The following is a 57671-nucleotide window of genomic DNA, read 5'->3' as shown; positions in this document are numbered from 1 at the left end:
CATCGCTCGCACACCTCGCGTTATCAGCAGTTGATCGAGGACGTCCGCAACGACATCACGAGGTTCGAGCCGTTCTTTGCCTCCGCCGCGCGCGTTATCGAACTCGACCGCAAGCGCGGCACCAGCCTGAAGATGGTGTCGGAACTGTCGGCGCGCGAACAGGCCGATGCGGTCGCCCGCATGGAAGAGAACATCCTGATCGTGCAATGGGTCCAGCAATGCCTGGAGTGGCGCATCTCGTCATATCGCTGGGCGCTGGAGCGGCTGGTGATTCAGGCGCCCGACAATATCGCCGCAGATGCCGACCGGCTGATCGGCGAACTTGCAGCGCAGACGGCCAATCCGCCGCTCGCAGCCCAGCCCGTGATCGGGCGCGCCGTGACGGTGAAGGGCTAGACTAGGGCGTCTACTCACAAATCTGAAAAGCGCCATATACTTGGATGTCCGGATTATGCTCAGGAGCGGACATCTGGGCTGGCCTTCAGCGAGTCTGCTTTTGTGAAGGTTTGCGGATGCCGGCCCCATGATGGTGGCGCGGCACACGCGGGGGGCCGGCGTCCGCAAACCTTCACAAAAGCGGTACACCTGGGGCGATTGATCTTGGGCTCTTACCGGGCGACAGTATTGACATGGAGATACGCTATCCAATCTGGAAAGATCCTTCCTGGCTTCCCTATTGTTTGGCCATCTTTATATTTTTTTGTTCGCGGGTGGTGGTCGCACTCGGACTGGTATTCTCTCAAAAATATCTGCCCTCCGGGCCCGACGTCTGGTCTGCGGGACCGATCTGGTACCACCAATTGCTGCAATGGGATTCGGAGTGGTATTTCAAGATCGCCACAGATGGCTATCAGTATAACGGCGATCCGACTGTTCAACAGAACATCGTATTTTACCCGCTATATCCGATGCTCGCACGGGGCCTGGCGACGATAAGCGGTCTCACGCCTGCGGATGCATTGCTGTTGGTATCGAACGTCGCGGGATTGCTCGCGATTGTCGTCCTTTTCAAGCTGGTTCGCGAGGAATTTGGTGATCAACTGGCTCTCGCCACAATCGCGCTGCTCAGCTTTTTTCCCGCTTCGGTCTTGCTATCGGCCGGGTATACCGAGCCCTTGGCACTGCTGCTAATCGTCTCGTTTTTTCTTGCTTTGAAACGAAAATACTACTTGTCGGCAGCCCTGCTTGCAGGCTTGGCAGTCTCTACCCGATCGACGGGCGTTGTCCTATTGCCTGTCCTTCTTTGGGAGATGTGGGCCAATCGCCATCAGACGAAGTTCCTTCTTTCCCTCGTGCCATGCGTCCTTCTTGCGACGTCGGGCATCTGGCTATTCATGATCTACCTCTGGAGCGCTTTCGGAACTCCGTTTGCTTTTGCGGATGGGCAGGCGGCATTTCATCAGGGAACGACGCTAGCGACAAGATTGATTGCGGCACTAAAGCTTGAGCCGTTCACACGAATGATGCTCAATGATTGGAATCCATGGGGACAAGCTAGCTGGTTTACATTATTGTTCATTACACTAATTGTTTTGGGCTGGTCTCGACTGCGCGCAAGCTGGACGCTATTCGCCATGGCAGTCTTGTTGCTGCCATATCTAACACTCAGCGGTGGGCCAGCAGGCTTCGTCTCGATGAGTCGATTTAATCTCGTTTCATTTCCCCTGTTTGTGACGTTGGCAGGTTTAGGATTGCGAGCGAAGTGGCTTTTGGCAGGAGTGATTGGACTCTTCGGCGCGTCCTTGTTCATGAACACCGCCTTGTTTGCTCGTAGAATTTGGATTGGTTGATCGCTACAAATACTCGCGATGACATGCTTGAGCAACGACCCGGTTTCACGCTGCGTGCCTGTTAGTAGGAAGTTATCCGGCGATCGCGTGTAGCGCGAGTTGGTCAAAGCGCACCCAACAGAGCCCATCAGGGCTCCACTAAGAGGGCAGCGTATTGCAACCCATATCCAAGATTCCCGGACGCTATTATCTGGCAATCTTTGTGCTGGCGTTCGCGACGCTTTCTTACCAGATCCTGATAACGCGCTTCTTCAGCGTTATGCTCCATCATCATTTCGCATTCGCGGCCATTTCACTGGCCATGCTGGGGCTCACCCGCGGAGCGATGGAGGTCTACGGCAAGCCCGAGCGTTATGCCACGGAGCGGGTTGGCATCGAATTCGCCCGCCACGCGTCATGGTTCGCCCTCAGCAGCGTTGGCGCAATGATCGTCTTCCTGTGCGTGCCGCTCGTTGTATCCGCAGCAAATGTGCCCCTCGCTCTGGCGCTGGCGATCATCGCCTTCGTCGCTCCGTTCACGGAAGGTGGGGTTTGCATCACGCTGTTGCTCACCCGTTTGCCCTATCGGGGCGGATGGCTCTATGCAGCCGATCTCCTGGGCGCCGCAGTTGGATGTCTGGGGGTGATCTTAATACTGCTGGTGATTGACCCCGTAAGCGCCACGCTATGGATCGGAGCCTTCGCCGCCGGCGTTGGCTGGACCGTCGTGAGGAAAAGCGGCGACTTCAGCAGTTTGCGTTTGAGCGCGGCTGTCGCGCTGGTTTTGGCCATTGCGGCCACCATGCACTCCGGCCTTGACCTGACCGGTCGAAGCCATCTCGGTGTGTTCTGGGCCAAGGGCGCTGAGCAGACAGGCACGCTGTTCGAACGCTGGAATACCTATTCGCGGGTAAGGGTGCGCGAATTGGCCGAGAAGGTCCCGATTGGCTGGGGTCTGGTCCGCACGCCTGATGCCCGGGTCGATCAACACCACCTCGACATCGATGCTGATGCAGGCACGGTCATCACCAGGTTTGATGGCGACATCGGAAAGCTCGCCTACCTGAAAGATGATGTGATCAATGCAGCCTACCACGTGCAGCCGGCGGCCGACGTCGCTGTCGTTGGCGTGGGCGGAGGTCGTGACATCCTTTCCGGGCTGCTCTTCGGCGCCAGCCGGATTCGCGCAATTGAGATCAACCCGGCGATCTTCGAAGTGCTCACCGAAAAATTCGCTGATTTCTCCGGCCATCTCGATCGCCAGCCCGGCGTATCCTTGGTCAATGCCGAAGCGCGAAGCTACATCAACCACTCGTCCGAGCGTTACGACCTGGTGCAGATTTCGCTCATCGACACCTGGGCGGCGACGCGGCCGGTGCCCTGACGCTCACCGAAAACCGTCTCTATACCGTGGAGGCTTGGGATGATTTTTACCGGGCGCTCAAGCCTGGCGGGCTGCTGTCGGTATCGCGCTGGTACGATGCCGAGAAGCGCCGCAGCGAGCTGTACCGGCTGGTCGCGATCGGGGCGAGCGCATTGCAGCGCAAGGGGGTGGCCGCCACCGAGTTGCGGCATCACGTCGTCGCAGTCAACGTCGGCAACATCGTGACGGTGATTACGCGGCCCGACGCATTCAGCGACGCACAATGGCAGGGCGCGCGCGAGCGGCTTCAAGCGCAAGGTTTCAAGATATTGCTGGGGCCGGACGTCACCTTCGATGCCGTCACCTCGACATTGCTGTCCGACAAGGCGAACCAGGCTTTCTTCGATTCGCTGCCGGAAAACATCGCTGCTTCGACTGACGACAATCCGTTCTTCTTCTATACGTCGCGCTTCAGCGATTTCGTGAGCACCCATAGTTGGGACATGATGAGCAACAATGCCGCGATCGGCATCACCGGCTTGCTCATCATCGTAGCGCTCTGCGCTTGCGGATATTACATCGTGCTGCCCTTCCTCCGTCTTGCGAAGCGGATGCCAATGGCGACGCTGACGCCGCCCGTGGCCTATTTCAGCGCGATCGGGATGGGCTTCATGCTGGTCGAGATATCGCAGATGCAGCGCCTGATGGTCTTTCTCGGACATCCCGTTTACGGGCTGAGCGTCGTGCTATTCACAATACTTCTCTTTAGCGGGATTGGCAGCGCCACGGTCGGTGCGGATACCTCCTCCCGACGCGTCACCGTCTTCAGGATTGCCGCGCTCCTCACCACGCTCGTGGTGGCAGGGCTGCTGACGCCGCTGGTCACCACCTGGGCGCGGTCGCTGTCAACCGACATGCGTATTCTGGTGTCTGTCCTGCTGCTGGCTCCTCCTGCATTCTGCATGGGGATGATGTTTCCGCTCGGCCTCGGTGTCTGGCGCCGTCATCATGAACTGCTGCCGTTCTTCTGGAGCACCAACGGAATTACGTCGATGTTCGCGTCGGTGCTGGGTGTGGCGTTGTCGATCCAGTTCGGCATCGCCAAGACCTATGCGTTGGGGGTGTGCTTTTATGCGGTCTGCGCCATCGTGATCATTGCAAGCCGCTGGGTGCAGTCGATCGACATGTCAGCCGCGAAGGGCCCCGTTAGCCCCGAGGCTAGTATCGCAGGAAAGGAAGGCGCCACGATTCGGCGGCCACATCAGTAAAGGGAAGTCCGAATACCGCGTCTCGCACCCACTGCAGATGCGAATAGTGCATCGCAAGCGCGACATGCGGCGCAGGAGCTTCGCCGAAAATGCCGCTGGTACTCGGAATGTTTCAGCGTCGCGCCGACATCGATCGCGCCATGCGCATCCAAAATCAGGAGCGGCTACGGACGCTCAAGGCCAGTCACGGCGATGCCGTGACGATCTTCAACAGCCACGATCCCGTGGATTACGAGAATTGCCGCTGCGGCCAACACCAGGAAGTGCCGGCCCGCAACAGGCCGTGATCAGCGCTTGCCCCGCGGCGCAGGGGCGGGGGCCGGTGCAGGCGCCGGTTCGGGTTGTTTGGCCGGCGGAGGCTCGGTCTCCACACTGCAGCGCGATGCCGCGAGCGAGGCCTGCGCCTGCGGCATCAACCCTGGCTCGGGCGCCAAGGCCTTCAGCACGATCAGGCCGGTCGCGGTGGGGGAGTCGATGATCAGGCGGTCGGCGGCGGTAACTTCCTCATCCTCCGGGATTGCGGAATGCTGCTCTTCCGTCATCAGGTCGAGTTCGATCACCTTGCGGCCGGCCGAGCGGTCGTTGATCGCGTAATAGGCGACCTCGTTGCGCGTATAGAACGACACCGAGGTATAGGCCTGGCTGACCGGCACCGTCAGCTTGATCGGTCCACTGGTGAGGTCGTAGCGGCAGATCGCGACCGCAAAGGCCGGGTCCATGAACGGCATCGGCGCGTTGTTGGGCTCGGCGAGCGGCAGCGCCGTGACGGCGTTCTCTTTGGTCATCGGCGTCAGCCGCGAATAGGCGTCCTGGGTCGCGATGCGCGGCAGCGCCAGCACGCTGACGAGATGCACCACGCCGCCCAGCAGCACGCCCGCGATGATGGTGAACAGGAGCCGGATCATGGGCAGTTCACCGTTGATATCGAGGGCATCGGCGCGTCGCGCTGCGTCCGCGTCGCAACGCCAACCGGCGTATCGTAGAGCCGCAGCATCAGCGCGTAGCGCTCGATGCCGCCGGTCGGCAGCCAGTTTCCGGCCCGCGAGCGCGCCGCCACGCGGATCTCGAACCCGCCGTCGGAGCCGCGAACGATTTCCTGGCTGGTGAAGCCGTAGCGTTGCAGCGAATTGGCGACCAGATGCCCCTTGCGGTCGAACAGGGTCAACGTCCAGAACCGCGCCGCCGGCGTCACCCCGCTGACGAGCACGTCGCAGCGCCCGTCGAGCGGCCTGTTCTTGTCGTCTGACGTGGCCGAGAAGGCGATGCCGTCACCGGTGCCGATCGGCAATTCGCCGCTGCGGGCGATCGAGGCGCGCGAATAGGGGTCGACCTCGGCGGTGCCGCTCTTGGGCCGCGCGGTCCAGGCGCCGATCGTCAGCGTGCCGAGATCGGTGCCGCGCGTCGCCGTCATGTAGGTCGAGCCGAGACCGACGGCCGTGGCAAGCGCCAACGCCAGCAAGGTGATGAAGATCAGCCGCACGGGCCAGTGCTCCGAAATCTCACGGCATCAGATTCCGGTTGAACCGGCTTCATCCGAAACCTGAAGCGCTTCTTTTGGTTTGAGCATCTCGGCGCAGACGCCTCGCATCCGTTCCGAGGAAAGCCGGTTAACATTCTGCCGGATCATGCCTTTTAATTCTTCCGCTGCGCCGGTGCCGGCTGGTCGCCCGCGGCTGCGATATAGTTCTCCGGGAAGGCCAGCGCACCAGACGTGACCGGCTTGCCCGGCTGGTTCTGATCGTTGGACGAGGTCTTGCCCGCGGCCTTGGCGGCCTCATCGAGCAGTCGCTCGACGCGCACCAGAATATCCGCGCCGCGCTTGGTCAATACCGGCGGCGGTCCCGGCTTGGTGTCCAGCACCCGTGCCGCGCTGTTGGCCGCGACACTGGCCGAAAGGGCGGGCTGCGGCAGTTTCGTACCCATGCCGATGCCGGGGACTTCCTTCACCTCGACGCCCTGATGCGCGACGACCATGATGTCGTGCCAGGTTTGCGCAGGCAACGAACCGCCGGTCATGCGGTTGGTCGGCGAGTAGTCGTCATTGCCGTACCAGACCGCGCAGGTGAAGTTGCCGGTGAAACCGACGAACCAGGCGTCGCGGTAGGCGTTGGTGGTCCCGGTCTTGCCGGCGGTCGGGATGCCGTCGATCGCGGCGCGGCGGGCGGTGCCTTCGCTGACGACATGGCTCATCATCTCCGACATATCGGCGGCAACGGAGACGGGAATGGCTTGCACCGGCTTCTTGCCGTCGCGGTCGAAGCGCCAGACCAGATCGCCGGCGCCGGTGCGCACTTCCAGCACCGCGTGAGGTTTGGCCGCCTTGCCTTTGTTCGGGAAAGTCGCATAGGCGACCGCGTGTTCGAGCACGGTGACTTCGTCGGAGCCGATCGGCATCGACGGCGTATCGGGCAGCGGCGCCGTGAGGCCGAACTTCCGCGCCACCTCGGTGATCTTGACACGGCCGGCCTTCGCGGGGTTCGGCGACTTGCCGCCGAGCGCAATCGATAGTTTGACGGGCACGACGTTGATCGAGCGGGTGATCGCCTGCGTCAGCGTCACCGAGCCGGAATAGTTGTGGCCATAGTTCTGGGGGCACCAGTTGCCGATGCAGACCGGCCCGTCGACTACTTTCGAGTTCGGGGTGTAACCGTTCATCAGAGCTGTGGCATAGACATAGGGCTTGAACGACGAACCCGGCTGCCGGTAGGCGTCGGTCGCGCGATTGAACTGGCTGGATCCATAGTCGCGGCCGCCCACCAGGGCGCGAACGCCGCCGTCGAGATCGGCGACCACCGTGGCGGCCTGGGTCGCGTGATAGTCGCGGCCGAACTGGCGCAACTGGTTTTCGACGGTTTCCTCGGCCGCACGCTGCACGTTCATGTCGATCGCGGTGCGGACCACGAAGACACGCTCGACATAGGATTTCGGAAAGGTGTCGACCAGCTTGCGCATCTCTTCAAAGGCGTAGTCGAGGTAATAGTTCGGTGAATTTTCGTCGCGGCGGTCGACGGCCATCGCCGGATTGCGCCGCGCACCGAACACCTGTCCTTCGGTCATGAAGCCGGCATCGACGAGGTTGTCGAGCACGATGTTGGCGCGGGCGCGGGCGGCGGGCAGGTTGATGTGCGGGGCGTATTTAGTCGGCGCCTTGAACAGGCCGGCCAGCATCGCCGATTCCGCGAGATTGACGTCGCGCGCCGACTTGTTGAAGTAGAAATGCGCCGCGCCGTCGACGCCGAAGGTGCCGCCGCCCATATAGGCGCGGTCGAGATAGAGCTTCAGGATCTCGTTCTTGGTAAGACGCGTCTCCAGCCAGATCGCGAGGAAGGCTTCCTTCACCTTGCGCTCGATGGTGCGCTCGTTGTTGAGGAACAGGTTCTTCGCGAGCTGTTGCGAGATCGACGAACCGCCCTGGCGGACGCCGCCGGCCTGTGCGTTGGTGACGAGGGCGCGCGTGGTGCCGGCGATGTCGATGCCGAAATGGTCGTAGAAGCGGCGGTCCTCGGTGGCGAGCGTCGCCTTGATCAGATTGTCCGGAAAATCCTCCAGCGGGATCGAGTCGTTGTGCTTGATGCCGCGGCTGCCGATCGGATTGCCGTAGCGGTCGAGGAACGACACCGCGAGATCGGACTTCTTCAGCCAGTCGTCGTCGGCGGTTTCGCGAAACGCAGGAACCGCGAGCGCCAGCATCACGATCAGCCCGCCGAGTCCGATGGTGGCGGCTTCCGAGAACGGCTCGATGAAGACCCAGCGCTTCCAGCGGCCGACATAGAAGCGGTCCATGAAGGTGGAGTAGCGCTCGTACAGCTCGCGCAGGCCCTTGCCCGACGAAAACAGCGTCGAGTCGATGCGCGCATCCAGATCCAGAAGGAAGTTCCGGATCTTCTGCTTCAAGTGTGGAGGTACGATCTGGCGCACCGGGACCCTTGGTCGTTCGAAACGCTCACGCACCCGGCCGGGCGCTATCGAGACGTCATGCTTTGTTGTTGCGGCAAACCCAAGGCGCTTTTTAGGACGCTCGGGGACTCTCAATTGTTCTATCCGAGCGGGGGCTATAAACCAATGCTCTCGCTCACCATTTTGGTGGTCAGCCCTAACGCGTTCCCACCCTTTTTTGTGCCCGTAGTCAGCCCGCTTGCGCCGGAGTTGCCGGACCCCCTAGAAGGGCTGCAGCCGAACTCGACCCGGAAACCATCCGACTTCATGACCGCACCGCCCAAGCGAGCTTCCAGCCAGGAGGGATTCTTCTGGAAAACCAAGACGTTGGAGGAGATGTCCAGCGCCGAATGGGAAAGCCTGTGCGACGGCTGCGCGCGCTGCTGCCTGGAAAAGCTCGAGGACGAGGATACCGGGAAAATCTACTTCACCCATGTTTCCTGCAAGCTGCTGGATTCGGGGCTATGCGCCTGCAAGGACTATCCGAACCGTTCCGACAAGGTTCCGGATTGTGTCCCCCTGACGCCCGAGAACGTCCGCACCCTGAACTGGCTGCCGCCGAGCTGCGGCTACAAGCTGGTCGCGGAGGGGCGCGATCTCTACTGGTGGCATCCCCTGATTTCGGGGGACCCCAACACCGTGCATGAAGCCGGGGTTTCGGTGCGCGGCAGGGTGCAAGGCACCGAGGACGAGATCGCCGATGAGGATCTCGAGGACCACATCGTGCAATGGCCGGCACTATTGCCGAAACGGGCGCGGCTGAAGAAGCGGCCGAAGGCCTGAACGTAACGCCCTGAACCTCCTGCCGTGATCGATCACGGAAACGCGACGATATTCCCGCGGGATGCACCCATGCGCGCAGGCGTCTGCCGCGAGGGAAATTTGCCCTCTAAGGTGCCTGCGATATGGCGATTCCATCTCGGCGGCTTTGGCCGCGCAGAACAATATTACGTCCGACATGAACAAGCACCAGCGGCAGGGTCGTGAACCTGCCGACCAGACGACATTGCCTGATGATATCGGCGAAGAGCTCTCGCGCATCACGACGGAGGTCATCGATGTCAGCGATGCGCCGCCGATTGCGCCGCCTGCGCCGCTGAGCCCCGACGAGGTTCGCACCATCCTGATGAGCCTGTTGCTGACGATGTTCCTGGCCGCTCTCGACCAGACCATCGTGGCGACGGCGCTGCCGACCATCGGCCGCCAGTTCAACGACGTCAGCAACCTGTCCTGGGTCATCACGGCCTATCTCCTGGCCTCGACGGCGGTCGCGCCGGTATTCGGCACGCTGAGCGACATTTACGGCCGCCGCGTCATGATTACCGTTTCGCTTGTCCTGTTCACGGTCGGCTCGATCCTCTGCGCGGTCGCGCCGAACATGCCGGTATTGATCGTCGCGCGCGGCCTGCAGGGGCTCGGCGGCGGCGGCATCATGCCGGTCGTGCAGACCGTGATCTCCGACGTGGTCAGCCCCCGCGAGCGCGGCAGGTATCAGGCCTATTTCAGCGGCGTCTGGATGGCTGCAGGCTTGATGGGTCCCGTGCTCGGCGGCGTGTTTGCCGAGCATCTGCACTGGTCCATGATCTTCTGGATCAACGTGCCGCTCGCCATAGGCGCGCTGTTTCTGCTGTTGCCGAAGATGGGCAAGATCCCGGTGTTCCATCGCCGGCGCAAGGTAGACTGGCTCGGTGGAGTGCTGCTGATGGCCTCCGCCGTCGTGGTCATGCTGGTGCTGAGCTGGGGCGGCAATCGCTATGCCTGGCTGTCGCCTGCGATCATGGCGATGATCGGCGCGTCGGTCGCGCTGGCGTTCGCCTTCGTCTGGCACGGGCGCAATGCCGACGAACCGTTCCTGCCGCTGCCCTTGATGGGCGGAACGGTGGTGCCTTACGCGATGGTGGCCGGCGGCTGTGCGCTGGGCGCCATCACCGGGCTGACCGTGCATCTGCCGCTGTACTACGAGGTAGTCTATCATTTGACCGCGAGCGAAGCGGGGCTTGCGCTGATTCCGCTCGCTGCGATTTCCACCTGCGGGGCTGCGATCGCCGGACGGACCATGGCGCGCGCCAAACACTACAAGCGCGTGGCGATCGCCGGCACTTCGGCGGCGGCGATCTTCGGTGCGGTGCTGACCGTGACGACGCTGCCGCTGTGGGCCTTGCTGGTCGTGCTGTCGCTGTTCGCGCTCGGGTTAGGCACGACATTCCCGGTCAGCGTGGTCTCGCTGCAGAACTCGGTGGCGCGCGCGCAGATCGGCACCGTGACGGGTGCGATGAATTTCTTCCGCTCGCTGATGTCGTCGTTCACGGTCGCCGCCTTCAGCGCGATCCTCTTGATGGCGCTGGGCGCGGGCATCTCGCTCGGCGAACATCGGGGACCCGCGAACGCCATACCGGTCGCCGACATGATCACCGCGTTCCACTACGTGTTCGGCGCCGCCACCGCACTGCTGGCCTGTGCCGCGGTTTGCATCATCCTCATGGAGGAGCGGCCGCTCGCCGGCCCCTCGACGCCGGCGGAGATGGCGGAGTAGGGGATACCGTTGTCCTCACACGTGTCTACTTTGCATGGGGTTGTTTTCGATATTTTGTGTTTGTGCCCTCCGGCGCACCGCCGAAGCGCATCCGCATCGCTCCAGGCTGGAGCGAATACTGTCCGTGGCATTCGCAGTCGTCTGTCTCAGGTCCCCGGCCGCGACACCTCGGTCTCCTTGCTGGTGATGAACTCCAGCAGCACCGGGACGCCTTCCTGGGTCTTCTGGATGCCGCGCTGGATGGCGGGGATGATGTCTTCCGGCCTCAACACCCGCTCGCCATAACCGCCGAAGGCGCGCGCCATCGCCGCGTAATCGCCGGAAATGTCGGTCGAGCGGTATTTCTCGGTCGAGATCGGCATCACCTTCAACTCGATCGCCATGGAAAAATTGTTCAACAGGATCGACATGATCGGAATGCGCTCGCGCACCGCGGTCTCGAAATCCATGCCGGTGAAGCCGATCGCGGCATCGCCCCAGACGTTGATGCAGAGCTTGTCGGGCCTTGCCAGCTTGGCGCCCATCGCAAGCCCAAGGCCGTAGCCGAGCTGAGTGGTCTTGCCCCAGCCGATATAAGAGAGCGGTTCGACGGATTTCCAGAACGGCGAGAGCTGGTCGCGCGGGCTGCCGGCGTCGTGGGTGATGATGGTGTTGTTGATGTCGACGGTGTGCTGCAGATCCCACAGCACGCGGTAGGGGTTCAGCGGCGCGTCGTTATGGGTCAGCTTCGGCAGCCATTTCGCCAGCCATTCCTTATGCGAAGCTGCGATCTCGGCGGCGACCGCCGTCGCGTCGCGATCCGTCGTGACAGTCTTGCCGATCTCTTCCAAAAGGGCATCGAGTACGAGCCCGGAATCGCCGACCAGGCCGATCCTGGCCTCAACGTCCTTGTTGAGATGGTTGGGGTCGAGCGTCGAATGGATGATGGTCTTGCCCTTCGGCATGGCGATGCCGAATGACGTCTCGGTGAAGGAGCAGCCGATGCCGAAGATCACGTCGGCGTCGCCCAGAAATTTCGGCACGGCGCGCGGCACGGCGAGGCCGCCCGATCCCAGCGACAGCGGATGCGTTTCCGGAAAGGACGATTTGCCGCCAAGGCTGGTCGTAACGGGGATGGCGAGGCGCTCGGCCAGCCGCCTGAGCTGCGGCCAGGCCATGGCGTAGTGCACGCCCTGGCCGGCGTAGATAACCGGGCGCTTCGCCGCGACGAGGAGGGCGGCTGCTTCCTTCACATGCACGGGATCCGCGCCGTAGCGGGTGCGCAGCACCGGCGTATAGTTCAGCGGTTCCGGCACTTCCTCGTTCCACATGTCGGCGGGGATTTCGACGATGACAGGCCCGCCGCGGCCGTTCTTCAGTTTGGTGAACGCGCGCCGGAAAATGTTGCAGACCTCGGCGGCGATGTTGATCGGCTCGGACGATTTCGAGAACGCCTTCATCGCCTGGCTGGAATTGAAATTCGGGTCGATGTTGGCGAGCCTTCGCGCATAGCCCATCGGCAGCACCAGCACGGGAACCGACTCGCCGTAACATTGCGCCACGCCGCCCATCGCGTTCTCGGCGCCGGGCCCATGCTGCATGCAGAATGCGCCGATCGATTGGCCCGAAGTGACGCGCGAGATCGCGTCCGCCATGTGAACGCCGATGCGTTCCTGGCGCACCATCACGGGGCGGATGTCGGCATTGGCGGCATATTCAATGAGATGGTTGACCGGATAGCCGCAGAGGATTTCGATTCCCTCGCGCTTCATGATTTCCGCAATGGCGGCGCCGAGCTTCATGACGGTCTCTCCCCTGATGCAGGCCGGTTTGGTCCGGCCGATTTGCAACAGTAGGAACAGGATTTTCGGGCCCGGTAAAGCGCTGACAAAGCATACGTGCGGAAGTGCTGATATGCGTTTTGCCGCCCCAGGGGCTCGTTCGGTAAATTACCAAGATGCAGGCCGGCGAAGAATTTTCTTGCGCGCAACGGTTCCGGCAGAGGGCGAAAGCAGATCGTTATGATTCCCGGGCGCGCGGATTCTTCGTCCGCCTTAATCGATCGTTCATTCTGTTCGTCAAGGCCTCTTCAACCGTTCCCGCCTAGAGTTTAACGAGTATGGCGCGGGAGAAATCCGGGAGCGTCGACAGGAGTTTATCAATGCGTCGATTATTGGCACGATTTGTCGACGATGAATGCGGTGCTACCGCCATCGAATATTGCATCATTGCCGCCGGCATCAGCATCGTGATCGTCAGCGCCGTCAGCGGCATCGGCACCGCGCTCAGCGGGAAATTCACCGACGTCAGCACCTCGATCAAGTAGCGGCAAGGCCGCGCAGACATCATGCTAGAGCTGCTATTTGGCTCAACCTTGATGACCTGGGGGCCGCCAATCCTGGCCTACGTGCAAAAATCCGTGGCGCGTGGTTCTCCGCGATATTGGTCGCAGTCCTGCTGATCGATTGGATGGTCAACGACCGGTCGTCTGGCAGTAGCGATGGCGGGCTGGACTTTGGCAGCGGGGACGGGGACGGCGGCGGGGATTGAAACCGGCACTATTTGTCTTTCCCGTCCGCATTGAGCGCCCGCATGACAGCGATCCGCGCGAACATCAGCCAGCCGCTGCCGGTCTCCGCCGCATTGATCAGATTCTCGACCGCGACCTGCCAGTGCGCCTCGTGCTGCACTTTTTCCGGCAATGCCATGACGTAGTCGGCGGCCTGCTGCAGCGTTGCGAGCTTGCGCCCGCCGTGAAGCGGTATCGGATCATCGAACGGGGTCGACCACGGCATCGCGCGCTAGATGATGCTATCGCACTCCTTGCCCAATCATCCGGCCTTTTTGGTCCGGGCGGCTGATCGCACCGGCTTCTCCGCCTTCTTCGGCGCTTCCTTTGCCGTCTCCTTGGCTGCGCGCTTGCCGTCGCCGCTGATCGGCAACAGCATCTCGCGCTGGCCGGCGGCAGCCTTCTTCGGCTTCTTGCCCTTGGTTTTGGCGGGGGCAGGGGCGGCCTGCTTTTCGCTGGCGAGGCTGCGCTTGAGCGCATCCATCAGGTTGATGACGTTGCCGGAGCTCTTCGGCGCCGCCTTTGCCTTGGTGCTTAGCCCGTTGCGCTTCTGATTGATCAAGTCGATCAGCGCCTGCTCGTAGCGGTCCTCGAACTGCTCGGGTTCGAACGATCCAGACTTCTGCTCGACGATATGCCTTGCCAGATCAAGCATATCCTTGGTGATCTTCACATCCTGGATATCGTCGAAATATTCCGTCTCGTTGCGCACCTCGTAGGGGTAGCGCAGCAGCGTTCCCATCAGCCCCTTGTCGAGCGGCTCCAGCGCGATGATGTGCTCGCGGTTGGTCAGCACCACGCGGCCGATCGCGACCTTGTCCATGCTGCGGATGGTTTCGCGGATCACCGCGAATGCGTCGTGGCCGACCTTGCCGTCCGGCACGAGATAATAGGGCCGGATCAGATAGCGGCCGTCGATATCGGATTTCGGAACGAATTCGTCGATCTCGATGGTGCGGGTCGATTCCAGCGCGATGTCGTCGAGTTCGTCCTTCGACACTTCGATGTAGGTATCGGTGTCGATCTTGTAGCCCTTCATGATGTCGTCGTTGGCGACTTCCTCGCCGGTCTCGGCGTCGACCTTGGCGTATTTGATCCGGTGGCCGGTCTTGCGGTTGATCTGGTTGAAGGAAACCTTCTCGGTGTCCGACGTCGCCGGATACAGGGCGACCGGACAGGTCACGAGCGAAAGGCGTAGAAAACCCTTCCAATTGGCGCGGGGGGCCATGGGCTACTCCGAAAAAACGCAACAGACGACCGGAAAGAATACCATCGGATGATCCCGTCTCAAACATGCCCGGGGAGGGAATCTCGGAACGGCGTTAACTGTCCGGCCTGATGCCGCACTGCGACGTTTTGGACGCTGCTGCCGCGTGGCACGGCCCGAAGGGCCGGAACATCACTTCAGATCATGCGTTGCTTTAACCGGCGGTGTCGAAGCATTCGCTGGCATTACAGGCACTTACTCGAAGAGGTCCCCATGGCAACGCAGCGACATGGCCAGATCGTTGAAACCCCGACGGAGGCGCGCCAGGCCGAACCCGGCCCGTCGGTGCTCGCGCTCCTAACCGTTTCGACCGGGCTCGCGATTCTGATCCTGGGCATCGTCTGGTTCGTATTCTTCCGCACGTGAGCGACTGACCGGGCAACGCGTTCGGACTTGCCCCGCCTCCTGCGGAGGGGGAAGCGTGGGCCCTTGGGGCAGTCAATTGGTCATGCTAGGCGTTCGCTTGCGGCCAAGCCCGGCCGCGGAATGCCTGATGACGAAAAAGTAACATTGCACCGTGCGCCCTGTTCATGGCCCGTTCACGCCGGTTAGCCTCATCTTGAGATCTGATATCGTAGGGCTCACTTTTGGAGGCCAGCTTGCGCCTGCTCGTTGTTGAGGACGATCCGGATCTCAACCGTCAGCTTACGACGGCTTTGACGGATGCCGGTTATGTGGTCGATCGCGCGTTCGACGGTGAGGAGGGGCATTTCCTCGGTGACAGCGAACCTTATGACGCCGTCGTGCTCGACATCGGGCTGCCCAAGATGGACGGGATCTCGGTCCTGGAGGCGTGGCGCCGCGGCGGCCGCGCGATGCCGGTCCTGATCCTCACCGCGCGCGACCGCTGGAGCGACAAGGTGCAGGGTTTTGACGCCGGCGCCGACGACTATGTCGCCAAGCCGTTCCACCTGGAAGAGGTGCTGGCGCGAATTCGCGCGCTGTTGCGCCGCTCCGCCGGTCACGCCCAGTCGGAACTGACTTGCGGTCCGGTGTCGCTGGATACGCGCACCGGCCGGGTCAGCGTCTCCGGCAATCCGATCAAGATGACCTCGCACGAATATCGCCTGCTGGCCTACCTGATGCATCACACCGGGCGTGTGGTGTCGCGCACCGAACTGGTCGAGCATCTCTACGATCAGGACTTCGATCGCGACTCCAACACCATCGAAGTATTCGTCGGCCGTATCCGCAAGAAGCTCGACGTCGACATCATCCAGACCGTGCGTGGGCTCGGCTATCTGCTGACGCCGCCGTCGCCCGGAACCTGATGAGCCTTGCTCTTTTATTCGAGCATGATCTTATCCGAAGGCCAGTCGCCATCCGCAGGATTGGAGCCTGGGGATACGCTTTTCGGGATCTTGCTCTGATGCGCGGAAGTTCGCTCGCCACGCGGTTGTTCCTGTCGGCGACCGCGTGGGTGGTCGTGATCCTGGTCATAACAGGCGTGATCCTGTCGTCGGTCTATCGGAACGCGACCGAGCGCGCCTTCGACCGCCGCCTCAACCTTTACCTCCGCACCCTGATCGCTGAAGTCGCAACGCCGGACGAACCGCCCGACAACCAGTTTCAGTCGCTCGGCGAGCCGCTGTTCGAACTGCCCTTGTCCGGCTGGTACTGGCAGATCGTCCGTACCGACGAGAAGGCCGAGACGCGGGCGTCGCGTTCGCTGTGGGACAAGAAGCTGCCCAAGCTCGAGGAGATCGGCGCCGAACTGACGCCCGCCGGCATCCGCCTCGGTTACATCGACGGTCCCGAGGGCCAGAGTCTGCGGGTCGTCGAGCGGCCGGTCGACCTCGGCGCCGACGGCAAATTCCTGGTCAGCGTCGCCGGCGACGCGTCCGAGATTTTCGACGAAATCCGCGCCTTCGACTATTATCTCGGCGGCACCTTCGCAGCGCTCGGGATCGTGCTGCTGCTGACCACGATCTTCCAGGTCCGCTTCGGGCTGGCGCCGCTCAAGCGCATTTCGGAATCGATCGCCGACATCCGCTCCGGCCGCGCCGAACGGCTGGAAGGCGAGTTTCCCGTCGAGATCGCGCCTCTGGCGCGCGAGACCAACGCGCTGATCGACGCCAACCGCGAGATCGTCGAGCGCGCGCGTACCCATGTCGGCAATCTCGCCCACGCCATCAAGACGCCGCTCTCCGTCATCGTCAACGAGGCTTCCGCCCACGCGGTAGATCCCTTTGCCAGCAAGGTCTTGGAGCAGGCCGATGTGATGCGGGATCAGGTGGCGCATCATCTGGAACGGGCGCGCATCGCCGCGCGCGTCACCATCGTCGGTACCGTCACCGAGGTCGCGCCCGCCATCGAGGCGCTGCGGCGGACCATGGAAAAGATCCATTGGGATCGCGGTATCACGATCGCGGCGAAGGCTGATCCCTTGGCCAAGTTCCGCGGCGAGCGCCAGGACCTCGAGGAGATGGCCGGCAATCTGGTCGACAATGCCTGCAAATGGGCGGCCTCGCAGGTCTTCATCGAGGTGAAGGTGGAGCCGCCACTGGAGCCCCGTGCCGGACCGCGGCTCCGGATCATCGTCGATGACGACGGCCGCGGATTGTCCGCCGCCGAGCGCGCTCAGGTGTCCCGGCGCGGCCAGCGGCTCGACGAGTCCAAGCCAGGGTCCGGGCTTGGGCTTTCGATCGTGGTCGATCTCGCCGCTCTCTATGGCGGTAGCCTGGTCCTGGGCGATGCCCCGATCGGCGGGTTGCGGGCGGAACTGGTACTGCCAGGGGTCTGAACGCCTCGCCCGGCTGATTACCTGGGGTTGAGGGGGCGGTATCCGGCAATGCCCGGGGTGGATTTCGCTATTCCTAACGACTTCTTAACGCGCACCCTTCTAAGATTGGCGGCGGGCGCGCTTTGCCGTCCACATGACACACGCATATCCACACCAGGCGAATGAGTCAGACATCGACCGAGCGGCTGAGGGACTATCTCGCGCAGCTCCCGCCCCAATCGCAGGCGCTGCTGATGCGGGAGTTCGAGCGCGCCATTGAGCGCGGGGAAGACATAGCCGTCGCCAATTTCGTGCTCGAGCAACTCCGCAAGGTCGTGCGCGGCACCGAGGAAGACGACGATGCGCGTCCGCGGACCGACGATCCGGCGCGGCTGCTGTTCCGTCCGCTGGAGCCGTTTCTTGTCGAAAGCAACTTTCCGGTGCGACCCGGCCAGGTCCGGCGTGCATCGCTGCTGCCGGTCTGGCAATGGCTGGGCCGCGACGGGGCGCCCGATGCGGCGCGCGCATTCGAGACTGCGCTCGCCGAGATCAGGCAGAGCGGTAGCGATGCCGGCCTCGAAGGCGCGACCCGCAAGTTCCAGCTCGCCGCAGCCGAAGCGATCGTCAAGACGGCCACGCCGGTCTCGGGCGACGACAGGCATCGGGCGCTCGCCCGTATTGGCCCGCCCAATGTCGTCGAGGATTTATTGTCGATCGGAGGCGTGCTGCGGGCGCGAGAGGCACTGGAGACGCTCGGCAGCCGGATGCCGGGCCAGATGCGGGTATTCTCCGAAGCCCAGATTGCGTCGGTAGGCGCGGCGCTCAACGTTCCCTCGTTGCAGACGCCGCAATTGCTGCCGTTCGCGCTGTCGCTGATCATGCAGCGGCTGGCGCAGCCGTGGCAGATCATCCGTCTCGCGATCAAGATGGCGGCATCCGACGACGAGATTCGCGTGGCCGCCACGCCCTACGGCATCGCCGTCACGATCGCGTTGCACGATCTCTCGTTCCTTACGGCCTGCCTGCGCACGGACATCAGGCGCAGCCATTTCGACAATGTCGGCGAGCAACTTAAATCCCTGCACGATGGCGTGCGAGGGCTGCGCACCGAACTCGATCTGCGCAACGACTCCGCATGGGGCCGCCAGCTCACGTCGATCCGCGCCGATATTTCCAATTCGCTGCAGTCGGAGATCGAGAGCGTGCCCGGCCGGGTCCGCCGCATTCTGCGCCAGCGCGCCGACAAGGATATCGCTGCCGCGCCCAAGATCGACGCCTCGGAAGTCGAAGAGATCGCCGCCCTGATCGACTTCGTGGCGGTGTGCCGCACCTATGCCAGCGAACTCGCCATCAACGAGGTGACCTTGCGGACCTATTCCGACCTGCAGCATTACGTCGAGCGATCCACCGAGAGCCTGGTACAGGCGCTGCGCGGCGGCGACACCAAGGCGCGCGCCTACCGCCAGATGCAGGCCCAGGCGGCGATCCGCTTCTGCGAAATCCTGTTCGGCCATGATTATGCGTCGCTGATGAGCCGGGCGGCCGAAAATGCCGTGACCGGCGAGCGCAAGACGACCAGGGCGAGCTAGGCCCCCGCGCATTCACCCAATCCCGCCGACCGGGTCGCCCGAGAGCCTCCTGTCCGGGTATTTTTCTGCCGCAATTGTCAATTGCCGGGCTTGCCGCCGGTAGTGTAAAGCGGCGCATCGGCGGCACTTATTCTCATTCTAAAAGTGCCGTTTCGCCCAGGAACTGCTTGATGACGCTGTGGTTTGTGTTCGCGCTGATGACGGTCGCGGCGATCTTTGCCGTGCTCTGGCCGTTGAGCCGCAGTTCTTCTGCGCAGCCCGGTGGCAGTGAGGCTGTGGTTTACAGGGATCAACTCGCCGAAATCGATCGCGATGTCGCTGCGGGTCTGATCGGCGTATCTGAGGCCGAGGCCGCGCGTGTCGAAATCGGCCGCCGCCTGCTCGCCGCCGCGGAGGGCCAGCGCGACCTGCCGGCGCGATCGAACCTCAGTTTGCGCCGCGCTTCCGCGATCGTGGCGCTGGTAGGATTGCCGATCGCGGCGGTGACGTTCTACCTCGCGTTCGGATCGCCGTGGCTCGGTGATTTTCCGCTGGCCTCGCGCACGCGCACCGCGGACGTCAACCAGCCGCTCGACAACATGGTGGCGCAGGTCGAGGCGCATCTCGAAAAAAATCCGGCAGACGGCCGCGGCTGGACCGTGCTGGCGCCGGTGCTGGCGCGTCTCGGCCGTTACGAGGATGCGGTCCGGGCCTATCGCAACGCCATCACCTATGCCGGTGACGGCGCGGAGCGCCGCTCCGATCTCGGCGAAGCCCTTGCGGGCGCGGCGGGCGGCGTCGTCACGGCGGAGGCCAAGGCCGAATTCGAACGCGCGGTGGCGCAAAGCGCCGATGAGCCCAAGGCCAATTATTTCCTCGGGCTCGCCGCCGAACAGGACGGCCGCCAGGCCGATGCCGCCGCGATCTGGCGCGGCATGCTTGCCAAGGCGTCGGCCGACGCGCCGTGGCGCCCGCTGATCGAGGCGGCGCTGACGAGGGTCGGCGATCCGGCCGCGCCTGCGCTTTCCAACGACGCGGTGGCCGCCGCCAAGGACATGAGCGAGGCCGACCGCGGCGCGATGATCCGCGGCATGGTCGATCGGCTCGCGACGCGGCTGAAGCAGGATGGCGACGATGTCGAGGGATGGTTGCGGCTGGTGCGGGCCTATATGGTGATGGGGGAGCGCGACAAGGCGGTGAGCGCGCTGACTGACGCGCGACAGGCGGTCGCCAACGATGCCGAACGCTTGCGCCAGCTCAATGAAGGCCTGAAAAATCTCGGGCTTGATGGATAGGGCAGGATGCCGGAACCCAAGGGCGAAGACAGAGGATATTCATGACGCGCAAGCAACGGCGTTTGACCATGATTGGCGGTTCGCTCACGGTGCTCGCAATTGCCGCGGCGCTGGTCCTGAACGCGATGCGCGATTCCATCGTGTTCTTTTCCACGCCGACGATGGCGGCCGAGAAGCAGATCCCGCCCGGCCAGCGGTTCCGCCTCGGCGGCCTGGTGCAGCCGGGATCGCTGGTGCGCGGCGACAATCTCGCCGTCAATTTCAGCGTCGCCGATGGCAGCGCCACGGTTCCGGTCGCCTACAAGGGAATTTTGCCGGACCTGTTCCGTGAAGGGCAGGGCGTCGTCACCGAAGGCGCGCTGGATGCCTCCGGCGTCTTCAGGGCCGATACCGTGCTCGCCAAGCATGACGAGACCTATATGCCCAAGGATGTCGCCGACGCCCTGAAGAAGCAGGGGCACTGGAAGGACGATTACGGCGCCAAGCCCGGCGCTGCGGCCGCGGCCGCGCCGGTCCAGGGGGCTTCGAAGTGATCGCGGAAGCCGGGCATTACGCGCTGGTGCTGGCGCTCGGGCTGGCACTGATCCAGTCCACCGTGCCCTTGCTAGGCGCTCGCTGGGGCGATCATGCCTTGATGAATGTCGCGCGCTCCACCGCGCTGGCGCAATTGCTGTTCGTGGCGGCGTCGTTCACAGCGCTGACGATGCTGCACGTCGTATCGGATTTCTCCGTCGCCAACGTGTTCGAGAACTCGCACTCGATGAAGCCGCTGCTCTACAAGATCACCGGCGTGTGGGGCAATCACGAAGGGTCGATGCTGCTGTGGGTGTTGATCCTGGCGCTGTTCGGCGGCCTGGTCGCCGCTTTCGGCAACAATTTGCCGCTGTCGCTGCGCGCTCATGTGCTGGCGGTGCAGGGCTGGGTCGCGGCCGCGTTCTATCTGTTCATCCTGGTCACCTCGAATCCATTTTTGCGCATCGCAAGCCCGCCGATCGAGGGCCGCGATCTCAACCCGGTGCTGCAGGACATCGGGCTGGCCGTGCATCCGCCGATGCTCTATCTCGGCTATGTCGGGTTCTCGATCTCGTTCTCGTTTGCGGTGGCCGCGCTGATCGAAGGCCGCATCGATGCCGCCTGGGCGCGCTGGGTGCGGCCGTGGACGCTGGTGGCGTGGATCTTCCTCACGCTCGGCATCGCGATGGGGTCGTACTGGGCCTATTACGAGCTCGGCTGGGGCGGCTGGTGGTTCTGGGATCCGGTCGAGAATGCTTCCCTGATGCCCTGGCTCGCCGGCACGGCGCTGCTGCATTCCGCGGTCGTGATGGAAAAGCGCAACGCGCTGAAGGTCTGGACCATCCTGCTGTCGATCCTGACCTTCTCGCTATCGCTGCTCGGCACCTTCCTGGTGCGCTCGGGCGTCCTAACCTCGGTGCATGCGTTCGCGACCGATCCGGCGCGAGGCGTGTTCATCCTGTTGATCCTCTGCCTTTTCATCGGCGGAAGTCTGTCGCTGTTCGCCTGGCGGGCGTCTTCGTTGAAGCAGGGCGGACTATTCGCGCCGATCTCGCGCGAAGGCGCGCTGGTGCTCAACAACCTGCTTATCACCGTGGCCTGCTGGACGGTGCTTCTCGGGACGCTGTATCCGATGGTGCATGAAGTCCTGACCGGCAACAAGGTGTCGGTCGGCGCACCCTATTTCAACCTCACCTTCGGTCCGCTGTGTCTCGGCTTGATGCTCGCCGTGCCATTCGGGCCGCTCTTGGCGTGGAAGCGCGGTGATCTGCTCGGTGCGGCGCAACGGTTGACGGCGGCGGGCATCGCAGCACTGATCGCAATCGCCGTGCTGTGGGCATGGACGTGGGGTGGAGCCACGTTTGCGCCGCTCGTGATCGGGCTTGCCGTCTTCGTCGTCGCTGGCGCCATGACCGATCTCGCCGAACGCATGGCCCTGTTCCGTGTTCCCTTGGGCGTGGCGATGGCCCGTGCACGCGGGTTGCCGCGGTCGACCTGGGGCTCGGCGTTCGCCCATGCCGGCGTCGGCATCGCCCTGATCGGGATCGTCTGCGAGACCACCTGGAATAGCGAATATATCGGCTCGATGAAGCCGAACGATGTCGCCAAGGTCGCCGGCTATCAGTTGAAGCTCGATGGCGTCACGCAGCGGCAGGGGCCGAATTTCCGCGAGATGATCGCCCAGTTCGCGGTCACGCTCGACGGCGATGAGCTGCGCGTGATGACGCCCTCGAAGCGCAACTTCACCACGCGTAACTCCTCGACCACCGAGGCCGCGCTGCTGACCCGCGGCGCCAGCCAGCTCTATATTTCGCTCGGCGACACCAATGCCGACGGCGCCATCGCCGTTCGCATCTATCACAAGCCGCTGGTGCTTTTGATCTGGTGGGGACCGGTGTTGATGGCGTTCGGCGGCCTGCTGTCGCTCTCGGACCGGCGGCTGCGCGTCGGCGCGCCGAAGCCTGCCAAGGCCGCCCGCGCGTTGCAGCCGGCGGAGTGAGCCATTGAGGAAGCTTCTCGCCAGCGTATTTGTCGTCGCCATGATGGCCGGATGCCCGGCCGCCTACGCGGTGCAACCCGACGAGATCATGGCCGACCCGGCCAAGGAAGCGCGGGCGCGTGACCTGTCGCGCGAGTTGCGCTGCATGGTGTGCCAGAACCAGTCGATCGACGATTCCGACGCACCGCTGGCACGCGACCTGCGGCTCCTGGTGCGCGAGCGGATCGCGACCGGTGAGAGCGACAGCCAGGTGATCGATTTCCTGGTGGCGCGCTACGGCGAGTTCGTGCTGCTGAAGCCGCGCTTCACGCCGCACACGCTGCTGCTGTGGCTGCTGCCGCCGCTCGCGTTGATCGGAGGCGGTCTGGCGCTCTGGCTCTACAGCCGGCGCCGCGCGAATAATTCCGGCAGCCCGACCGATCCCTCGCGGCGTTTGACGGAAGAGGAAGAGGCGAGGCTGGAGCGCCTGCTCGCAGCCGATACGCCGGACAAGCAGGCCTAAGCCCGCGTCATTGCAAGCGGGTGGGTTTGCGCTATGACTCCCGCAGTTCAGCAATAAACATTGCCCAAGGGAGATCGAACATGGCTCTTTCACTCTACGACGCCACCGTGGCGAACTATCTGCAAACGCTCGGCGCGGTCGGCGGCTTCCTCGAGCGCGGTCTCAAGCATTTTCGCGATAACAACATCGATCCGGAAACACTGGTCGAGGCACGCCTGGCGCAGGACATGCTGCCGTTGCGTTTCCAGATCATTTCCGTCGCCCAGCATTCCCGCGGTGCCATCGAGGGCGTGCAAAGCGGAGAATTCCGCCCGCCCGCGGCCAAGACGCCGTACGATTACGCCGGATTGCAGGGGCTGATCGCGCAAACCCAGGAAGCGCTGTCGGCATGGACGCCGGAAGCCGTCAATGCGCTTGGCGGTCGTGATGTCGTCTTCCATCTCGGCGAGCACAAACTGCCGTTCACGGCGGAGGGTTTTCTGATGTCGTTCTCGCTGCCCAATTTCTATTTCCACGCCACCACCGCCTACGACATCCTGCGCACCAATGGCGTGCCGCTGGGCAAGCGCGATTTCATGGGCCGGCTGAAGATGAAGAGGTGAGCGGCTTCGGCGCGAGGTGGCGCGCCATATCGTGTCCCGCCGGCCGATCTTCTGCCGCGCGCGGAGCGAACGGCGATGCTTTTCCAGCGCGGAGCAGGGCTTGCTGCCCTCTGAAAGCCGTTTTTCGGCCAGCGCTAAGCCATTGATTGCCTGCGTTATTCTGCCGCAGCCATAAGCCTGCGCATTACAAAAGTTTAATTCCCTAGCCAGCGCGCGGTAAGGCGGCAAACCCCATCTTCCGTCCTGTCAGGTGCCCAGCCCCCGCACCGTCGAAATCAGGCTCTGGAGATTTTTGAAACATGACCGAACGTCCCGTCGATCTTTCCCAGCTACCGTCCAACGGCGCGCCGCGCCGTTCGCTGTTCTCCGCGCGCAAGTTCGCGCTGATGGCTTCCGTCGTCGCCGGCCTCGGCGCCGCCGTGTATGGCTTCTCGCCGCAGCAGGGCCCGGTTGATGTCTTCACCAGCGCGGCGCACGCGCAGGTCAACAACGAAGTCCGCAAGGTCGAGCGGCCGATCGGTTTCGCCGACATTGTCGAGCGCGTGAAGCCGTCGGTGATTTCGGTCAAGATCAACATCGCCGAAAAGAGCAGCAAGGACGATAGCGCCAACAAGGACGACGACTCGCCGTTCCAGCCGGGTTCGCCGATGGAGCGCTTCTTCCGCCGCTTCGGCGGTCCGGATGGCCTGCCCCCGGGCCTGCGCGGCGGACCGCGTGGCGGCCGTGGCCCGGTGACCGGCCAGGGTTCCGGCTTCTTCATCTCGCCTGACGGCTTTGCCGTGACCAACAATCACGTGGTCGATGGCGCCGAGAAGGTCGAGATCACGATGGACGACAGCAAGACCTACACTGCGAAGGTGATCGGCACCGATCCGCGCACGGATCTGGCGCTGATCAAGGTCGAGGGCCGCAAGGACTTCCCGTTCGCCAAGCTGTCCGATAGCAAGCCGCGGATCGGCGACTGGGTGCTCGCCGTCGGTAATCCGTTCGGCCTCGGCGGCACCGTGACCGCCGGCATCGTCTCGGCGTCCGGTCGCGACATCGGCAACGGCCCGTATGACGACTTCATCCAGATCGACGCGCCCGTGAACAAGGGCAACTCCGGCGGTCCGGCGTTCGACACCAATGGCGAAGTGATGGGCGTCAACACCGCGATCTATTCACCGTCCGGCGGCAGCGTCGGCATCGCGTTCTCGATCCCCGCTTCGACGGTCAAGAACGTGATCGCCCAGCTCAAGGACAAGGGCTCGGTCAGCCGTGGCTGGATCGGCGTCCAGATCCAGCCGGTGACATCAGACATTGCCGACAGCCTCGGCATGAAGAAGGCGGAAGGCGCACTGGTGGCCGAACCGCAGGCGAATGGTCCGGCGGCCAAGGCTGGCATCCAGTCCGGTGACGTCATCACCGGCGTCAATGGCGAGCCGGTCAAGGATGCCAAGGAACTCGCCCGCACCATCGGCGGCCTCGCGCCGGGCAATGCGGTCAAGCTCAACGTGCTGCAGAAGGGTCAGGACAAGGTCATCAACCTCACGCTCGGCCAGTTGCCGAACACGATTGAGGCCAAGGCCGACACCGACAAGGAAGACAAGGGTGGCCTGAGCAAGGGAACCGGCGTGCCGAAACTCGGCCTCACGGTTGCTCCCGCCAACAGCGTGGCCGGCGCCGGCAGGGAAGGCGTCGTGGTTACCGAGGTCGACCCGAAGAGCGCGGCGGCCGAACGCGGCTTCAAGGAAGGCGACGTCATTCTTGAGGTTGCCGGCAAGAGCGTTACCAGCGCCGGCGAGGTGCGTGATGCGATCGACGCTGCCCGCACCGAGAACAAGAACAGCGTTCTCATGCGCGTGAAGAGCGGCGGTTCGTCGCGCTTCGTCGCGGTGCCGCTGGCGAAGGGCTAAACGAGGACTAGATACACGAGATGGAGGGTTTCGCCGGCATTCGTCGCCCCCGCCGACGTCTCCTTCCGGGGAGCGGGTCTAAAACTCGCTCCCTCTGGCAACCTTCCTGCGGAACACGCCCCCCTCCGTCGGAAGGGCCTAAGGGCGGTGAGGTCCCCCAGCTTCACCGCCCGCTTTTTTCACTTGGGAGCATGATCCGGAAAAGTGGAAACCGATTTTCCGAAAAGATCATGCTCGGACAAGAAGATAGAATGGGATGATTTTTCGAAGAAAAGTCATCCCATTCTTTTGAGGTTGGCCGGTCGCCTTGCATGTGCAGGGCGGCCGCGCCATGGTGAGAGAAAGCCTGTTCCCGTGACCGCAACCGCCCCGCAAATGCGCCTGCTGATCATCGAAGACGATCGCGAGTCCGCCGACTATCTGGTCAAGGCGTTCCGTGAAGTCGGCCATGTCGCCGATCTCGCCAGCGATGGCGAGGAGGGCCTGTCGATGGCCGACGGCGGCGATTACGACGTGCTCGTGGTGGATCGCATGCTGCCCAAGCGCGACGGCCTGTCCGTGATTGGCGCGCTGCGCGAGAAGGGCAACCGCACGCCGGTCCTGATCCTCTCCGCGCTCGGCCAGGTCGACGACCGCATCAAAGGCCTGCGCGCCGGCGGCGACGATTATCTGCCGAAGCCCTATTCATTTGCCGAACTGCAAGCGCGCGTCGAAGTGCTGTCGCGTCGCAATGTCGGCCCGGCCGAAGAGACGACTTACCGCGTCGGCGATCTGGAGCTTGATCGTCTTTCGCATCGGGTCGCGCGCGGCAAGGATGAGTTGACGCTGCAGCCGCGCGAGTTTCGTCTCCTCGAATATCTAATGAAGCATGCCGGCCAGGTGGTGACCCGCACCATGCTTTTGGAAAACGTCTGGGATTATCATTTCGATCCGCAGACCAACGTCATCGATGTGCATATTTCGCGGCTGCGCTCCAAGATCGACAAGGGTTTCGAGCGGCCCTTGCTGCACACGATCCGCGGCGCCGGATACATGATCCGTGACGGCCTTCGGTAAACTGATCCGCACCACGGCGTTCCGGTTGACGCTGGTCTATCTGTTTCTGTTCGCGCTGTTTGCGGCGTCGCTGCTCGGCTATTTCGCCTGGAATACGCGACGGATGATCAACGAGCAGATCACCGCAACGGTGAATGTGGAAACCGCGGAGATCGTCGACATCTACACGCGTCGCGGCTTGCGCGGCCTCGTCTTCACGCTCGAAAACCGGGCGCTGCGGCCGGGGGCCAATCTTTATCTCGTCACCACGCCTGAGGGAAAAGCGATCGGCGGCAATGTCGGTTCGCTGGCGCCGGGCGTGATGGCCTCGATCGGCTGGTCCGAGACCGCCTATCGCCGGCTCGACGAAGGGGACACGGCGCATCACCGCGCGCTGGTGCGCGTCACCGAACTCACCAACGGTTTCCGCCTCTTGGTCGGCCGCGACCTGGAGGAGCGGCGGCGTCTGTTCGGCATCGTCGCCAAAGCCGCGCAATGGTCGCTGCTCGTCGTCATCGTGCTCGGCATCGGCGGCGGCATCTTCGTGGCGCGGCGGGTGCTGCAGCGGATCGACGCTATGACCGGCACCACAAGACGCATCATGGCCGGCGACCTTTCCGGACGCCTGCCGGTTGGGCGCTCCGGCGACGAACTCGATCGCCTCGCGGAAAACCTCAACGCCATGCTGGAGCGCATCGAGACCCTGATGATGGGGCTGAAGGAAGTCTCCGACAACATCGCCCACGACTTGAAGACACCACTGACGCGCATGCGCAACCGCGCCGAAGAGGCGCTGGCGAGTTCCGGCAGCGAGGCCGAATATCGCGCGGCGCTGGAGCGGACCATCGAGGAATCCGACGGCCTGATCCGCACCTTCAACGCGCTCTTGATGATCGCACGCGCCGAGTCCGGGCAGGCGCGCGGCAACATGGATGATTTCGACGCGGCCGACGTCGCCAAGGGCATCCACGAATTGTATGAACCGCTGGCCGAAGACAACGGCATGACCCTGCGCGTCAAGGCCGCGACCGCGCGGCTGCACGGCAACCGTGAGCTGATCAGCCAGGCGCTCGCCAACCTGGTCGAGAACGCTATCAAATACGGCAAGCCGTCGCCGGTAGTGCAGCCGCTGGATCCTGCCGCTGCCGCGCGCACCAGGGAGATCGTGATCGAGGCGCAGCGCGAGGGCGACCACGTGCTGCTCAGCGTCAGCGATCATGGGCCTGGCATTCCCGAAGGGGATCGCAAGCACGCGGTCGAGCGGTTCGTGCGGCTGGAGGCGAGCCGGACGCTGCCGGGTTCCGGCCTCGGTCTCAGCCTGGCGTCTGCGGTGGCGACCTTGCACGGCGGCGAGCTCAGGCTCGGCGATTCGCATCCCGGCCTGACCGCGACGCTGGTCATCCCGGCGCTATCTGCCGCGGGTGACAGGCTTGCGGCTCAAACGCCGGATGTGCCACAGAAGGTGGCATGAATTCCTCCGCCTTGGCCGCGCGGTTCGTGAGCGGGCCGCATATTACCGCCAGCAGCACCGCCGAACAACGCCTGGGAGACTGGCTCGCCGAACTGGAGCCCGCGCAATCGGCTGAGATCGGTGCGTGGCTGGATCATCCGCCGGCCCGGGCCATACTGCTCGGCATCGCCGAGTTCTCGCCATACCTGTTTGACCTGATCCGCACTGATGCCGCGCGGCTGATCCGCCTCCTGGCATGCAACCCGGAACAGCATCTCACCTCATTGATCGAGAAAACCTCGCGCGACGTGCTCGCCGCCGCGGGCGAGGCCGACGTGATGCATCTGCTTCGCCGCATGAAGTCCGAGGCAGCGTTGTTGATCGCGCTGTGCGACATCGGCGGGGTCTGGCCGGTGATGCGGGTGACGGCGGAGCTAACCGACCTGGCGGTAACCTCCGTGCAGACCGCCTTGCGCTTCCTGCTGCGCCAGGAGGTCACGCGCGGCCGCATGACCGCCCTCAATCATGACCGGCCGGAGGAGGGCTCCGGCCTGATCGTGCTCGCCATGGGCAAGATGGGCGCGGGGGAATTGAACTATTCCAGCGATATCGACCTGATCGTGTTTTTCGATCCCGCCGCCACCTCGCTGGTCGCAGACATCGAGCCGGCGCCGTTCTTCGTGCGCGTGACGCAGGCGCTGGCCCGCCTGCTGCAGCAACGCTCCGGCGACGGCTACGTGTTCCGGGTCGATCTGCGCCTGCGGCCCGATCCGGCCTCGACGCAGGTCGCGATTTCGACCGAGGCGGCGTTGCATTATTACGAGCGCGAAGGGCGGACCTGGGAACGCGCCGCGATGATCAAGGCGCGCGTCTGCGCCGGCGACGCCAGGGCAGGCGAGGCGCTGATTGCGGAACTTGCGCCGTTCGTCTGGCGCAAGCACCTGGATTTTGCCGCGCTCGCCGACGTTCACGACATGAAGCGGCAGATGCAGACTTATCGCGGCCAGAACGAGATCGCGGTCGAGGGCCACAACGTCAAGGTTGGCCGCGGCGGCATCCGCGAGATCGAGTTTTTCGCGCAGACGCAACAGCTCATTGCCGGCGGCCGCCACCCGGACTTGCGGGTGCGCCCCACGCTGCACGCGTTGCAGGTCCTGGCCACCAGCAACTGGATTACCTTTCAGGCCTTTGACGAACTAACGGCGGCTTACGAGTTCCTGCGCCGCGTCGAGCACCGGCTGCAGATGATCGCGGACGAGCAGACCCATGCGCTGCCCGAAGATGCCGAGGCCATGGAGCGCTTTGCGAACTTCTTCGGCTATGAGAGCAGAGCGGCCTTTGCCAAGGATCTGCTCGGCCATCTCAACGTCGTGCAGGGACACTACGGCAAGCTGTTCGAGGGCGATCCGGCCGGCTCGGCGAAGCTGCCGCAGCTCAACTACGGTGCGGGGCCAGAGGATGCGCGCCTGCTCGACCATCTGGCGACGCTTGGCTTCAAGAAGCCGGTCGGGGTGGCTGGTACCCTGCAACTCTGGATGCAGGGCAATTATCGCGCACTCCGCAATGAAGCGACCAAGGCCGCCTTCATCGAATTCGTGCCCGGCCTGATCGACGGGCTGGCGCATGCCGAAGATCCTGATGACGCCGTGACCGCGTTCGATCGCTTTCTCGGCGCCTTGCGGCGCGGCGGCCGGCTGATTTCACTCTTGAGGGAGAACCGCGATCTGGTCGCGCTGGTGGCGCTGATCCTGGGTGCGGCGCCGCGGCTCGGTGACATGCTGGCGCGCCAGCCGCAGATCATGGACGGCTTGATCGATCCCCGTTTCTTCGGCGCGATGCCGGACCAGAAGGAACTGTCCGCGCGGCTGGCGGCGACGCTGAAGGACGCCGATTCCTACGAAGACTTTCTCGATCGCCTGCGGCTGTTCGGCCAGGAGAGCCTGTTCCTGATCGGCACGCGCATCCTGTCCGGCACGGTGTCCGCCCAACAGGCCAGCGTCGCCTTTGCCGACGTCGCCGAGGGCATCGTGCACACCGTGCATGGCCTGGTCAGGGATCAGTTCGCCACCCAGTACGGCCGCATCAACGGGCAGGAGACGGCGATCCTCGCGATGGGCCGGCTCGGCAGCCGCGAGATGACGGCGTCTTCCGATCTCGACCTGATCCTGCTGTATGATTTCGACGCTGACAATCCCGATTCCGACGGCGAACGGTCGCTGCACGGCGCGCAATATTTCGCGCGGCTGACCCAGCGGCTGATCTCGGCGTTCACCACGCGGACCAATTACGGCGTGCTCTATGACGTCGACATGCGCCTGCGTCCGTCGGGCCGTGCGGGACCGCTGGCGTCGCGGATCGATTCCTTTGCCGACTACCAGGAACGCGAAGCCTGGACCTGGGAGCACATGGCGCTGACGCGGGCGCGGGTGATTTCGGCTTCACCGGCGTTTCGCGCAAAGATCGAAGGCACCACCCGCAGCGTGCTGACGCGGCCACGCGACGCGGCCTCCACCGCCGGCGACGTCGCCGACATGCGCCGGGCGATTGCGCAGGAAAAGGGCGAGGACGACATCTGGGACCTCAAGCTCGCCGCCGGCGGGCTGGTCGACATCGATTTCATCGCGCAGTATCTGCAGCTCGTTCACGCCTCGGAAAAACCCGAGATCCTTAGCGTCTCCACGCTGCAGGTGCTCGACAATGCCGCGCGCCTCGGCGTGCTGCCGCAGTCCGACGCCGAGATCTTGCGCCAGGCGGCGCGGCTCTACCACGACCTGACGCAGATCTTGCGGCTTTGCGTCACCGGAAAGTTCAATCCGGAGACCTCGGGCGAGAATCTCTTGCGCGTGATGGCGCGCGCCGGTGACACGCCAGATTTCTCGACGCTGGAAGCGCGCGTGCGCGAGACGCAAGGCGAGGTGAGGCGGGTGTTCCTGGCATTGGTGGGCGGCGGTTCTTCCACCTGAAGTGTTCTTGCTTCTTTCCGGATCCGGACGATCGGAACTCCCTATGGCCGCTTTGCATTGTTGCGGGAACAGGAGGCTGGGATGCGCACCGAAATCAACATCTTCGACAAGCCCATTGGCCGTATCAGGAAGACATGCGAACTCATGGGTCTCGGCGCCGATTTCGACCGCAAGCTGCCGGCACTCGAAACCTATCTTGAAGGGCTCGTGGCCGAAGGGGAAACCAGTGAGGACCGCCTGACCGTCAGCGGTCTGACCTTCGTCAAGCAGGTTCCATAGCGATAGCGTGACGGCGTCAGGAAATTTCCTCGGGAAGCTCCCAGGCTGGATCCGGCGCGCAATCCTCTTCCCTGATTTCCTTCACGTGGTAGTGGGCAGGCAGAACCTGTCCACCTGCCTCGTCGGCCACTGGAACGTCAGAAATCAGGCGGGAATCGAGAGCTTGCTTCCAGACGTCTGCCTCGGTCGGAAAGCCCGACCCGATCTGCCTGTCGCCATCGAAAAGTGCGTAAGGCACGAACCTCTCCCAAATTAAAACCCCGCCAGTTATCGCAATAACTGACGGGGCTTTTGAGCTGATATTTCCGGTGGATTTCTCCTTCCTGAGCTATCTGCTCATGCCGTCAACGCGAGAGGGCCGGTCTCGTTCCCGGCTTTTCGGGTCCGGGTGCAAAAATCCGCTCGCGGGGGCCGATAGATGAGATCCATCGCAGACTTGGTTCAGCCAGCGCCATCTGTGCGCGGAATCCGCGCGTTTTGGGAAGTTTGCCCCAATCGCGCGTAACTGTTGCCATTTTTTCCTGTTCTGACGTCGTCCCCTTCAACTCTGCAGCCGGTGGGCCATGCGCAAACTACTATTTGGAATCGCCGTCACAATACCAATTGCTTTTATGTCGCCGGCCACGGCGCTGCCCGGGGGCCATGCGATGATGCATGGTTCTCTGGTCAAGGCTGATCTGATCGAGGTAAAGGGCGGGCACGGCCGCGGGCATGGCTGGGGCCGCGGGCACGGCTATCGTCCGTTTGGTTGGAGCCGCGGCCGGAAGGTCGGCTGGCGCGGGCGTGGCTGCCCGCCCGGTCACTGGAAGAAGGGCTGGTGCTGAAACCGGACGGCCAGCAGCTTTCCCTCTAGGGCGACTACAAGGCCCGCGCCGCGTTGCCCTTGAACAGGATTGGGCCGGTCGGTCGTCCGATGGGGGAGCCGCCTTCAGGCTCCAGCGTGATCTCGAACAGCTGATTTTGCACGGTTTCCGGCAAGGATTCCAAATTCAGCTGCAGTGTCCGCGACTGGCCGGTGAGGCCGATCGATTTCGGGCCGACGGCGCGATCCCACAGCGTCCAGACCTGCAGCGTGCGGCCGGCAGGAACCTCGATCGGGCGCAGCGGAATGAGCTCGACCCGGCCATTCGAAAATGCGTTGACGATGGCCCCGGCCTCTTTGGTCGCGTCATTCACCAGCACGGCGACGTAGACGGGCTTGCTCTGCGCCAGCGCAATCAGGTCGTTGCGAAGGTGACGCGAAGTTGTCAGCGCGCCGATCATGATTACCGCAAACAGCAGCGCGGCGAGAGCACCGCCGATACCGAGGCCGCGCCAGAACCGGATGTTGTCCCACAGCGTGGCGCCGCGCAGCGCGGCGCGTGCGGAGGGCAGGGCGTCGATCGGCGCGATTTTGGTTTCATCCGCGATGCGCTGCCAAAGCGCCGCGCTCGGTGGGGTCTCCTCGGCCGTGAGATCGAGGTCCGCGAGCCGTTCCCGCCACGCGCTGACAGCCTGAGCAAACGATTGGTCGGCTGCGATGCGGCGTTCGGCGGCGGCGTGCTCCGCACCGTCCAGGAGGCCCATCACGTAATCGGCGGCCATGGCGTTGTCGGCGTCGTGCGGGTTCATCCCATGCACTCCTGCAGCGCAAAGAGGCTGCGCCGCACCCAGCTTTTGACCGTGCCGAGCGGAACCTTGAGCCGTCCCGCCAATTCGCCGTGGCTCATGCCGTGAACATAGGCGAGCACCACCACGTCCCGGCGGGGGCGGTCGATCTGCTCGAGACACCGGCGCAGCGCGCTGCTTTCCGGCATCCGCGACAGGGTGGTTTCACAATCGACGTCCTCTACGTTTTCATTTGACGTATCATAGCGATGCTCATCGCGATGAATGCTCAGCGCGCGGTTGCGCACCACCGCGTAGAGCCAGCCGCGCGCGCTGCCGCGGCGTGGATCGAATCCGGCCGCGCCGCGCCAGATCCGGATAAAGGCGTCATGCACCGCCTCTTCCGCGAGGTCCTGCCGGAACAGGATGCGGCGCGCGATGCCGACCATGCGCGGCGCCTCGCTGTCGTAGATCACGCGCAATGCGGTGCGGTCGCCGGCCGCGCATCGCGCCAGGGCGGCGGCAAGCTGCGCCTCGCGCTCCTGATCGCGCAGGTCGGGAGCCTGCAGGCTGGCGGTGATGGTCCCATTTCCGGTCATGTCTATGCCTTTGCATAGCTGTTCTACCTTGAGATGCGGCATTTGGATGCATGTGCCGAAAATTATTTTCAGTGTGCTGCATCCGTTTCACCGTGCCGCCGGTACCCGCTGTGTTGGTCCCGAGAGGATCATTCGAACACAGGGAGCTTTACGATGAATTTTCGCTCAATTTTCGCCGCTTCGGCCGCATTGTTGCTGTCATCCGCAGCCGCCAACGCCGCGCAGGTCGCAGCTCTGATCGGCGGCGACACCATTGCGATGGTCGATACCGCGCAGAAGAAGGCGACGGGGTCCGTCAAGGTCACCGGCATTGCCGGTGCGCTGGTCGGCATCGACGTCCGTCCGGCGGACGGCATGCTTTATGGATTGGTCGACGATGGCAGCATTGTGACCATCGCGATGGACGGTAAGGCCACGATGAAGTCGAAGCTCGACACCATGCTTGCCAAGGGCGTCGCCGCGACGGTGGATTTCAATCCGGTGGCGGACCGCTTGCGCGTGATGGGTGCGGACGGAATGAACCTGCGGGCGAATGTCGATGACGGCAAGGTGACCAAGGACGGCGACCATAAGTTTGCCGACAGCGACATGCACAAGGGCGAAAAGCCGAACATCGTCGCCGGCGCCTATACCAATTCGGTGAAGGGCGCAAAGGAGACGGCGCTGTTCAACATCGATGGCACCATCGGCGGATTGATCAAACAGGCGCCGCCGAATGATGGCGTGCTTGGCGCGATCGGCAAGCTCGGCATCAAGGCGGATGGGGTCGCATTCGACATCTGGTCCGATGGCGCAGGCAAGAACGAAGCCTGGCTGATGGCGGGCGGCACGCTCTACAGCATCGACCTCGCCACCGGAAAAGCGACCGAGGCTGCAAAGATCGCCGGCGTCAGCGGCGCGGTGAAGGATATCGCGATTATGGGAATGTAGGAGTTTCCCACCGCCTTGGACCCTGGCGCACGCTGCGCCAGGGTCTATCCTCAGTCGCATCAGTTGCTTACGCCTTTTTCAGCGCCTCGATTGCGCCGTGGCGTGACGGTCAGCCGCGAGGCCGGCTTATGCCGTCCGTTTTTCGGTGGTCAGATACGCCGACCGCTCTGTCAATAGCGTCAAACAGGGCCTCCGCCTGCAATGGTTTGCGGAGGCTGGCAACTAGCCCTGCCTGATCGCGCAACGCGACGTCAGCATGCGCAGTGATTAGGATTGTCGGAATTTTTATGCCGTTGCTTGCGAGATGCTGCTGAAGCTCCAAGCCGTTCATTTCCGGCATCTGGAGATCGACAATCAGGCAGTCCGGAAGACCGGCCGGCAACGCCGCAAGAAATTCCTCTCCCGATCCATAAGTCCGGGCACGAAAAGCCCGCGAACGCAGCAACCGACTCAAAGCCTTGAGCACGGCCGGATCATCGTCCACAATGGCAATCCATGGGGAAGCTTCCGCCATGGAAGACTATTGCCGCTGCGCCCTACGCCCGTCGAGTTGGCCCTTGGGCCAACAGGTGCGTGTTCCCGGACAGATTGAGCTTCTCGGCCATCCGCACCAGGTCGGCGACAGTTCGGATGCCAAGTTTCTCCATCATCCGGCTGCGGTGGACCTTGATGGTCTTCTCGACCGTACCCAGCTCGCCGGCAATCTGCTTGTTGAGCCGCCCCGCCACGACATGCGTAAGCACTTCGCGTTCGCGTGGGGTCAAGGTCCTTACCTTCGTTCGCACCACGTCCAGTTCGGACTGAAGTCGGCGCAACTCGGCGTCCAAGGCTTCAGCACGGGATAGCGCTTCAAACAAATCCCGGTCCTTTACCGGCTTGGTCAGGAAATCGATCGCCCCGGCTTTCATGGCACGCACGCTGGTGGGAATGTCGCCTTTGCCGGTAACGAACACGACGGGACGATGGGAGCCACCGGCGGTGGTCAACACATCCTGAATCTCCAGACCATCAAGATCAGGCATCGAAACATCGAGTATGGCGCATCCGGGAATCGCCTCGTCATGCTCTTCGAGGAATGCCTGCGGTGAAGAATAGGGCCTGACGTCATAACCCTTGGTGCGGAGCAGTCGCGACAAGGACTTGAGGACTCCGGGGTCATCGTCAACGAGGTAAACCGTGAACACGCCTGTCATACTGAACTGACTGCAGGTTGATGAGCGGGCAACGAAAATCCTGCAACGGCGCCGCCGCCCTCGCCGTTGACAAGGGTCAGCTTTCCCTGATGCGCCTCTATGATCGTCGAACAAAGGGCCAGACCCAGGCCAAGGCCATGGGCCTTGGTGGTGTAGAACGGTTCGAACAGCCGGCCATTTTCCTTGGGACGGATGCCGTGCCCCCGATCCTTCACGAGTACGTTTATCATTCCGGTTTTCGCCCCTCGGGTCGAGATCAGGATAGACCGCTGGGGAATGGGGGTGGAGGCCATGGCATCCATCGCATTCATGACAAGGTTGAGCAGGACTTGCTGCAGCTGCACAGAATCGCCGCGCGTGAAAAACGGATCATGATCCAGATCAAGCCTGAGGCTGATATCGCGGCCGATCAGCTCGCTGTGCAGCAGCCTGACAGTCGATCTGACAAGGTCATTGACGTTGACGCTTTCCGTCTTCCGCTCGCCCTTCTTGAGAAGACCGCGGAGACGGTGGATAACTTCGCCAGCCCGATTATCTTCATGCACAATGTCCTCAAGGGCGTCGCGAATTTCGGCCAGATCCGGGGAATTCTGCTTGAGGAGATGGAGAGCCGCTTGCGCATTTGACAGGATCGCAGTGAGGGGCTGGTTGACCTCGTGCGCAATCGAGCCGGAAAGTTCGCCGAGCACTGACACCCGCATCAGGTGCTCAATTTCCACACGTTGTAGTGCGGTCTCAGCCTCGGCCGATTTCTGGTCGGTGATGTCGACGAAAATGCCCCCCAGTTGCTTTGGCTCGCCCTTGCTCTCCGCATAGGACCGGGCGCGCATGCGGATCCAACGCGTCTCACCGCTGGGCAAGACAATTCGTACGTCGCTGGCCATGGACCGCTCCGTCCTGAAGGACTTCCGAAGCGAACGGCTTGCGGTTTCGAGATCATCCGGATGAACAGCGGCAAGGAATGCCTCGCGGGTGAGAGGTGCATCACCCGGTAGCCCGAACAGCGCCCTGCCATGTTCGGTAACCCACAATTCATCGGTATCCCGGTCAAACTGCCAGAGCCCGATGTTTGCCGCAGCGGCCGCAAACGTCATCCGTTCATCGCTCTCCTTAAGCAGTTCCTCGGCGCGCTGTCTCCTGCGCCGCTGAATCAGCAAGGCACCCAGAATTATTGTTTGCAAGCCGAGGACGAAAAGTGCGGCAAGAACGGTGCCGCGATACTCATCCCAGATCGTCGGCTTTTTGAACAGAACAACAGTGTCGGGCGGGAGGTCTTTCTCCCTTAGATTCCAGCGTTGCATTGCCCGGTAATCGACGCGGTAGTGTTGCGCGGGATTGGTTCGGGGCGCGAGCGTGGCTGTATCCGCGCCCCCCATGATTTCGATCGCCATTTCAGCCGCCGCAACGCCGATCGACTCGAACGTCTCAACAAAGCCGCCGACGGCGCCCCTGCCGACAAACGTATCGTAAGGGCCGTAAACTGGTGCCGGTGACAGCGCGGACAGATCAGTCGCGACCTGCGCCGGGACGAAGGTCCTACCTTCGGGGTCAGCAAAAACCGTCAGAAGGATGACGATCGCATCGTTGGGCACCTTCGACAGCTCAGCGACGAGTTCTGGGTATGGAAGCTCGAACAGGAATGTCGTCTCGAATTTGCCGCCGTGCTCCCCGATCATCTTGCGAGCTAACGGTTGCCAACGGCGATCCGTCTCGCCGCTTCCAGCGATGACAAACAGCCGGCGAGCCTCAGGTTGAAGCCGCTCCGCGAGCGAGAGCGTCTTTGCCAGATCGAAAGCGGTGATGATTCCAGTGATATCCGATGGCGGTCGCAACGCAGCGTAGGTCTGTGGAGAGATGGATGCGAAGACGACCGGAACGTTGGGCAGCATGGCCCGATGCTTCATTACAAACGGTAACGCGCTGCTGCCGAGCGTGATCACTAAATCCGGTGGATGCTTCCCGTATTTGTCGCGAATAAAAGTCGCCGTTCGCAGCGAATGGGCCTCGTCAGTATTTCTACCCAGATCGAGAAACTCCGCATCGATCTCAACTGATTTCGAGTGCTCGACCAGCCGCTTTCGAGCAGCCTCCGCAATCACGCTGGTGGCGGGAAATGAGTAGTTGAAGGCGTGAAGCATAAGAACGCGCGCAGGCTCCGCAGCGCGGGCCTCCCCCGCGAGCAGGAAAAGGAGTCCGATGCTCCACACGACGATGCGCGTCGTAGCCATGTTGAAAAGGCCGCCACTCAAAACGCTACAATTACAAATTCACAAAACGTGAGATTTGCCCGCAGGGCCCAACGTTACCGCCTTGCAACCATACCACGCTTTTGAGGGCGTATAACACCTCGCCCGTCGAGGATTTGTGAGCAAAATCAACAGTGTTTTTCGCCCGACGGAAACAACCGGCCGATGTTCCCGTGACGCAATCCATGCGCGTGGGGGCCGCAAGGTCCGCGCCAGTGATGCTGGCTGGATCGCTTCGATGTTGGACCACGGTCCAATAGCCTGTGAAAGGACACCTGCGTAGCGTGCCGGATCGCAATTTTGGCGATCGATCGGGAGGCAGCGCGCGAGATGACAACGCTTTTCCCTGCAACCACATTCAAGGCTGACGCCACGGTCGGTGCTCCGCAGGCCGACGGGATGATCTGGATTCCAGGTGGCACTTTCCGCATGGGATCGGACAAGCATTATCCCGAAGAAGCGCCAGTGCACCGTGTTACCGTGGACGGTTTCTGGATGGACCGCCATCCCGTGACGAACCGTCAATTCAGGGAGTTCGTAAGGGCTACCAAACACGTCACCGTCGCCGAGATCCCACCTGACCCCAAGGATTATCCGGGAATACTCCCGCATATGATCTATGCGGGCTCCCTGATGTTCTCTCCGCCCGCGCATCCGGTCAGTCTCCGGGATTTCAGCCAGTGGTGGACCTTCGCCAAGGGCGCGGAGTGGCGGCATCCTTACGGACCCGAAAGCAACATCCGTGGGTTGGACGATCATCCTGTCGTGCATGTGGCTTTCAGCGACGCAGTCGCCTACGCGAAGTGGGCTGGCAAGGATTTGCCAACCGAGGCGGAGTGGGAATTTGCGGCGCGCGGCGGGTTCGCGGACGCCGAATTTGCATGGGGCGATGAATTCACGCCGGCCGGCCGTCACATGGCAAACACCTGGCAGGGAGAATTCCCTCGCCAGAATGCCAATGCCGATGGCTTCGAGCGCACCTCGCCGGTCAGTGCATTCCCGCCAAACGGCTACGGGTTGCACGACATGATCGGCAACGTCTGGGAGTGGACGGCCGACTGGTACTCACCGAAGCATCAGGCGGATGTCGTGAAGGCCTGCTGCATCCCGGAGAACCCGCGCGGCGGCCGCGAGGCCGACAGTTACGACCCCAGAACGACCAATGTGAAAATTCCAAGAAAGGTCATCAAGGGCGGCTCGCATTTGTGCGCGCCGAACTACTGCCGACGCTACCGGCCGGCAGCGCGCCACGCGGAGCCGGTCGATACTTCCACCAGTCACCTTGGCTTTCGATGCATCAGGCGAGGAGCCACTGAAGCATCATAAAAAGGGAGCGACGCCATGTTGAGTACCATATTCGCTACCAAGCCGCCATTTATTGCAACGCCGCCACGCACGACACGTGGTTTACTCAAGTGGTCCTGCGCCTCGCTGCTTGGCGCGACGATGCTGATGCCACTGTCCGGACTGGTCAGCCCTCCGGCAACCGCACAGCCGGCCCAGAAGCCCAACATCCTCTTCATCATGGGCGATGACATCGGCCTCTACCAGCCGAGCATCTACCATCGCGGCCTGATGGTCGGCGAGACACCCAACATCGACCGCATCGGCAATGAAGGCGCGATCTTCACGCATTACTATGCCGAGCAAAGCTGCACCGCAGGCCGGAACGCCTTCTTCACCGGCATGCATCCGCTGCGCACGGGCATGATCCCGCCGCAACTGCCCGGCAGCCCGTCCTATCTGCGGCCGGGCACGCCGGCGGTCGCCAAGTTCCTGCTCGATCTTGGCTACAATACCGGAGAGTTCGGCAAGAACCATCTCGGTGATCACACCGACGCGCTGCCGACCGCGCATGGTTTCCAGGAATTCTGGGGCTACCTGTATCACCTCGATGCGATGCAGGGCGTGAGCTTCCCGGACATCAACAAGTCCCCGACCCAGCAGACAGTTGCCCCGCCATGCAAGAATACGCCGATCCCCGGCATTCCTGAAGTGCCGGGCGCGGTCGATCCGAAAACGGCGGTTTGCCTGACGCCTCCGCGCAACGTCCTGTCGTGCAAGTCCGATGGTTCATCCAGGACTCAGCAGTGCATCGACCAGGGCCCGCTGACGCTCGATCGATCGAAGGGGGTCGACGAGGAAATCTCGGCCAAGGTCATCGACTTCCTCGATCGCAACGACCCGAAGACGACGGGCAAGCCTTTCTTCGTCTGGTACAACCCAGCGCGCATGCATGTGACGACCGTGCTGAATGACAAGTACTCAGCCATGGTCGGCCAGCCTGGCGGCAAGGACTGGGGCCAAAACGAAGCCGGCATGAAGCAGATGGATGACAACATCGGCTATGTGCTGAAGAAGCTCCAGGACATGGGTCAACTCGACAACACGATCGTCGTGTTCACCACCGATAACGGCGCCGAAACCATCACCTTTCCGGACGGCGGCACCACTCCGTTCAAGGGTGGCAAGCTGAGCACTTGGGAAGGCGGCATGCGCGCTCCCGCGCTCATTCGCTGGCCGGGGGTCATCAAGCCCGGCACCATCAAGAACGACATCTTCGCGTCGCTCGACTGGCTGCCAACGTTTGTCAACATCGCCGGCGGCGCAAAGGGAGACGCGCTGAAGAAGCGGATCGAGGCCGGCCAATACCCCGGCATCGTGAAGACGACGCTCGATGGCGTCGATCAGACCGAATACCTCTCTGGACGTTCGGAAACGTCGGCGCGCGATACCTTCTTCTACTATTCCGGCAAGGACCCCTCGGCAGTACGGTACAAGAACTGGAAAATCTACTTCACGATGGTGTCCGACGCCCCGGCGGGCTTTATTGCCGGCGCGCTTCCCTATCACTGGGCCCAGGTCGTCAACATCAAGCGAGACCCGTTCGAGACCTCGATTGGCTCACAATTCAAGACGCTCATGGGCATGGGCGGCACAATCGGCTCCGCTTCTACAGCCTACATCTATGACTGGAACATGCTGCCCATCGGCCAGGCGCTCTGGCTGAAGGAACTCGAGACCTATTCTGCGTACCCGCCGCTCCAGGACCCGGCGAGCTACAACCTCGACCAGGTGATCCAGCAGATCAAGCAGGCCAAAACTGCTGGTCGCAGCGACTAGCAGTACGACGCCAACTCGGCGGGCGTCCCACTGTGGCGCCCGCCGATCAACTCCCGCGCTCAGCGAGCAATCACAACGAAGCGGCGCGCGGGGTCCGTTCAGCAGCAGAAGCAGAACGAGGAGCTTGATCATGAGCATCTTCAAACGCGCATGCCTGGGTCTCGTTACATCGGTCGCAGCGGTTACAGCTCTTGTTTCGCCACTATCCGCGCAGCAACAACAAAAGCCGAACATCCTCGTCATCATGGGCGATGACGTCGGTTACTGGAACATCAGCGCCTACAATCGCGGCATGATGGGCTACCGCACCCCCAACATCGACCGCATTGCAAACGAGGGCGCGATCTTTACCGACTATTATGGACAGCAATCCTGCACCGCTGGACGCGCCGCGTTCATCACTGGCCAGAGCCCATTGCGAACTGGACTCTTGAAGGTGGGCCTGCCGGGAGCGAAGGAAGGCCTGTCTGGAAAGGATCCGACCATTGCCGATCTGCTCAAGCCCCAGGGCTATGCGACCGGGCAGTTCGGCAAGAACCATCTCGGAGATCGCAACGAATTTCTGCCCACGGTGCACGGTTTCGACGAGTTCTTCGGCAACCTCTATCATTTGAATGCCGAGGATGAACCGGAACATCCGGACTATCCGAAAAATCCCGCGTTCAGGGCGCAGTTTGGTCCGCGCGGCGTCATGAAATGCACAGCGACAACCGTCGACACGCCAGGCGATGATCCGCGCTTCGGCCCATGGGGCAAACAGAAGTGCGAGGACACCGGACCTCTCACCAAGAAGCGCATGGAGACCGTCGACGAGGAATTTCTTAACGCATCAGTGGACTTCATCGACCGCGCGAATCGAGACAAGAAGCCGTTCTTTGTGTGGTTCAATTCGAGCCGCATGCACATCTGGACTCGCCTCAAGGCTGATTCCCAGGGGAAAACCGGTCTCGGTATCTATCCCGACGGCATGGTGGAGCATGACGGGCAAGTCGGGCAATTGCTGAAAAACTCGACGATCTCGGCATCGCCAACAACACGATCGTGATCTATACGACCGATAATGGTGCGGAGGCATTTTCCTGGCCGGACGGCGGCACGACGCCTTTCCGAGGCGAGAAGAACACCAACTGGGAGGGCGGCTATCGCGTCCCGGCGATGGTGCGCTGGCCCGGACTGGTGCCGGCACGGACCGAAATCAACGACGTGTTTTCGGCTGAGGATTGGGCGACGACGCTGGTCGCGGCGGCGGGCGAGCCCGACGTCAAGACAAAGCTGCTGGTGGGCTACGATGCCGGTGGCAAGAACTTCAAGGTCCACCTCGATGGGTACGACCAGCGCGACCTTCTCGCCCGCAAGGGCGCCAACAAGCGCCGCGAATTCTTCTACTGGACCGACGACGGCAACCTGGCCGGGCTTCGCTACGACCAGTGGAAGGCCGTCTTCATGGAACAGAAGGCCCATGGGTTCGACGTGTGGGCGCAGCCGATGGTCCAGCTTCGCTTGCCGTCGCTGTTTAACCTCCGATCCGATCCGTTCGAGCGAGCCCAGCATGAAGCCGGCGATTACGTCAGGTGGTTCGTGGAGCACGCCTTTGTGCTCGTCCCCGGTCAGGCGATCGTGGGGCAACACCTGATGAGCTTCCAGCAGTTTCCGCCACGTCAGCGACCCGGCTCGTTCTCGGTCGAGCAAGCCATGGAGAAGCTAAGGAATCCGCCGTCCAGCAATTGAATTGTGGGCCGTGAACTTCAAGGAGTTTATGATGATCATCAAGAGTCGAACTGGCTGCATGATTATCGCCCTCCTGCTTTGCGGGGAAACCTGAAAGGGATCAGCCATGAAACCAATCCTGCGTTTTCCGCCCCTTGACCGCCGCGTCCTCCTCTCGTCGCTGGCGATGCTACCCTTGCTCTCTGCCTCGCTCCGCTCCACCTCCGCGCTGGCACAGGCACGCGATCCACTCCCGTCCTGGAACGAGGGCGCGACCAAGGCCTCGATCCTCGACTTCGTTGCGAGGGTCACGACGCAAGGCGGGCCCTTCTTCGTCCCGGTCGAGCAGCGTATCGCGACCTTCGACAATGACGGCACGCTCTGGATCGAGCAGCCGATGTATATCCAATTGGCCTTTGCGCTCGACCGTGTGAAGACCATGGCGCCCATGCATCCGGACTGGAAGACCAAGCAGCCGTTCGCGGCGGTGCTGGACGGCGACCTGAAGGCGCTTGCGGCTTCAGGCGAAAAAGGATTGGTCGAAATCATCGCCGTGACGCATGCCGGTATGACCACGGCGGAGTTCGAGAAGATCGTTACGGATTGGCTGGCGACCGCGCGCGATCACCGCTTCAAGCGGCCCTATACCGAACTGGTCTACCAGCCGATGCTCGAACTGCTCGCCTACCTTCGGGCCAGCGGCTTCAAGACCTTCATCGCGTCAGGCGGCGGCATCGAATTCATGCGGCCCTGGACCGAGCGGATCTACGGAATACCTCCCGAGCAGGTCGTCGGATCGTCCATCAAGACGCGATTTGAGATGAAGGACGGCGCGCCAACACTTTTCCGGCTGCCCGAGGTCAATTTGATCGACGACAAGACCGGCAAGCCGATCGGTATCAATGAGCACATCGGCCGCCGTCCGATCGCCGCCTTCGGCAACTCCGACGGCGATCTCGAAATGCTGCAATGGGCGACACTCGGCGCCAGTGGCGCGCGGTTCGGCCTGATCGTCCACCACACCGACGCGGTACGCGAATATGCCTACGACCGCGATTCGCATTTCGGCAGGCTCAACGTGGCGCTGGACGCGGCAGCGGTGAACAAGTGGACCGTGGTCAACATGAAGAACGACTGGAAGCGGATCTTTGCTTTTGACTGACGCGGGTCGCTTACCGCGATCGACTAACGCAACAGGCAACAAATGCGGATGGACAAGAGCATTTGGCTCGGTTCGCTGGCGTCGCTCGTCGCCATGACGATTGTGAGCGTGCCCGTCGCCGCGCAACAACCGAAGAAGCCCAATATTGTCGTTATCCTCATGGACAATTTGGGCTACGGCGAGTTGGGCGTCTATGGCGGCGGTAGCCTTCGCGGCGCGCCCACCCCGCGCATCGACGCGCTCGCCGGCGAAGGAATGCGTTTGCTCAACTTCAACGTCGAAGCACAATGCACTCCGTCCCGGTCGGCTCTCTTGAGCGGCCGTTTTGCCATCCGGTCCGGCACTTACGAAGTCCCTATCGGAGGCGTTCCTGATGGATTGACGCAGTGGGAGATCACCACCGCGGAGCTGTTGTCGGCGCACGGATATGCAACGGGTATGTGGGGTAAATGGCATCTCGGCAGCGCCGAAGACCGGATGCCTACAAATCAGGGATTCGATGAGTGGTATGGCATCCCGCGCACGTACGACGAGGCGATGTGGCCGTCCCTCGACGAGACGAAGAGCATGTGGCCGTCGGTCGGGGACAAGCAAGGCTGGGATGCAAAGGTAGTTCATCCCCAGCATATCTATGATGCGCGCAAGGGTGAAAAGCCCCGCCAGGTCGCAGTGCTCGACGTGAATCGCCGCCGCACGATGGATGCCGAAATCGCGGGCCGTGCGGTGGAATTTATCAAGCGCAATGCGGGCGCAGGCAAGCCGTTCTATGCCTACATTCCTTTCTCACTCGTTCACATGCCGACACTTCCAAATCTGGAATTCGCAGGCAGGACCGGCAACGGGGATTGGGCCGATTGCCTGGCCGAGATGGATCACCGCACCGGACAAATTCTCGATGCTATCAAGCAAGCAGGTATCGAAAACGATACGCTCGTCGTATTCGCCAGTGACAATGGGCCGGAGGCAACCCACCCTTGGGAGGGGGACAATGGACCGTGGCGCGGTACTTACTTCACGGCGATGGAGGGCTCACTCCGTGCACCGTTCATCATCCGCTGGCCAGGAAAAGTGCCGGCGGGGCGCGTCAGCAACGAAATCGTCCACATCGTTGATCTCTTCACGACGGTCGCCCGCGTCGGCGGCGCGGAGATCCCGAAGGATCGCCCGATTGACGGTGTGGATCAGCTGGATTTCTTTCTCGGCAAACAGGAAGCCTCTAACCGCGAAGGCTTCCCAGCCTACGTCGCCGACCGCTTGTCAGCCGTCAAATGGCGAAACTGGAAAGTGCATTTGATCTGGCAGGAAAGCATGTACGCTCCGCCGCAGAAATTACCATTGCCGAAGATCATCAATCTGCTCACCGACCGAAAAGAGGAGCGCGATGTCGCTGCGTACAACTCCTGGGTCGCCGATCCCGCAGTGAGAATCGTAGGAGAACTGGAAGCGAGCTTTAAGAAGTACCCTCCGATCAAACTCGGTACACCGGATCCCTACACGCCCCCAGAGCCGGTTTCCCGGTAGCGGCTGGTTCGTCGCCTTGCTCGCCGGCGCGGGCGGCGCTTATCACGGCGCAACCATCATTCGGTGCGGGTGGCGGTCAGGCAGCCTTCTTCAGCGTCTCGAGCGCGTCGCGGACATTGGGGTCGAGCCCGGTGCCGCCGCTGTCCAGATGCGCAAAGATCGCCTTGCGCATCCGCGGGTCCCAGAACTTCCTGATGTGATCGGCGATCCCGGGCACCGCCTTGTCGTGGCCCTGGCTCTGAAAGAATTTTCCGATCTGGTTGGCCATGTAGATCAGCCGATCAGGCGACATGGGTAGCCTCCGCAACGCCAGCATGTTGTGTAACCGCAATCCGCCGTGGATGCGTGAAGATCTCAAATCCATCCGCGCGCGCGATTGCCGCGAGCGTAACGCCGGCGGCGTCCGCGGTGCGAACGGCAAGCGCAGTCGGCGCCGACACCGCGACCATCAGCGGCGCGCCCATCGCGGCGGTCTTCTGCACCATCTCGACCGAGACCCGACTGGTCAGCAATACGATGCCCTCGCAGGCGGAAACGCTCGCCTGCGCCAGCGCACCGGCGAGCTTGTCGAGGGAGTTGTGGCGGCCGACATCCTCACGCAGCGCCACGAGGCCATGCGCCGGCGTCCAGAATGCCGCCGCATGCACCGCGCGGGTCTGGATGTTGATCTGCTGCAACACGGTCATACTCGCCATCGCGGCCATGATCTCGTGGGGCGAGAACACGCGCCCCTCTGCGACGATCGCGGCCGGGCGCACGGCTTCGGCGATGGACTCGATCCCGCAGATGCCGCAGCCGGTGGGTCCCGCGATATGCCGCCTTCGTTCGTTGACGCGCTCGGCCTGCGATGACGCCAGCCACATCCGCAGTTCGATGCCGTCATCGAGCTCGACGATATCGAGCGAGACGATCTCCTCGGGCGATCGGACGATGCCTTCGCTCAGGCTGAACCCGACCGCAAAATCCTGCAGGTTCTGCGGCGTGCCCATCATGACGGCGTAGGTGCCGCCATTATAGGTGAGGGCGATCGCGGTCTCTTCCGGGATCAGGCGTGTGCCTTCACCGAGATGACCGTCGCGCCAGATCTGCCGATCGGCGGTATAGACCGCATCGGGCATGGCTTACTCCGCGGCTTCCGCCGGCGCGATGCGGCGGGAGTGGCGGGCCTGCTCGTCATAGGCCTTCTGCCAGTCACTGGGACCATTGGACGGCGAAATCTGCACCGCCGTGACCTTGTATTCCGGACAGTCGGTGGCCCAGTCCGAGTACTCCGTGGTGATGACGTTGGCCTGCGTATCCGGGTGGTGGAACGTGGTGTAGACCACGCCCGGCGCCACGCGGTCGGTGATCTCGGCGCGCAGCGTGGTTTCGCCGGCGCGGCTCTTGAGCCGCACCCAGTCGCCATCGCGCACGCCGCGCTGCTCGGCGTCATGCGGATGGATCTCCAGCCGGTCCTCGGCATGCCAGACCACATTGTCGGTGCGGCGGGTCTGTGCGCCGACATTGTACTGGCTGAGGATGCGGCCCGTCGTCAGCAGCAGCGGGAACCTCGGCCCGGTGCGTTCGTCGGTCGGGATATATTCGGTGACCACGAACTTGCCCTTGCCGCGCACGAAGCCGTCGATATGCATCACCGGCGTGCCTTCCGGCGCCTTCTCGTTGCACGGCCACTGCACCGAGCCGAGCTCTTCCAGTTTGGCATAGGAGACGCCGGCAAGGGTCGGCGTCAGCGCCGCGATCTCGTCCATGATTTCGGAGGGGTGGTTGTAGCGCATCTCGAAGCCCATCGCCTTGGCAAGACCGATGGTGACTTCCCAGTCGGCGAGGCCGTTGCGCGGCGTCATCACCTTGCGGACACGCTGGATGCGACGTTCGGCATTGGTGAAGGTGCCGTCCTTCTCCAGGAAGGTCGATCCCGGCAGGAAGACATGGGCGTAGTTCGCGGTCTCGTTGAGGAAGAGGTCATGCACGATGACGCATTCCATCGACGACAGCGCCGCCACCACATGTTTGGTGTTCGGGTCGGACTGCAGGATATCCTCGCCCTGCACGTAGATGCCCATGAACGTGCCTTCGATCGCGGCGTCGAACATGTTCGGGATGCGCAGGCCCGGTTCGGGATTGAGCTTGACGTTCCACATCGCCTCGAACTGGTCGCGCACCGCGTCGCCCGAGATATGGCGATAGCCGGGCAGCTCGTGCGGGAACGAGCCCATGTCGCAGGAGCCTTGAACGTTATTTTGCCCGCGCAGCGGGTTCACGCCGACGCCGGGCCGGCCGATATTGCCGGTCGCCATCGCGAGGTTGGCGATCGCAATCACCGTGGTCGAGCCCTGGCTGTGCTCGGTAACGCCAAGGCCGTAATAGATCGCGCCGTTGCCACCGGTGGCGAATTGCCGCGCGGCTTCGCGCAACACCTTCGGATCGACGCCGGTCATGATCCCGGTGGCTTCCGGGCTGTTCTTCGGCAGCGCCACGAAGGTGGCCCATTCCTCGAACTCGCTCCAGTCGCAGCGCTCGCGCACGAAGGCTTCATCGACGAGGCCCTCGGTGACGATGACATGTGCCAGCGCCGTCAGCACGGCAACATTGGTGCCGGGCATCAGCGGCAGATGCAGCGCCTTCATATGCGGCCCTTCCACCATTTCGGTCCGCCGCGGATCGAGCACGATCAGCTTGGCGCCCTGGCGCAGCCGCTTCTTCAGCCGCGAGGCGAACACGGGATGGGCGGAGGCCGGATTGGCGCCGATCACCATCACGACGTCGGTATGCTCGACGGAGTCGAAGTCCTGCGTGCCGGCCGAAGTGCCGAACGTCGTCGACAGGCCATAGCCGGTCGGCGAATGGCAGACGCGGGCGCAGGTGTCGACGTTGTTGTTGCCAAAACCGCCGCGGATCAGTTTCTGCACCAGATAGGTTTCTTCATTGGTGCAGCGGGAGGAGGTGATGCCGCCGACGGCATCGCGGCCGTACTTTTGCTGGATGCCTTTGAATTTCGCGGCGGCAAAATTGAACGCCTCATCCCACGACACCTCGCGCCAGGGATCGGCGATATCCTCGCGGATCATCGGCTTGAGGATGCGTTCCCTGTGGGTGGTGTAGCCCCAGGCAAAGCGCCCCTTGACGCAGGAATGGCCGCGATTGGCTTTGCCGTCCTTGTAGGGAACCATACGCACGACTTCCTCGCCGCGCATCTCTGCCTTGAAGGTGCAGCCGACGCCGCAATAGGCGCAGGTGGTGACGAGGGAATGCTCGGGCTGGCCGATTTCGATGACGGATTTTTCCGTCAGCGTCGCGGTCGGGCAGGCCTGAACGCAGGCGCCGCAAGACACGCATTCGGAGCCGAGAAAGCTTTCGCTCATGCCGGGCGAAACACGGCTGTCGAAACCGCGCCCTGAGATCGTCAGTGCGAACGTGCCCTGAACTTCCTCGCAGGCGCGGACGCAGCGCGAGCAGACGATGCATTTCGAGGGATCGTAGGTGAAATACGGGTTGGACTCGTCCTTCGGCATCCAGTTGTCGTTGGTGCAGCCGTCCGCCTTGGCGAACACGTGGTTCTCGCCTTCATAGCCGTAACGCACGTCGCGCAGGCCGACGGCACCGGCCATGTCCTGCAATTCGCAGTCGCCGTTGGCGGCGCAGGTCAGGCAGTCGAGCGGGTGGTCGGAGATATAGAGCTCCATCACGCCCTTGCGCAGCTTCTTCAAGCGCTCGGTCTGAGTGTGCACGACGAGCCCATTCATGGCGGGCGTGGTGCAGGAGGCCGGTGTTCCGGCGCGGCCCTCGATCTCGATCAGGCATAGCCGGCAGGAGCCGAAGGCGTCCACCATATCTGTCGCGCAGAGTTTTGGAATCTGCGTGCCGGCTTCCATGGCCGCGCGCATGATGGAGGTGCCCTCGGGTACGGTGACGCTGTTGCCGTCGATGGTCAGCGTCACCATCGCTTCGGATTTCGAACGGGGCGTGCCGAAGTCGATCTCTTCGATCAAGGACATTGTCAGTCTCCTATTCCGCGGCCTGCAGGGTGGCCGGTGCCGGGCCAAAATCTTCCCGGAAATGTTTCAATGCGCTCAATACAGGGTAGGGCGTGAAGCCGCCGAGCGCGCACAGCGAGCCGAATTTCATGGTGTTGCAGAGGTCTTCGACCACGGCGAGATTTTCGGAGGTGCGCTCACCCCGGATGATCTTGTCGATGGTCTCGACGCCACGCGTGGAGCCGATCCGGCACGGCGTGCACTTGCCGCAGGATTCGACCGCGCAGAATTCCATTGCGAAGCGGGCCTGCTTCGCCATGTCGACGCTGTCATCGAACACCACGATGCCGCCATGGCCGATCAGCCCGTCGCGCGCGGCAAAGGCCTCATAGTCGAACGGCGTGTCGAACAGCGCGCGTGGGAAATACGCGCCGAGCGGTCCACCGACCTGCACGGCGCGCACTGGGCGGCCACTCGCGGTGCCTCCGCCGACGTCGTCGATCAGTTCTCCGAGCGTGATGCCGAAAGCGACCTCGAACAGTCCGCCGTTCTTGATGTTGCCGGCGAGCTGGATCGGCATCGTGCCGCGCGAGCGGCCCATGCCGCAATCCGCATAGGCTTTCGCACCGTTATCGAGGATGAAGGGGATCGCTGCGAACGACAGCACGTTGTTGATCACGGTCGGGCGGCCGAACAGGCCCTTGTGGGCGGGCAGCGGCGGCTTGGCGCGGACGATGCCGCGGCGGCCTTCGAGGCTTTCCAGCAGCGAGGTCTCCTCGCCGCAGACATAGGCGCCTGCGCCGACCCGGACTTCGAGGTCGAAATTGTGGCTGGAGCCGACGATACCCTCGCCGAGATAGCCGGTGCGCCGGGCGGCCGTGATCGCGGCGTTCATCGCCGCCACCGCATGCGGATATTCCGAGCGGATGTAGATGTAGCCCTTGGTGGCGCCGACGGCGATGCTTGCAATCGTCATGCCTTCGATCACGACGAAGGGATCGCCCTCCATGATCATGCGGTCCGCGAAGGTGCCGCTGTCGCCTTCGTCGGCGTTGCAGACGATGTATTTGCGGTCGGCGCTGGCCTGCGCCACCGTCTTCCACTTGATGCCGGTCGGGAAACCGGCGCCACCACGCCCGCGCAGTCCAGACGCGGTGACGTCGGCGAGGATTTCGTCCGAGGTCAGCGTCAGTGCCCGCTCCAGGCCCTTGTAGCCGTTGTGGTCGCGGTAATCCTTGACGGAGCGGGGATCGATCACGCCGCAACGGGCAAACGTCAGGCGGGTCTGCCGCTTCAGCCAGGGAATTTCTTCCGCAAGGCCGAGTCGCAGGGCGTGCGGGCCGTTACTCGCCATCGCATCGAACAGGGAGGGAACGTCCGCCGGGCTCACCGGGCCGTACGCGACGCGGCCCTTCACCGTCGCCACCTCGACCATCGGCTCCAGCCAATAAAGCCCGCGTGATCCGTTCCTGATGATCTCGATCGGGAGGCCGCGCTTGTCCGCAGCCTGCTCGAGCGCGGCAACGACTTCATCTGCGCCGACGGCAATCGCGCCGGCATCGCGCGGAACGAAAATGCGCATTTTCATCGCTGTGCCTCCGCGACCAGCGCATCGATCCGCGCTTCATCCAGCCGCCCGACGACGCGGCCATCGAGCATCGCCGACGGCGCGGTGGCGCACAGCCCGAGGCAATAGATCGGCTCCAGCGTGACGCGCGAATCGGCGGTAGTGTTTCCGATCGATATGCCGAGCTTCGCTTCCGCGCGCGCGGCAAGCGCATCGCCGCCGGCGGCTTGGCACGCCTCGGCACGGCACAATTTCAGCACATGGCGGCCGGCCGGTTCGTGGCGGAAATCGTGATAGAAGGTGAACACGCCATGGACCTCGGCGCGCGACAGGCTGAGCGCGGATGCGATCATCGGAATGGCGGGCTCGGGCACGTAGCCGAACGCTTCCTGCATCGCATGCAGGATCACCAGGGTCGCGCCTTCGAGCTTGTCATGCTCGGCGATGATCTCGGCGCCGCGCGCTTCATTCCAGGGTTCGTATGCCGATGCCATTTCCGCGTACTCATCAGAGGTTGTGCACTCTGATGAGTAGGGGAATCGCGAGGAATATCAATAAAGCTGTCCCATGTTGCGATTTCAAAACGCAATCAAGACAAGGACATAGGCAATGCCTATGGGCCGATGCCGCGCGGAACGGTTGGTTAACGCCTGATTGTTCCGCAGCGGAACGCGCCCGTCAGATCTCTCACGACGGGCGCGTTTTGCATGCTCATCGTCGTTTTCAGAAAATGCCGGGCACCAGCATCAGGCGAATGCGTGCTGATCGATTTCGGCCTGTCGCATCACAACCAGTTGCCGGACCTGCTGCAGGAAGAATCTCGTCTGCCTACGGCACCGCGCCCTATATGACGCCGGACCGCCGCGCAGCTACTCGCGACGTTGTCGTCGGCGCGGCTCGCCTGCCTGAACGTGCTCAGGCTCGGGCGCATCACCATCGACCGGACGCTCGACGAGCAGGGCAACAACAAGCATATCGACCGCATGGTCGCGCTGCGGCACTGGGCGCAGCCGCTAGAGTTGGATGAAAGTCGGCTTACGGTGCATGTGCTGGAGGCGGTCGATCCCGCCGCCGCGATCCTGGAATTCACCAGGGTCAATCATGTCGATCACATCGTGATCGGCGCGCGGCAGAACTCGATGCTGCGCACGTTTCTGGGCAGCGTCTCGGCCAAGGTCGCGGCAGAGGCCGCCTGCAGCGTAACGGTGGTGCGACCGCCGCGGCTGGCGGTGGTGCCTGTGCCGGGCGATAGCGCGTAGCAGGCGGCGCGTGTGCTCAGTCGAGGGTCTGCACGGGCGGCAGCGTTGTTTTAGCGGAACGCGGCGGGTTCGGCACCGGATAGCTGGTGACGCGGCCACTTCGTTCGGCCCGAGCGGCGGAATTGGATGCGGGCCCTACGGCTTCCGCCCTGGCGCCGCGCACGCTGTCCCTTGAAGACTGCCTGCGGTGCCGCGACGAGCGCGAGCCTTCCAGCCCCCACGACCGCGATATCGAAGGTCCGGCCGTGTAGCCGACGAAGGCTCCGGCGACGGCCCCGACCGGGCCCAGCACGACGGCGCCGGCTACCGCGCCCAGTGCGGCGTCGCCTGCGCGCTGCGCGAGCGCGGCGGAGGGCGCGAGTACCAGGAGCATTGCAGCTGTGGTGTAGGCCTTGATCATATTGGCGTCCCATCCATGAAAGGCCGCAATGCTGATCCGCCTTTATGGCGAGATGCGTGACGCTTTGTGGCCGGAGCATGGACTTTCCAGGTTCCATGGCTTGCCGCGCGCCTGCTGTGACTTTCCTGCCGGCTCGCTAAGTTTTTCGGCGACGTGCGCGCTCCAGGATATCGCTGACACCTGCAGGGTTTCGGACGCAGCGGAACCCGTAGCGGCCGGTGTAATCCGTATCGGGAGAGCGGGTCGAGCGCCCCGACGCGAAATTCAGGTGGCCGGCACCGCGGCCGATGTCCGATATCTCGGTTGCCGCGTCCATGTCTTTAAAGCGCGTCGCCGTCGCGGTCCGCTTGCCCCAGGCCGTTCGCACGATCAGCGCACGCCGGTTGGTGATTACGAAAAGCGTCTGCAGGTCATGCAGCAGCATCACGAACGGGGCGGCAACCATCGCGATGCCGACCATCAAGAGGGGCACGGTCGACTGAACGATCCAGCCTCTGGAGATCGCAAAGGCGGTGACGAGCAGCCAGGGAAATCCGATCCACCAGAGAAACCGCCACATCATCATGCGGGCGATACCGTCAGGCTCGCCTTGCCACAGCACGCGCTCGCCGGGTTGAAGTGCTTCGGTCAGTAGCCGGCGTAAGCCTGCGGAGAATATCGTGAATCGGAGTTCGTCCATGCCTTACTTGGTCGCGCCGTCACAAGGAATGGTTCGGCGCACGGGGAGGCTTGTCGGCGTCACACCGCTTCGCCGCGCGCCAGCGCCGCCGAGTGACGGATCGCGGAAATATTGGCCTTGTAGGCTTCCAATGTGCCGCCCTTGAAGACCGCGGAGCCCGCGACCAGCGCATTCGCGCCGGCGGCGGCCAATTGTCCGGCGACGTCAGGGGCCACGCCGCCATCGACCTCGATGTCGATCGGACGGCCCGCGGCCATTGCCCTGATATCGCTGACCTTGCCGAGCGCCGACTTGATGAAAGCCTGGCCGCCGAAGCCGGGATTGACCGACATCACCAGCACCAGATCGATCAGGTCGATGACATATTCGATCGCACTCGCCGGCGTGCCCGGGTTGAGCGAGACGCCGGCCTTCTTGCCGAGCGCGCGGATCGCCTGCAGCGAGCGATGCAGATGCGGCCCGGCCTCGGCGTGGACGGTGATGTGATCGCAGCCGGCTTTTGCAAACGCCTCGAGATAGGGGTCGCAGGGCGAGATCATCAGATGCGCGTCAAAGATCTTCTTGGTGTGCGGGCGCATCGCCTTGATCACATCGGGACCGTAGGAAATGTTGGGCACGAAATGCCCGTCCATCACGTCGAGATGGATCCAGTCGGCGCCCGCCGCGTCCACGGCGCGGACTTCTTCGCCGAGCTTGGCGAAATCCGCCGCCAGGATCGACGGCGCGATGACGAGGGGACGCGACGCAAATTGCTGAGACATGTGCGCTTTCCCAAAACACTTAAGGGGCGGAACGGCTCCGCGTAACATGCAGGGCGGCCGGGGGCAATGCGACCGCGAAGGCGTCCTGTGGGCGGGAAAAAGTTGCCGGAGCGGGCATCTATTGCCGGGTTTGCCGGATCGGAACGGAAGCGGAAAGCCCGTTTTTATTGGGTTTTTCTGCATGGCACGGCACTTGCTGAGGAATATGCACGAGCTATCGGCCGCGACCGGCGCGGCGTTGTTGGAGTTTTGCCATGTTCCTTGCTTTGGGCGCCGCGTCGTCGGCGATCAATGTCCTCAAGGCCCTGACGTCGTCGAAGTCGTCGTCCGCGCAATCCACCGGCCTCAGCCAGGATGCCAAGACCCCGTTCGATCTAATGTCCTCGAGTTCGTCGGCTTCGGTCGGCTCGGGCTCGGGTTCCGGATCCGGCGGCGGCGGTTCGCAGATATCGCCGCAGACCATGAGCGCGCTGCTCGACGCGCAGAGCCAGTCCTCGACGGGGTCGACGACCACGGCATCCAAAAGCCGCTCCGCCGCGCTGAAGGACCTGTTCGCGCAGATCGATGGCGACGGCGACGGCAAGATCAGCAAGTCGGAATTTGAAGAGGCGCTCGGCGCCGGCGGCACCAACATCGCGCAGGCCGACAGCGTGTTCGGCAAGCTCGACAAGGACGGCGACGGCTCGGTCAGCCTCAAGGAACTGGCATCGGCGCTGAAGGGCGGCAAGAAACCTCACCATGATGCTGCCAGCGAGTCCGGCGGATCGAATTCCGATCCGCAGGCCCTGCAGGGCGCTTCCAGCACATCCGTCACCAACAGCGACGGTTCGGTGACGACGTCGCTCACCTATGCGGACGGATCCAAGGTAACGATGACGTCGGCCGCAGGCAAAAGCTCATCCACATCAGCGGCATCGTCCTACAATTTCATCGAGCAGATGATCCAGCGGCAGGCCCAACAGATTTCATCGGCCGCCACTTCATCGCTCTCGGTGAGCGTCTGAACACGAGACCCGGCGAGATCCCTTCGAACTGCGACCTAGCCGAAGCGATCGCTCCACGCCGGTAGCGCACCCAGAAAGGGTAGCGCGGTCGCACTGTGAACGCCGCGCGCAATTGCGCGGGCGACGGTGTTCGCGGCCACCATGCCGAGTTCGGTGAGGCCGAACCGCGGATCGATCGGCGTCTTGCCGGTCGCGGCGGCATACACCACGTCGCCATCCGTCGTGGCATGGACGGGATAAATGGCGCGCGCCATGCCGGTGTGCGCGATCATCGCCAGCCGTTTGGCCTGCGCTTTTGTCAGTATGGCGTCCGTGACCACGACCACCAGCGTGGTGTTCTCCGAAGACGCCGCGGCCGGGCCGCCCTTGAGGCGTGCGCTCAGCATGTCAGGCGTGAACGAGGGCGGCAGTCCCCGGCCGCCAAACTCATTGCCCGCCTCGAACGGCGCCGCCCAGAACCATGGCCCGTCGCCGACAGTCACGCTGCCCACCGCATTGACCACCGCGAGCGCGCCGACGGTGACGCCGCTTTCGGTTTGCGCGGAAGCGGAGCCAAGGCCGCCCTTGAAATTTGCTGTCGTCGCGCCGAGGCCTGCGCCGACGCTGCCCAGCGCGAAATCGCTGCTCGCCGCGCGCGCTGCGGCGTAGGCGAGATCGCGATAAGGCGGGAAGCGTCCCCATGCCTTGTTGCCGCCGTTGAGCAGATCGAAACAGATCGCGCCCGGAACGATCGGAATAACCGCCTCGCGGATTCTTAAGCCGCGGCCCTGTTCGGCAAGCCAGGCCTGTACGCCGCCCGCGGCATCCAGCCCGAGCGCCGAGCCACCGGATAACGCGATGGCGTCGATCGCCTCGACGGTGCTTTCGGGTTTGAGGAGGCCGTCCTCGCGGGTACCGGGCCCGCCGCCGCGCACGTCGATCGAGGCGACCGCAGGGGTATCGAAAAGGATCGCGGTAACGCCGGAGGCGACGTCCGCGTCGTGGGCGTGGCCGACGCGAACGCCGGCAATATCGGTGAGCAGGTTTTTCAAGGCGCCGGTCCGAGGCTGCATCCATCTGGGTGTCCCACGGATATATCAGCCGTCGGGAATGCTTCAACTGGCAAGCGCGAGCCGGATCATCCTGGCGAGCTCTGATTTGCGATAGGGTTTTGCCAGCAGCAGCACGCCGGAATCCAGGCGGCCATGATGCACGATGGCGTTCTCGGTATATCCTGATGTGAACAGGGTCTTGAGGCCCGGCCGCCGCTTCAGCGCTTCGTCGACGAGCTGGCGGCCGTTCATCGTGCCGGGCATGATCACGTCGGTGAAAAGCAGGTCGATGCCGGGGGCCTCGTCGATGAAACGCAAGGCGTCGGAAGCATTGGCCGCTTCGAGCGTGGTGTAGCCCAGGCTCTCGATCTGGGTCATCACGTAGCGGCGCACCAGCGCATCGTCCTCGACGACCAGAACGGTTTCGTTGCCGCCCTCGATACCAGCCGAGACCAGCACTTCCGCCGCGGTCTGCTGCAATCCCGTCGCCCGCGGCAGGTAGATCTTGACGGAGGTGCCGTGGCCTTCCTCGCTGTAGATCTTGACGTGTCCGCCCGACTGCTTGACGAAGCCGAACACCATGCTGAGGCCGAGGCCGGTGCCCCGGCCGACCTCCTTGGTCGTGAAAAACGGTTCGAATACCCGTTCGAGCAGCGCGGGCGGGATTCCGGAGCCGGTGTCGCTGATCGCGATCATCACGTAATTGCCGGCCGTGACCTCGCTCTGCATGTTCGCGTAGTTTTCGTCGAGAAAGACGTTGCTGGTCTCGAGCGCGAGCTTGCCGCCGTTGGGCATGGCATCGCGCGCATTTATTGCCAGATTGAGAACCGCCGTCGTAAGCAGGTTTGGATCGACCAGCGCGGTCCATGCATCTTCGGCCAATAGCGGCGTGATTTCGATGTTTTCGCCTAGGGTCGGGTGCAGCAGCTTCGCCGACTCCAGCACCAGCGCGTTGACGTCGACGTCAACCGGCTGCAGCGGCTGCTTGCGGGCAAAGGCGAGGAGATGTTTGGTCAGGTTGGCGCCGCGTTCGGCGGCTTCGTCGATCAGCTTGGCGATGGCGGCGAGCTGGGGCTGATCGGCGACTGCTTCCTCCAGAATGCCGATGGTGCCGGTGATCACGGTCAGGATGTTGTTGAAGTCGTGCGCGACGCCACCCGTGAGCTGGCCGACCGCATCCATCTTCTGCGCATGCCGCAACTGGGCTTCCGCGGCCTGCTTTTCAGTCAGGTCCCGGCCGATGAAGAAGTGGCGGTGGACCGGTTCCGACCACGTCCCGGTCCAGTTCAGCGCGACGGCCTTGCCTTCCTTGTCGATATAGCGCGTCTCGAAATTGCGCTTGCTTTGTCCCCGTCGCGCCGCCCGCATCTCCCTGCGGGTGTGTTCGAGGTCGTCGGGGTGGATGAATTCCACCGCGCTAT

The 57671-nt window shown here is 63.1% G+C and carries 52 protein-coding genes and 2 pseudogenes (2 of these 54 running past the window's edge); 32 read left to right on the top strand and 22 right to left on the bottom strand.

Features of this window, described 5'->3' with window-relative positions; all coding sequences use genetic code 11:
• From IVB22_RS30305 to IVB22_RS30285, 5 genes are all read left to right on the top strand, one after another.
• Positions 1-396 carry the 3' portion of a hypothetical protein gene (locus tag IVB22_RS30305; RefSeq protein ID WP_247520820.1) on the top strand. The gene continues 378 nt to the left of window position 1, outside the view, so only the last 396 of its 774 coding nucleotides appear in the window; the start codon falls outside the window, past its left edge; the stop codon is at positions 394-396.
• A gap of 233 nt (positions 397-629) precedes the next feature.
• Positions 630-1790 carry a mannosyltransferase family protein gene (locus tag IVB22_RS30300; protein WP_247520819.1) on the top strand — a complete coding sequence of 387 codons (1161 nt, stop codon included), beginning with the start codon at positions 630-632 and terminating at the stop codon, positions 1788-1790.
• Positions 1791-1944: 154 nt separating this feature from the next.
• A complete protein-coding gene (locus IVB22_RS30295) occupies positions 1945-3153 on the top strand; it encodes a hypothetical protein (RefSeq protein ID WP_247520818.1) in 1209 nt (402 codons plus the stop codon).
• A 26-nt stretch (positions 3154-3179) separates the two neighbouring features.
• Entirely contained in the window at positions 3180-4400 is a 1221-nt protein-coding gene (locus IVB22_RS30290) for a hypothetical protein (protein ID WP_247520817.1), read from the top strand.
• A gap of 89 nt (positions 4401-4489) precedes the next feature.
• Complete coding sequence (locus tag IVB22_RS30285; protein ID WP_247520816.1) at positions 4490-4687, top strand: hypothetical protein; 198 nt, start codon at positions 4490-4492, stop codon at positions 4685-4687.
• Here the strand turns inward: IVB22_RS30285 and IVB22_RS30280 are convergent, their stop codons facing one another.
• The 3 genes from IVB22_RS30280 to IVB22_RS30270 form a co-directional block, all read right to left on the bottom strand.
• The gene (locus tag IVB22_RS30280) at positions 4688-5305 is read right to left on the bottom strand and encodes a DUF1254 domain-containing protein (RefSeq protein ID WP_247520815.1); all 618 of its coding nucleotides are present in this window, start codon (positions 5303-5305) and stop codon (positions 4688-4690) included.
• On the bottom strand, positions 5302-5880 hold the full coding sequence (locus IVB22_RS30275) for a DUF1214 domain-containing protein (RefSeq protein ID WP_247520814.1): 579 nt from the start codon (positions 5878-5880) through the stop codon (positions 5302-5304). The genes IVB22_RS30280 and IVB22_RS30275 overlap by 4 nt, the downstream gene beginning before the upstream one ends.
• A gap of 152 nt (positions 5881-6032) precedes the next feature.
• Complete coding sequence (locus IVB22_RS30270; RefSeq protein ID WP_247520813.1) at positions 6033-8318, bottom strand: transglycosylase domain-containing protein; 2286 nt, start codon at positions 8316-8318, stop codon at positions 6033-6035.
• Positions 8319-8603: 285 nt separating this feature from the next.
• Between IVB22_RS30270 and IVB22_RS30265 the strand changes: the two genes are divergently transcribed.
• Both IVB22_RS30265 and IVB22_RS30260 read left to right on the top strand, forming a co-directional pair.
• Positions 8604-9119: a YcgN family cysteine cluster protein gene (locus IVB22_RS30265; RefSeq protein ID WP_247520812.1), complete on the top strand. Its 516-nt coding sequence runs from the start codon at positions 8604-8606 to the stop codon at positions 9117-9119.
• A gap of 175 nt (positions 9120-9294) precedes the next feature.
• Positions 9295-10869, top strand: a complete 1575-nt coding sequence (locus tag IVB22_RS30260; protein ID WP_247520811.1) for an MDR family MFS transporter — start codon at positions 9295-9297, stop codon at positions 10867-10869.
• Between the two features lie 146 nt (positions 10870-11015).
• Here the strand turns inward: IVB22_RS30260 and IVB22_RS30255 are convergent, their stop codons facing one another.
• The gene (locus IVB22_RS30255) at positions 11016-12650 is read right to left on the bottom strand and encodes a thiamine pyrophosphate-requiring protein (RefSeq protein WP_247520810.1); all 1635 of its coding nucleotides are present in this window, start codon (positions 12648-12650) and stop codon (positions 11016-11018) included.
• Between the two features lie 359 nt (positions 12651-13009).
• Here IVB22_RS30255 and IVB22_RS30250 point away from each other — a divergent pair, with 359 nt between their 5' ends.
• Positions 13010-13174: a Flp family type IVb pilin gene (locus tag IVB22_RS30250; RefSeq protein ID WP_247520809.1), complete on the top strand. Its 165-nt coding sequence runs from the start codon at positions 13010-13012 to the stop codon at positions 13172-13174.
• Between the two features lie 232 nt (positions 13175-13406).
• Here the strand turns inward: IVB22_RS30250 and IVB22_RS30245 are convergent, their stop codons facing one another.
• Positions 13407-13643: a hypothetical protein gene (locus tag IVB22_RS30245; RefSeq protein ID WP_247520808.1), complete on the bottom strand. Its 237-nt coding sequence runs from the start codon at positions 13641-13643 to the stop codon at positions 13407-13409.
• A 36-nt stretch (positions 13644-13679) separates the two neighbouring features.
• Entirely contained in the window at positions 13680-14645 is a 966-nt protein-coding gene (locus tag IVB22_RS30240) for a Ku protein (protein ID WP_247520807.1), read from the bottom strand.
• 252 nt (positions 14646-14897) lie between these two features.
• On the opposite strand from IVB22_RS30240, the gene IVB22_RS30235 reads away from it, so the two are divergent.
• The 14 genes from IVB22_RS30235 (at position 14898) to IVB22_RS30170 (ending at position 31507) form a co-directional block, all read left to right on the top strand.
• Complete coding sequence (locus IVB22_RS30235; RefSeq protein ID WP_247520806.1) at positions 14898-15050, top strand: hypothetical protein; 153 nt, start codon at positions 14898-14900, stop codon at positions 15048-15050.
• A 233-nt stretch (positions 15051-15283) separates the two neighbouring features.
• Complete coding sequence (locus IVB22_RS30230) at positions 15284-15955, top strand: response regulator transcription factor (RefSeq protein ID WP_247520805.1); 672 nt, start codon at positions 15284-15286, stop codon at positions 15953-15955.
• A 98-nt stretch (positions 15956-16053) separates the two neighbouring features.
• Positions 16054-17427: a sensor histidine kinase gene (locus IVB22_RS30225; protein WP_247520804.1), complete on the top strand. Its 1374-nt coding sequence runs from the start codon at positions 16054-16056 to the stop codon at positions 17425-17427.
• Positions 17428-17588: 161 nt separating this feature from the next.
• On the top strand, positions 17589-18995 hold the full coding sequence (locus IVB22_RS30220) for a hypothetical protein (RefSeq protein ID WP_247520803.1): 1407 nt from the start codon (positions 17589-17591) through the stop codon (positions 18993-18995).
• A 170-nt stretch (positions 18996-19165) separates the two neighbouring features.
• Positions 19166-20269 (top strand): c-type cytochrome biogenesis protein CcmI, encoded by a 1104-nt coding sequence (gene ccmI / locus IVB22_RS30215; RefSeq protein WP_247520802.1) that lies wholly within the window; start codon positions 19166-19168, stop codon positions 20267-20269.
• Between the two features lie 41 nt (positions 20270-20310).
• Positions 20311-20802, top strand: a complete 492-nt coding sequence (gene ccmE / locus IVB22_RS30210) for a cytochrome c maturation protein CcmE (protein ID WP_247520800.1) — start codon at positions 20311-20313, stop codon at positions 20800-20802.
• Positions 20799-22781 (top strand): heme lyase CcmF/NrfE family subunit, encoded by a 1983-nt coding sequence (locus IVB22_RS30205; protein WP_247520799.1) that lies wholly within the window; start codon positions 20799-20801, stop codon positions 22779-22781. The genes ccmE and IVB22_RS30205 overlap by 4 nt, the downstream gene beginning before the upstream one ends.
• A gap of 4 nt (positions 22782-22785) precedes the next feature.
• On the top strand, positions 22786-23283 hold the full coding sequence (locus IVB22_RS30200; protein ID WP_247520798.1) for a cytochrome c-type biogenesis protein: 498 nt from the start codon (positions 22786-22788) through the stop codon (positions 23281-23283).
• Positions 23284-23363: 80 nt separating this feature from the next.
• Positions 23364-23885, top strand: a complete 522-nt coding sequence (locus IVB22_RS30195; protein ID WP_247520797.1) for a DUF1993 family protein — start codon at positions 23364-23366, stop codon at positions 23883-23885.
• 299 nt (positions 23886-24184) lie between these two features.
• Entirely contained in the window at positions 24185-25780 is a 1596-nt protein-coding gene (locus IVB22_RS30190) for a Do family serine endopeptidase (RefSeq protein ID WP_247520796.1), read from the top strand.
• Between the two features lie 375 nt (positions 25781-26155).
• Complete coding sequence (locus IVB22_RS30185; protein ID WP_057848354.1) at positions 26156-26836, top strand: response regulator transcription factor; 681 nt, start codon at positions 26156-26158, stop codon at positions 26834-26836.
• Positions 26820-28286 carry an ATP-binding protein gene (locus tag IVB22_RS30180; RefSeq protein ID WP_247520795.1) on the top strand — a complete coding sequence of 489 codons (1467 nt, stop codon included), beginning with the start codon at positions 26820-26822 and terminating at the stop codon, positions 28284-28286. Before IVB22_RS30185 ends, IVB22_RS30180 begins: the two co-directional genes overlap by 17 nt.
• Positions 28283-31228, top strand: coding sequence for a bifunctional [glutamine synthetase] adenylyltransferase/[glutamine synthetase]-adenylyl-L-tyrosine phosphorylase (locus IVB22_RS30175; protein ID WP_247520794.1), 2946 nt, complete (start codon positions 28283-28285; stop codon positions 31226-31228). The genes IVB22_RS30180 and IVB22_RS30175 overlap by 4 nt, the downstream gene beginning before the upstream one ends.
• Positions 31229-31309: 81 nt before the next feature.
• Positions 31310-31507: a hypothetical protein gene (locus tag IVB22_RS30170; protein WP_247520793.1), complete on the top strand. Its 198-nt coding sequence runs from the start codon at positions 31310-31312 to the stop codon at positions 31505-31507.
• A gap of 16 nt (positions 31508-31523) precedes the next feature.
• On the opposite strand, the gene IVB22_RS30165 is transcribed toward IVB22_RS30170, so the two are convergent.
• A complete protein-coding gene (locus tag IVB22_RS30165; RefSeq protein WP_247520792.1) occupies positions 31524-31745 on the bottom strand; it encodes a hypothetical protein in 222 nt (73 codons plus the stop codon).
• A gap of 409 nt (positions 31746-32154) precedes the next feature.
• Between IVB22_RS30165 and IVB22_RS30160 the strand changes: the two genes are divergently transcribed.
• Positions 32155-32331, top strand: coding sequence for a hypothetical protein (locus tag IVB22_RS30160; protein WP_247520791.1), 177 nt, complete (start codon positions 32155-32157; stop codon positions 32329-32331).
• A gap of 34 nt (positions 32332-32365) precedes the next feature.
• Here IVB22_RS30160 and IVB22_RS30155 read toward each other — a convergent pair whose 3' ends face one another.
• Complete coding sequence (locus IVB22_RS30155; protein WP_247520790.1) at positions 32366-33118, bottom strand: anti-sigma factor domain-containing protein; 753 nt, start codon at positions 33116-33118, stop codon at positions 32366-32368.
• Positions 33115-33735, bottom strand: a complete 621-nt coding sequence (locus tag IVB22_RS30150) for a sigma-70 family RNA polymerase sigma factor (protein ID WP_308200479.1) — start codon at positions 33733-33735, stop codon at positions 33115-33117. Before IVB22_RS30150 ends, IVB22_RS30155 begins: the two co-directional genes overlap by 4 nt.
• 111 nt (positions 33736-33846) lie before the next feature.
• Between IVB22_RS30150 and IVB22_RS30145 the strand changes: the two genes are divergently transcribed.
• Positions 33847-34623, top strand: coding sequence for a DUF4394 domain-containing protein (locus IVB22_RS30145; RefSeq protein WP_247520789.1), 777 nt, complete (start codon positions 33847-33849; stop codon positions 34621-34623).
• A 109-nt stretch (positions 34624-34732) separates the two neighbouring features.
• On the opposite strand, the gene IVB22_RS30140 is transcribed toward IVB22_RS30145, so the two are convergent.
• The 3 genes from IVB22_RS30140 to IVB22_RS30130 are packed head-to-tail and all read right to left on the bottom strand — an operon-like array spanning position 34733 to position 38044.
• Complete coding sequence (locus tag IVB22_RS30140) at positions 34733-35137, bottom strand: response regulator transcription factor (protein WP_247520788.1); 405 nt, start codon at positions 35135-35137, stop codon at positions 34733-34735.
• Between the two features lie 22 nt (positions 35138-35159).
• Positions 35160-35816 carry a response regulator transcription factor gene (locus IVB22_RS30135; protein ID WP_247520787.1) on the bottom strand — a complete coding sequence of 219 codons (657 nt, stop codon included), beginning with the start codon at positions 35814-35816 and terminating at the stop codon, positions 35160-35162.
• Positions 35813-38044, bottom strand: coding sequence for an ABC transporter substrate binding protein (locus IVB22_RS30130; RefSeq protein ID WP_247520786.1), 2232 nt, complete (start codon positions 38042-38044; stop codon positions 35813-35815). Before IVB22_RS30130 ends, IVB22_RS30135 begins: the two co-directional genes overlap by 4 nt.
• Before the next feature lie 348 nt (positions 38045-38392).
• Here IVB22_RS30130 and IVB22_RS30125 point away from each other — a divergent pair, with 348 nt between their 5' ends.
• The 5 genes and pseudogenes from IVB22_RS30125 to IVB22_RS30105 all read left to right on the top strand — a co-directional run bounded on the left by IVB22_RS30125 (position 38393) and on the right by IVB22_RS30105 (position 45575).
• On the top strand, positions 38393-39388 hold the full coding sequence (locus IVB22_RS30125; RefSeq protein WP_247520785.1) for a formylglycine-generating enzyme family protein: 996 nt from the start codon (positions 38393-38395) through the stop codon (positions 39386-39388).
• 120 nt (positions 39389-39508) lie between these two features.
• The gene (locus tag IVB22_RS30120; RefSeq protein WP_374207747.1) at positions 39509-41185 is read left to right on the top strand and encodes an arylsulfatase; all 1677 of its coding nucleotides are present in this window, start codon (positions 39509-39511) and stop codon (positions 41183-41185) included.
• Between the two features lie 130 nt (positions 41186-41315).
• Positions 41316-42913, top strand: a pseudogene (locus tag IVB22_RS30115) (arylsulfatase).
• Between the two features lie 166 nt (positions 42914-43079).
• Positions 43080-44054, top strand: coding sequence for an HAD family hydrolase (locus tag IVB22_RS30110; RefSeq protein ID WP_374207746.1), 975 nt, complete (start codon positions 43080-43082; stop codon positions 44052-44054).
• Between the two features lie 48 nt (positions 44055-44102).
• Positions 44103-45575, top strand: coding sequence for an arylsulfatase (locus tag IVB22_RS30105; protein ID WP_247520783.1), 1473 nt, complete (start codon positions 44103-44105; stop codon positions 45573-45575).
• A gap of 76 nt (positions 45576-45651) precedes the next feature.
• Here the strand turns inward: IVB22_RS30105 and IVB22_RS30100 are convergent, their stop codons facing one another.
• The 5 genes from IVB22_RS30100 to IVB22_RS30080 are packed head-to-tail and all read right to left on the bottom strand — an operon-like array spanning position 45652 to position 51610.
• Positions 45652-45867, bottom strand: coding sequence for a formate dehydrogenase subunit delta (locus tag IVB22_RS30100; RefSeq protein WP_247520782.1), 216 nt, complete (start codon positions 45865-45867; stop codon positions 45652-45654).
• Positions 45857-46693 (bottom strand): formate dehydrogenase accessory sulfurtransferase FdhD, encoded by an 837-nt coding sequence (gene fdhD, locus IVB22_RS30095; RefSeq protein WP_247520781.1) that lies wholly within the window; start codon positions 46691-46693, stop codon positions 45857-45859. Before fdhD ends, IVB22_RS30100 begins: the two co-directional genes overlap by 11 nt.
• Positions 46694-46696: 3 nt before the next feature.
• Positions 46697-49570 carry a formate dehydrogenase subunit alpha gene (gene fdhF, locus IVB22_RS30090; protein ID WP_247520780.1) on the bottom strand — a complete coding sequence of 958 codons (2874 nt, stop codon included), beginning with the start codon at positions 49568-49570 and terminating at the stop codon, positions 46697-46699.
• Positions 49571-49580: 10 nt separating this feature from the next.
• Entirely contained in the window at positions 49581-51137 is a 1557-nt protein-coding gene (locus IVB22_RS30085) for an NADH-quinone oxidoreductase subunit NuoF (protein ID WP_247520779.1), read from the bottom strand.
• Positions 51134-51610 (bottom strand): formate dehydrogenase subunit gamma, encoded by a 477-nt coding sequence (locus IVB22_RS30080; protein WP_247520778.1) that lies wholly within the window; start codon positions 51608-51610, stop codon positions 51134-51136. The genes IVB22_RS30085 and IVB22_RS30080 overlap by 4 nt, the downstream gene beginning before the upstream one ends.
• 213 nt (positions 51611-51823) lie before the next feature.
• Here IVB22_RS30080 and IVB22_RS30075 point away from each other — a divergent pair, with 213 nt between their 5' ends.
• Together IVB22_RS30075 and IVB22_RS30070 are read left to right on the top strand one after the other, a co-directional pair.
• Positions 51824-51967 carry a hypothetical protein gene (locus IVB22_RS30075; protein ID WP_247520777.1) on the top strand — a complete coding sequence of 48 codons (144 nt, stop codon included), beginning with the start codon at positions 51824-51826 and terminating at the stop codon, positions 51965-51967.
• Positions 51968-51982: 15 nt separating this feature from the next.
• A pseudogene (locus IVB22_RS30070) lies at positions 51983-52375 on the top strand (universal stress protein); the annotation flags it as partial.
• 16 nt (positions 52376-52391) lie between these two features.
• Here IVB22_RS30070 and IVB22_RS30065 read toward each other — a convergent pair.
• The 3 genes from IVB22_RS30065 to rpe form a co-directional block, all read right to left on the bottom strand.
• Positions 52392-52775, bottom strand: a complete 384-nt coding sequence (locus IVB22_RS30065) for a hypothetical protein (RefSeq protein WP_247520776.1) — start codon at positions 52773-52775, stop codon at positions 52392-52394.
• Positions 52776-52911: 136 nt separating this feature from the next.
• Positions 52912-53454: a hypothetical protein gene (locus IVB22_RS30060; RefSeq protein WP_247520775.1), complete on the bottom strand. Its 543-nt coding sequence runs from the start codon at positions 53452-53454 to the stop codon at positions 52912-52914.
• Positions 53455-53513: 59 nt separating this feature from the next.
• Positions 53514-54215 carry a ribulose-phosphate 3-epimerase gene (gene rpe / locus IVB22_RS30055; protein WP_247520774.1) on the bottom strand — a complete coding sequence of 234 codons (702 nt, stop codon included), beginning with the start codon at positions 54213-54215 and terminating at the stop codon, positions 53514-53516.
• Positions 54216-54469: 254 nt separating this feature from the next.
• On the opposite strand from rpe, the gene IVB22_RS30050 reads away from it, so the two are divergent.
• A complete protein-coding gene (locus IVB22_RS30050) occupies positions 54470-55219 on the top strand; it encodes an EF-hand domain-containing protein (RefSeq protein WP_247520773.1) in 750 nt (249 codons plus the stop codon).
• A 35-nt stretch (positions 55220-55254) separates the two neighbouring features.
• On the opposite strand, the gene IVB22_RS30045 is transcribed toward IVB22_RS30050, so the two are convergent.
• Together IVB22_RS30045 and IVB22_RS30040 are read right to left on the bottom strand one after the other, a co-directional pair.
• Positions 55255-56250 carry a P1 family peptidase gene (locus IVB22_RS30045; RefSeq protein ID WP_247520969.1) on the bottom strand — a complete coding sequence of 332 codons (996 nt, stop codon included), beginning with the start codon at positions 56248-56250 and terminating at the stop codon, positions 55255-55257.
• A 63-nt stretch (positions 56251-56313) separates the two neighbouring features.
• On the bottom strand, positions 56314-57671 hold the final stretch of the coding sequence (locus IVB22_RS30040) for a PAS domain S-box protein (RefSeq protein WP_247520772.1). It continues 1426 nt past the right edge of the window; the window shows 1358 of its 2784 coding nt (coding positions 1427-2784); the start codon falls outside the window, past its right edge; the stop codon is at positions 56314-56316.

This window comes from Bradyrhizobium sp. 190, from assembly GCF_023073415.1.
Taxonomy (GTDB): domain Bacteria; phylum Pseudomonadota; class Alphaproteobacteria; order Rhizobiales; family Xanthobacteraceae; genus Bradyrhizobium.
Note: the sequence above shows the minus strand (reverse complement) of the source record. Positions and strands in the feature narration are given on the sequence as shown.

Excerpts from the sequence above, each read along its gene's own strand:
- IVB22_RS30300 (WP_247520819.1), top strand. The coding sequence starts at position 630 with ATGGAGATACGCTATCCAATCTGGAAAGATCCTTCCTGGCTTCCCTAT.
- IVB22_RS30285 (WP_247520816.1), top strand. The coding sequence starts at position 4,490 with ATGCCGCTGGTACTCGGAATGTTTCAGCGTCGCGCCGACATCGATCGC.
- IVB22_RS30280 (WP_247520815.1), bottom strand. The coding sequence starts at position 5,305 with ATGATCCGGCTCCTGTTCACCATCATCGCGGGCGTGCTGCTGGGCGGC.
- IVB22_RS30265 (WP_247520812.1), top strand. The coding sequence starts at position 8,604 with ATGACCGCACCGCCCAAGCGAGCTTCCAGCCAGGAGGGATTCTTCTGG.
- IVB22_RS30260 (WP_247520811.1), top strand. The coding sequence starts at position 9,295 with ATGAACAAGCACCAGCGGCAGGGTCGTGAACCTGCCGACCAGACGACA.
- IVB22_RS30255 (WP_247520810.1), bottom strand. The coding sequence starts at position 12,650 with ATGAAGCTCGGCGCCGCCATTGCGGAAATCATGAAGCGCGAGGGAATC.
- IVB22_RS30250 (WP_247520809.1), top strand. The coding sequence starts at position 13,010 with ATGCGTCGATTATTGGCACGATTTGTCGACGATGAATGCGGTGCTACC.
- IVB22_RS30245 (WP_247520808.1), bottom strand. The coding sequence starts at position 13,643 with ATGCCGTGGTCGACCCCGTTCGATGATCCGATACCGCTTCACGGCGGG.
- IVB22_RS30240 (WP_247520807.1), bottom strand. The coding sequence starts at position 14,645 with ATGGCCCCCCGCGCCAATTGGAAGGGTTTTCTACGCCTTTCGCTCGTG.
- IVB22_RS30235 (WP_247520806.1), top strand. The coding sequence starts at position 14,898 with ATGGCAACGCAGCGACATGGCCAGATCGTTGAAACCCCGACGGAGGCG.
- IVB22_RS30225 (WP_247520804.1), top strand. The coding sequence starts at position 16,054 with ATGCGCGGAAGTTCGCTCGCCACGCGGTTGTTCCTGTCGGCGACCGCG.
- IVB22_RS30220 (WP_247520803.1), top strand. The coding sequence starts at position 17,589 with ATGAGTCAGACATCGACCGAGCGGCTGAGGGACTATCTCGCGCAGCTC.
- ccmI (WP_247520802.1), top strand. The coding sequence starts at position 19,166 with ATGACGCTGTGGTTTGTGTTCGCGCTGATGACGGTCGCGGCGATCTTT.
- ccmE (WP_247520800.1), top strand. The coding sequence starts at position 20,311 with ATGACGCGCAAGCAACGGCGTTTGACCATGATTGGCGGTTCGCTCACG.
- IVB22_RS30195 (WP_247520797.1), top strand. The coding sequence starts at position 23,364 with ATGGCTCTTTCACTCTACGACGCCACCGTGGCGAACTATCTGCAAACG.
- IVB22_RS30190 (WP_247520796.1), top strand. The coding sequence starts at position 24,185 with ATGACCGAACGTCCCGTCGATCTTTCCCAGCTACCGTCCAACGGCGCG.
- IVB22_RS30185 (WP_057848354.1), top strand. The coding sequence starts at position 26,156 with ATGCGCCTGCTGATCATCGAAGACGATCGCGAGTCCGCCGACTATCTG.
- IVB22_RS30175 (WP_247520794.1), top strand. The coding sequence starts at position 28,283 with ATGAATTCCTCCGCCTTGGCCGCGCGGTTCGTGAGCGGGCCGCATATT.
- IVB22_RS30170 (WP_247520793.1), top strand. The coding sequence starts at position 31,310 with ATGCGCACCGAAATCAACATCTTCGACAAGCCCATTGGCCGTATCAGG.
- IVB22_RS30160 (WP_247520791.1), top strand. The coding sequence starts at position 32,155 with ATGATGCATGGTTCTCTGGTCAAGGCTGATCTGATCGAGGTAAAGGGC.
- IVB22_RS30155 (WP_247520790.1), bottom strand. The coding sequence starts at position 33,118 with ATGAACCCGCACGACGCCGACAACGCCATGGCCGCCGATTACGTGATG.
- IVB22_RS30150 (WP_308200479.1), bottom strand. The coding sequence starts at position 33,735 with ATGCCGCATCTCAAGGTAGAACAGCTATGCAAAGGCATAGACATGACC.
- IVB22_RS30145 (WP_247520789.1), top strand. The coding sequence starts at position 33,847 with ATGAATTTTCGCTCAATTTTCGCCGCTTCGGCCGCATTGTTGCTGTCA.
- IVB22_RS30140 (WP_247520788.1), bottom strand. The coding sequence starts at position 35,137 with ATGGCGGAAGCTTCCCCATGGATTGCCATTGTGGACGATGATCCGGCC.
- IVB22_RS30135 (WP_247520787.1), bottom strand. The coding sequence starts at position 35,816 with ATGACAGGCGTGTTCACGGTTTACCTCGTTGACGATGACCCCGGAGTC.
- IVB22_RS30130 (WP_247520786.1), bottom strand. The coding sequence starts at position 38,044 with ATGGCTACGACGCGCATCGTCGTGTGGAGCATCGGACTCCTTTTCCTG.
- IVB22_RS30125 (WP_247520785.1), top strand. The coding sequence starts at position 38,393 with ATGACAACGCTTTTCCCTGCAACCACATTCAAGGCTGACGCCACGGTC.
- IVB22_RS30120 (WP_374207747.1), top strand. The coding sequence starts at position 39,509 with ATGCTGATGCCACTGTCCGGACTGGTCAGCCCTCCGGCAACCGCACAG.
- IVB22_RS30110 (WP_374207746.1), top strand. The coding sequence starts at position 43,080 with ATGCTACCCTTGCTCTCTGCCTCGCTCCGCTCCACCTCCGCGCTGGCA.
- IVB22_RS30105 (WP_247520783.1), top strand. The coding sequence starts at position 44,103 with ATGGACAAGAGCATTTGGCTCGGTTCGCTGGCGTCGCTCGTCGCCATG.
- IVB22_RS30100 (WP_247520782.1), bottom strand. The coding sequence starts at position 45,867 with ATGTCGCCTGATCGGCTGATCTACATGGCCAACCAGATCGGAAAATTC.
- fdhD (WP_247520781.1), bottom strand. The coding sequence starts at position 46,693 with ATGCCCGATGCGGTCTATACCGCCGATCGGCAGATCTGGCGCGACGGT.
- fdhF (WP_247520780.1), bottom strand. The coding sequence starts at position 49,570 with ATGTCCTTGATCGAAGAGATCGACTTCGGCACGCCCCGTTCGAAATCC.
- IVB22_RS30085 (WP_247520779.1), bottom strand. The coding sequence starts at position 51,137 with ATGAAAATGCGCATTTTCGTTCCGCGCGATGCCGGCGCGATTGCCGTC.
- IVB22_RS30080 (WP_247520778.1), bottom strand. The coding sequence starts at position 51,610 with ATGGCATCGGCATACGAACCCTGGAATGAAGCGCGCGGCGCCGAGATC.
- IVB22_RS30075 (WP_247520777.1), top strand. The coding sequence starts at position 51,824 with ATGCTCATCGTCGTTTTCAGAAAATGCCGGGCACCAGCATCAGGCGAA.
- IVB22_RS30065 (WP_247520776.1), bottom strand. The coding sequence starts at position 52,775 with ATGATCAAGGCCTACACCACAGCTGCAATGCTCCTGGTACTCGCGCCC.
- IVB22_RS30060 (WP_247520775.1), bottom strand. The coding sequence starts at position 53,454 with ATGGACGAACTCCGATTCACGATATTCTCCGCAGGCTTACGCCGGCTA.
- rpe (WP_247520774.1), bottom strand. The coding sequence starts at position 54,215 with ATGTCTCAGCAATTTGCGTCGCGTCCCCTCGTCATCGCGCCGTCGATC.
- IVB22_RS30050 (WP_247520773.1), top strand. The coding sequence starts at position 54,470 with ATGTTCCTTGCTTTGGGCGCCGCGTCGTCGGCGATCAATGTCCTCAAG.